Source organism: Paenibacillus sp. YAF4_2 (genome assembly GCF_052113225.1).
In the GTDB taxonomy this organism is placed as follows: domain Bacteria; phylum Bacillota; class Bacilli; order Paenibacillales; family Paenibacillaceae; genus Pristimantibacillus.
On the sequence record NZ_JBFRCT010000006.1, the window covers coordinates 230,686 to 288,356 of the forward strand.

Sequence of the window (57,671 nt, forward strand, 5' to 3'; positions counted from 1 at the left end):
GATTGTGCTCAGCCTTCAAGATCAGAAGGAACAGAACTGTACGATCTATCATGACTTGATGCCCAAGTCGACGCTTACTCATCATCTAAAAGTCCTTCGGGAGGCAGGTGTGACCAAGGTAAGAATTGAAGGGACGCAGCATTTTTATTCCTTACGGACAGACGACCTTGAGCAAATATTTCCGGGATTGATGATATCCGTGTTAAATGTGAAGCCAGAACTAATTGAATAAGATAACAAAAAGGCACAGACCCTCAAAGGATGAGGAGACTGTGCTTTCTTCTTTTCCTGAACCGTTTGGCGGCGGTACCGTAGAGTTCAGGGATTTAAAACCATTGCTCCCGGTTACCCATATGATACAATAGGAAGCTGTGTGGAATGTTTTTATTTGTGCTGCCCTCCTAAGGACGGCGCAGCCTTTTATGCATGTGCAAAGGAGCTATTTATATGAATCATTCTATTCCTTCTAACGCGCTGATCACCATTGCTGGTACAGTTGGTGTAGGCAAATCGACCCTAACTTCAGCTCTGGCTGAGCGCCTTGGCTTTCGCACTTCGCTGGAGCAAGTCGATCATAATCCGTATCTGGAGAAGTTTTATCATGATTTTGAAAGATGGAGTTTTCATCTGCAAATTTATTTTTTGGCCGAGCGTTTTAAGGAGCAGAAGGCGATTTTTGAGGCAGGCGGAGGCTTTATACAGGACCGTTCCATTTATGAGGATACCGGCATCTTTGCGAAAATGCATGCGGATCAAGGGACAATGAGCGCAACCGATTATGAGACATACACCAGCTTGTTCGAAGCCATGGTGATGACGCCTTATTTCCCGCATCCGGATGTGCTTATTTATTTGGAAGGCAGCTTGCCATCTATTCTGAATCGGATCGAAGCGCGTGGGCGCGAAATGGAAATTCAGACGGAACATACCTATTGGGAGCGGATGCATGAACGTTATGCCACCTGGATCGGTGAATTTAACGCGTGTCCGGTGGTTCGCCTTAACATTGACGAATATGATGTCAACGACCCGGCATCGGTGGACGGTATTATTGAGCAAATTGGGGAAGCAATCAGGTTTTCACGCCCGGTGAAACCGGCAGCGGCACTAGTAAACGGAATAATAGTGTAATGGAAAGCAAAAATAACTGCCGGGATTCCCTGCAGTTATTTTTGCTTTTAGGATGAGATCGAATCGTTTACAATTTGGCAGTTTTTAACCTTTTTCTTCAGGAATGCATTTAATCGCTCGGAGAACAAGAGCAACGCTGCTGCACAGATGACGAGATACATCGGGAGAATCCCAATTGTAATTGAAGAAGCAAGCAGACCTAAGAGTGGCGGCATCAGCGTGCTTCCTGTATAAGCGACAGCCATTTGATAGCCCATAATGGTCTGCGAATGCTGTTTCCCAAACCGTACGGGAGTTTCATGAAGCATACAAGGATAGATTGGTGCGAGACCAAGCCCTACAATCATGAAGCCTGCAAACGAGAAGCCGTCAGGCAACGGAAGGAAGAGCAGAAGAGCACCAATCAAGGCGATCAGTTGGCCTCCACGTATAAGATTGCGGTTGCTTACTTTAAAAGTGATGAAGCCTGTAATAAACCGGCCGGCTGTGATGCCTGCATAGTAGAGCGACACCCATTGCGCTGCTGTTGACGCGGAAACATCCTTCATATTCACGAGGTAGCTTGCGCCCCATAAACCAATGGTTGCTTCGATGCCACAGTACAATAAGAAAGAGACAAGTGCGAGCTTGACGCCTTTGATCTTCAGGGGAGGTGTTGAGGAGTCCTCATCTGGGAGCACATCTATTATCTCCATATGATCTGAGGTTGCGTTGGCTTTATGAATCTTAGCTACCCGCTCCCATAACGGAAGGGTGAAGAACAAGATGATGACAAGCACGCATTGGATGGCAGCAACGGTCAAATAGCCGTATCTCCAGGCGTTATTCGAAATGAACTGGGCCATAATGACCGGACCAAGTGTAGCGCCCACACCCCAGAAGCAATGCAGCCAGCTCATATGATGAGCTTTATAATGAGCAGCTACATAATTATTTAGGCCAGCATCAACTGCTCCTGCACCTAACCCAAGCGGAATTGCACATACAAGCAGCCATGCCAGGGAAGGGGAGGTGGAATATCCAAGTAATGCGCCGGCGGTCATGATGCAGCTGACAAGCGTCACTCTTCCCGTACCAAAGCGTCTTAAGATAGTTCCGCTCGCAAGACTGGATACAATGGTACCTGCAGCGATTGTCATATAAAGCACGCCTGCTGCCCCAAGCGGGGCGTCAAGTTCCGGCCTCATAACCGGCCATGCGGATCCAAGCAAGGAATCCGGGAGACCTAAACTGATGAAAGCTAAATAAATAATAATCAAAAAGAAAGTAGCCATACGGTTTCACCTGTTTCTTTATTCATTTTTTCCTATGCTGCTGCTTGTTCCGCTAATCATAAGATCCAGTCCAAGGCTCAACAGGCCGTTCATATAATCCTGTTTCAGATCACTTGTTGTCAGCAGCGGGAGATGCTCTTGCGGGATATATACCGCACTTTGCCTTGCAATCTGCTCAAGAATGGAGCTGTTAACCTCGGCATTGTAAAAAATAATGGCATGCGGGTTAATAATCGCTGTAAAGGAAGCAATCAGTCTGCTGATGGCATCAAGCCGTTCGTTATCGGCCTTCTTATGCATCGCTTGCTGAAAATTGCGGTCCTCATATTGAGGCACATAAGATACCTCGCCGGAGAAAAACGTACTTCCTCTGACTACATCTCCATTAATCATAATGCCGGCACCTGGACCAAATTGTCCGAAGTAAAGATAGACCAGGGATGAATGAGCCTGTTGTCTGACGGTCTTGTAGTACCCTAGGACAGCGGCATTCATATCGTTTTCAACGACGACGGGCAGCGCCAATTGCTCTTCCAGATGACGCTTCAAATCGAAATTCTGGAAGTGGATGTAATCGGGCATATGAATAATTCGTCCGTTATTGACCGCACCTGGTACGCCGATGGCAATGGATTTGATCTTTGGATGACTCTCGATGAATTGTTTGATATGCTCCGTTAAGCTGGGGACGTCATTGATGAAAGCGCTGGAGGTGGTGCCATGCTCCTTCACTTTACCCGCACAGTTAAATATCGTATAACTCAAATCAGACTTCTCGAATACAATCGCAAGTCCAAGCATGAACTCCGGATTATAAGAATAGCGCTGCGCTCTTCTTCCACCGCTTGAATCGTCGAGCCCAACAAGAAGGAGCTCACCGCTTGCTTCCATTTGCGTTAAAAACTTGCTGATGGTTGGAAAGCTGATGCCAAGCTTTTGGCTAAGCTCCGCTTTCGTAGCACTTCCAAGTGTAAGCAGAGTGGAACGAAGGCCATGGAGAATGATGTTTTTCATATCTTTTGGCGTTGTTTGCAAGATGATCAGCTCCTCTATAGACTTATTAAACAACTTTAATAAGTTGATATGAGCGTATCAGAAAATAACATGCAGAGCAAGATGTGGAGCGGGAGTAATTTATTTGTTTACGAACAGGGAGCCAGAGCGGAGTTACTGCTAAAACGGAGGGGCGGAGCCAGCACAGACTGACCAAATTTAGGAAGATAAGGCCTCCAAAGGGCCTTATCGACGAATTTTCAGTCGGATATCAGGGTTGATGGGATGGAGGGGGAGAGGGACTTTAAAGCAGGCCCTATTAGAAACTTAAGTTGTTGAAACTGAGCTATTTCTTGGAGGATAAGGTCCTTTGGGGATCTTAACGTAGTAGCTGTCGACCGACATCTAGCGCTATCTCTTCTCCACCGCGATCAAATATGGGGCGGTGTTCCGTTGCGGCTGGCGGTATAGCACTGCCGCATATACAGCCCCTGGCAGCGCGGCTGCCCAGCCCTCCACAATCGCTGCCTCATCTGCGCCGCCCGGATGTCCAGGGTACAGCGCGATCGTTACAATACCGCCACGGCGCAGTAAAGACAGCGCTGCATCGAGAGCCGAAATTGTTGTTTCCGGGACGGTAATAACTGTCTCATCGCCGCCCGGCAAATAGCCGAGATTGAACATAACGGCTGCAACCGTACCTGCTATGGAAGGACCAACAGCCTCTGCCATATGGGCATGGCTTGCCAGGTGCAGCTCAACTTGAGCAAGCTTGTCCTGATGAGTATAGGAGTTAAGTCGCTCCCGTGTCCGGTCAAGCGCATCCTGCTGGATGTCAAAGGCATGTACGCTGCCGCGTGGTCCAACCAGCTCGGCGAGCGCGAGCGTATCTACACCGCCTCCAGCTGTCGCATCAATGACAGTATCACCGGGCTGAACGCGTTCGGCGATCCATTTATGTGCCATGCTCAGTATCGACAGAAATCCCATTTTACACCGCCCCCCATAGCTTGCCTTGCCAAGTGTTACGGCGCTTCAGCTCCGCATCAATGGCGTTTAGAACAACCCATTTCTGCATGCTCCACATCGGCCCGATAAGAAGATCTTTGGGAGCATCTCCGGTTAGCCGCTGAATGATTATCTCTGGCGGCAAGAATTCGAGTGTATCAACAATCAGCTTCACGTATTCGTCCAGCTCAAGGAACTGTAAAAGACCAGCTTCGTATTGTTTCACCATTGGCGTTTTGCGCATGAGATGGAGCAGGTGAATCTTAATGCCCTGCACATCCATCTGAGCGACTGCACGTCCCGTGTCGAGCATCATCTGATGCGTCTCCTGCGGGAGACCGTAAATAATATGTGCACATACTCGGATACCGCGCTCGCGCAGGCGGCGTACGGCATCCAAATAACAAGCCGTATCATGGGCACGGTTAATCAGCTGGGAAGTTGACTCATGTACCGTTTGAAGGCCCATCTCGATCCAGAGGTAAGTTCGCTCATTAAGTTCTGCTAGGTAATCAACGACATCATCCGGCAGGCAATCCGGCCGTGTTGCGATGGACAGGCCAACAACGCCAGGCTGCTGCAAGATTACTTCGTAATATTCCCTTAATTCTTCAACGGGAGCATACGTATTCGTATAGGCCTGGAAGTAGCCAATGTAGCCTGCCTCCGGCCATTTCTGATGCTGACGCTCTTTAATCGCATGGAATTGGGTCACAAGATCATCACGCCGTCTTCCGGCGAAATCACCTGAGCCGCGGGCACTGCAGAACGTACAGCCGCCTGTTGCGATCGAGCCATCGCGGTTCGGACAGGTGAAGCCGGCATCCAGCATGACCTTGAATACTTTGCCGCCGAACTGCTCACGCATCTCGTAGTTCCATGTATGAAATCGTTTATCGCCCCACAGCTGCGGCTGATCAGGCGTTAATTGCAATAAATTAGTGTTCATGCCGTTCTCCTTTTTCCTGATAAGAATTGCAACCTCAATTTTATCGGAAACAAGGGGGAAATACCACGCCGGATTATAGGGCTGTAATAGGACATATTAGGAACGAGTACGAGCTGGAAATTTTTTTTCGAAAAGTCAGATTTGGGCTTGAAAAACCTTACATGATCTGTTATATTAAAAGTGCGACATATCAATAAAAAAACCTTACATGCTTTATTCGTAGCGATCGTCATAAAACGTCGATAAACTGGAAATAATGTAAAATAAATCGATGAGGTGATCTTAATGAGCCAAACAAGAATTCCGCATGGTGATGAGAAGGTAACGGTTGAATTAACGGTAAAAGAATTGATGGCGCTTTCAGGAATTCGATTCCATAATAACCACCATATTGAAATATCGGCACGCAAGAAATTGAACGAAGTCATTGAAAATACTTGCCGAGATGTTCAATCTGAGGGACCAATTGATTATCAACTGCTTGTTTAAACTTACAGCGATGACAAAATCCATACAGACGTGAAGCCTTGACGATTCCACACATCGTAAAGGCTTTTTCTTTTGCCTTCCTGCACCTTGCATCTTTACAAGGCGGTGTATCTTGGGCACAATAAGGACTAGCTTAATTAGTAGGAGGATCAATACAAGATGCGTTTAAGAGGTAGAAAAGGTATTCGCGAGTCGATCGAGGCCCAGCCGGAGCTGGTCGTACTTGACGCAAAGCCGCTCAAAGGCAAGTGGCGCGAATTTTTTGGCAATGATAAGCCAATCCATGTGGAGCTTGGCATGGGGAAGGGTCGTTTTATCAGCAATATGAGCTTCCGCAACCCGGATAACAACTACATTGGTGTCGATATGTATGATGAGCTTATCCGCCGTGCCAGCGAGAAAGCCCGTGATATTTGGGAAGAAGGCGGAGTAGAGGATCCGCCGAATCTGGCGCTGCTTCGTGCGAATATCGAGCATATCGAAGAGATGTTTGAGCCAGGTGAGATCGAACGGATTTACCTTAATTTCAGTGATCCATGGCCAAAAAGCAAGCATGCACGCCGCAGACTGACACATCCGCGCTTCCTGATGAAGTATGCGCAGCTGCTGAGCGAGCGTGGAGAAATCCATTTCAAGACGGATTCGGAATCGCTCTTTGAGTTTTCCTTGAACAGCTTTGCAGAAGTGGAGATGCAGCTTCGTAATATATCGCTTAATCTTCATAAAAACGGCCCGCGTGAGGATCTTGTCTTTACCGAATATGAGATGAAGTTTATGGAGAAAGGTCAGCCGATCTTCCGCCTAGAAGCGGTTATTGGTGAAGCGGTTCTGCAAGAATATCGTGCCGGTAAAAAAGAAAAGTCGCTCCGCGAGGAAGCCGAAGCTGCCGAGCAAAGCGACCAATCCGAAGATTAAATTTTTCTAAAATAACGTAACTGTCCAGCCATATTCAACAGTCAATGCCGTCAGCGTGCCGACAAGCGCGCCGGCGGCGACATCGGATGGATAATGCAAGCCAAGATACATACGGGACCATGCTACCGACAGGGCTAATAACGCCGCGATCGGCATGATAACAGGGAACCAGACACTGCTTGCCGAAATAATTGGAATAATATATGCAAATATGGCTGTTGTATGCCCGGAAGGGAATGAAGAATCAACAAGCGGCTTTTTCCCTGTATTTACCCCGTTTAAAGCTTGATAAGGACGCAGCCTCTTCATTTTTCGTTTGACGACATAGACAGGAAGATGACTTAAGAATACAGCCGTAAAGCATTGCCAGCCAGTTAAGCTCCAAGGATTTGGGGCAAACATGGCAACGAGGAATGAGCTGGTGAGTGTAAATGACGCTCCCCCAACATGCGTCACCGTTCTTAGCCATAGCCCAAGACATCGATGAAACCTGCTTTGTGAACGACGTTGATTCGCCCACAGGATCATTTGCATTTCTCTTGATCTTAACCACCCTATCATTCTTCTCATCCGGTTCCTCCTAAAAGAATTGCGAAGCAATTCTACTTCGTAAGCATTAGCTTAAGAATTGCGAAGCAATTCTACTTCGTAAGCATTAATTCCCACACATTATAATCGATATCTGCCTATTATTGTTCAATAATTAAGCTTGTGCAAGTTTTAAGTTTATACGAAGGCCTATATTTTCAAAGCTTCACGAACTTTTAAAATCAGGTTGATCATCGCCTAACAGTCCTCCTGTAGACTGGAACCGATCAAGGTTCATTATAAGGAGGCGTCCTGTATGAGAGTTGCGCTTTTTACCGACACTTTTGAGCCCGATGTGAACGGTGTGGCACGCACGCTTGGCCGCTGGACGGACTATTTGAAGCAGAAAGGTGCCGAAGTGCTTGTGCTGGCGCCGGATCCGGCTTCCGGCAAGTTAAGCGGCAAAACGTCAAGCTCAGTGGAACGCTTCGCAAGTCTGCCATTCTTCTTATACCCCGAGTGCCGTCTGGCACTGCCTAATCCCATTCATATCCGCAGAGCGTTAAAAGAGTTTTCTCCGACCATTATTCATGTCGCTACCCCGTTTAACCTCGGTCTTTGCGGCATTCATTATGCCCGCAAGCTTCACATTCCGCTTGTTGCGTCCTATCATACCCATTTTGATCAATATTTGCCGTTTTACAATTTGCAATGGATGGCAAAGCTGTTATGGAGATATATGGAATGGTTTCATCAAGACTGCCGGTCCATTTATGTACCTTCTCATTCGACTCATCAGGATTTATTGGATAAAGGCTGGGATGCCAGCCGGCTTGAAATATGGAGCCGAGGCATGGATACGGAAGTCTTCCATCCGAATGTTGACCGGGAGGAGTGGCTGTGTCAGCAAGGAATCGACAGCAGTCGATTTGTCGTGCTTTATGTTGGAAGATTAGCTCCTGAGAAAAATGTCGATATCGCGCTTGACGCTTTTGCAGATTTTCGGCGCCATACATGTCCGGAAGCAGTCTTTGTTATCGCTGGCGATGGACCTTCGGCAGATGCACTTAAGGAACGTTGCCGCCGTGAAGGAATCGATGCTCGTTTTATTGGTTTTACGGCGCTGCCTGATTTGCAAAAGTGGTATGCTTCCGCGGATTTGTTCTTGTTTCCGTCGGAGACAGAAACATTTGGCAATGTTGTGCTGGAGGCGATGGCCTGCGGGACACCAGTTATCTGTGCGGACAAAGGCGGCGTTACCGATTCCGTCTCGCACGGTGTAACAGGAATGTTATGCGATTCGACCGATGCACATTCATTTGCGGAAGCCATGGAGCTGCTCTATAACAATGACGAACGGCGTGCAGCAATGGCTGAGCAAGGCCGAATATACGGCCTCAAACAATCGTGGGAGGCTATTTTCGACAAGCTGGCTTCAAGCTTTGAACGGTATTCGACACCTATTCAGCCACAGATTCGTCACAAAGCAAAGTGATGAACTGGGAACATTGTCTCAAGCTTGCACGTATGTATTGGACGTAAGGGCTAAAAAATTAGGAAATGGATGAAAATAAGGGCGATAGGGCGGAATAGGAGGTAATGTAACCATCTGATTGGCATGCAAGCGTTTTAATGGCTGGATAATCGATAATGGCGGGATATAGCGGTTTTGACAAAGATAAGCATTGTGTGGAAAATCAAAAAGGTCTCACGAATCGCTGATACAAATAAAAAAGCGGCGTAAGGACACATGAGAGAAATGATAGTAAAGAGCCTGTCAGCGTCCGAATGAGGATGATTAGAACGGGCAATTAAAAAGGGGTCTCAAGGGGGCAGTACCGAAAAATGTTCAACACGATCATGCTAGTGTTCCAAATTGTCTTTGCATTGCTGGGCTTGTACCAACTGTTTTTGACATGCTTTGGCTGGCACCGAAAAAAAGAAGATGTATCCCATCCTCCGCAAAAGACATTCGCTTTGCTTATCGCGGCGCACAATGAAGAACAGGTTGTCGGGGCGCTTATTGAAAACTTGATGAAAATGAAATATCCTCGCGAGCTGTTCGATATTTTTGTTATCTGCGATAATTGTACCGACCGCACCGTCGATATTGTGAACAGCTATGAAGGCGTTTATGCCTGCGTTCGTAATAACAAAAGCCAGCGCGGTAAAGGCTATGCAGTAGAATGGATGCTGAAGGAACTGTGGAAAATGCCTAAAAGTTATGACGGCGTCGCTATTTTTGATGCCGACAATTTGGTGGCAACAGACTTCCTGCAGTACATGAACAATGACTTGATTAATGGACACCGGGTTATTCAAGGCTACCTGGATACAAAAAATCCGAACGACTCGTGGATCAGCTCGGCTAATGCGATCAACTACTGGTTCTGTAACCGACTTTGGCAGCTGCCACGCACGAATCTTGGTCTAGCTAACTTCCTCGGAGGCACGGGGATGTGCTTTGATGCCAAGCTGCTGCAGGAAATGGGCTGGGGCGCAACAAGTCTCGTAGAAGACCTTGAGTTTACAGTCCGCTGTATTCAGCGGGGAATTTATCCGAAGTTTAATTTCGAAGCGAAAGTGTTCGACGAGAAGCCGATTACGTTCCAGGCATCGGCACGTCAGCGGCTGCGCTGGATGCAAGGACATTTCGACGTTACACGCAAATACATGCTGCCGCTATTGTGGCAGGGGATCAAAGACCGCAGCATGACAAAGATTGACGCTGCGCTCTACGTTTTTAACGCATATAACTATTTAGCCGGCTTCTTCATCGCTGCGATCATCTGGGGCGATATCGTCCTGTTTGGCGGAAACGACGTGGAATCGGTGTACAACCTGCTTCCGATTTGGCTGAGTGTGCCTTACATGGCGTACGTATTTATTCAGATTCCGCTCTCGATGTATATGGCGAAGGTGCCATGGAAGCTGTATCTGCGGATTCCAACTTTCTTGCTGTTCACTTTGTCGTGGTGGCCGATTACGGTTCACGCGTTCTTCACGCAAAACAACAAGAAGTGGAGCCACACACAGCACACACGTGTTATTCGTCTCGAGGACGTGCAAAGCAAACAGCTATAATTACACGTGATATAATGGGTTGACACATATAAATCCATTATGTTATAGTATGTCGGTAACGTTTTTGACAAACATATTTGCACAAGCAGAAGCACCCGCTTCTCACCTTTCGGTACAGCCGACTGGTTCGCGATAATCGACTAAGGTTAACGAGTTGCTTCCCTTGAGAAGTAACAAGGGCAGCCATAATGAACGGTTATACAATGCGGGTTCGTGCGAACCCGCATTTTTTATTTTGTAAACAAACATAAACATCCTATCTTGGAGGTGGCACGTTATTAGCAGAGAACATCAAATCAACGATGAGATCCGGGCCAGAGAAGTACGACTTGTTGGCGCGGAAGGTGAGCAGATCGGCATCAAATCGATCCGTGAAGCTATGCAAATGGCAATTGATCTTAGTCTGGACCTGGTGAATGTAGCACCAACGGCTAAACCACCGGTATGCCGGATTATGGACTACGGTAAATTCCGTTACGAGCAACAGAAGAAAGAAAAAGAAGCACGCAAGAATCAAAAGATCGTCGACCTTAAAGAAGTTTGGTTCCGTGCCAACATCGACGAGCATGACTACCAAACGAAATTCCGTAATGTCGTTAAGTTTTTGGGTGAAGGCGACAAGGTTAAAGCTTCCGTACGTTTCCGCGGACGGGAAATCGCCCATGCGTCGATCGGCCAGAAAATTCTGGATCGTCTGGCGCAAGAGGTTGCCGAAATATGCAGCGTAGAACGTGCACCGAAGCTGGAAGGCCGGAGCATGATTATGATTTTGGCACCAAAAAGCAACACTTAAATAAAGGGAGGATAATCGACATGCCTAAAATGAAAACACACAGCAGTCTGAAAGACCGCTTCAAAATTACTGGTACTGGTAAAGTAAAACGCTATAAAGCGTTCAGAAATCACTTGCTTTCCCACAAATCCGGTCGTCAAAAACGTGTACTTGCTGGCCAACCACTGATGGCAGCTGGCGACGTTCGTCGTATTCAACAAGGTCTCGCTAACCTTAAATAGTAGCAATTGTTCAGATAAGATAATCCAATTCAACCTACGGGAGGTTTCCACTCATGGCAAGAGTTAAAGGCGGTTTTGTCCGCGCTCGTCGTCGTAAAAGAATTCTTAAACTAGCAAAAGGTTATTTCGGTTCGAAGCACCGTCTGTTTAAAACAGCAAAGGAGCAAGTTGGTAAATCGCTTCTTTACGCATACCGTGACCGTCGTCAAAACAAACGTCAATTCCGCAGACTGTGGATCGTTCGTATTAACGCGGCTGCTCGTCTGAACGGTCTTTCCTACAACAAATTCATGCACGGCCTGAAACTGGCTGGCATCGAAGTAAACCGCAAAATGCTTGCTGATCTGGCTGTTAACGACATCAACTCGTTCAACTCCCTTGCTGGCGTTGCAAAAGAGAAAATCAACGCTTAGTTTCTAAGCGTGATATAGAAGAGGTTGTTCCCTTTAAGGGGGACAACCTCTTTTTGTCTTTTAAGACGATGGTTAAATAAGGGCTGGAGATGGCTGCAACCGGTATGCACGCGGGCTGACACCGTGGAATGCGCTGAAATGGCGGGTAAACGGATGTATGGATAGATAGCCAAGCCGTTCGGCAATAGCGGTCACCGAATAATTCGTTTCAACGAGCAGTTGAGCAGCTTGTTTCATCAGCAGTCTGTGGCGGTAGACACTTGGTGTATACCCGGTTTCGCGCAGAAAGAGGGAATGGAAGTAGGAACGCCTCAGACCACACATCGCCGACCACTCCTCTACGGAGGAGCGCATCTCTGGGTGCTCGTTCAAGTGCGCGAGCAGCTTGACGATCCGGAAGTCACTTGGCTGGCTGGTGTGAATAACGTTGTACCAGCTAAGCATCCAGGCGTACAGCAAGCTATTTACCAGTTCGGCACGGTAGTGCTTAGCTTCTTCGAATTGCTTGGCTAACGTAACGAAGGAATCGTAAAGCCACGGATAGGGCTGGAGTGAGAAACAGCTTGGCAGCGAGTCCAGCTCTGAGCTTACCTCCATCACCGAGCTGGACTCCAGTGAGAATGGCTCAGGCGCGTGAATGAAGACCCGGCTAAGAGATACGGGATTAGATGCACCTGTCCACATGTCGCAATAGAGGTTGAAGGAAGAGAGTGGTTGTCCTTTTGTAATATGGAAGGCATGGGGCTCACCCGGGCGCAGGAAAATTAAGGTATGCCGGTCGATCGGGTACAGCTTCCCGTTCACTTCCATTTCGCCAGGCCCGTCTAGAAACAGATGGAATGCATACACATTGCAGACACGCAGCTTCTCGTTCCAACCGCCAACATATAGATAACGCATGGAATCACCGACATAAGGCTTTAATTCATTCAAGTTTTTCATCGCTTTCCCCCTGCTTTGGCAATCGTCCACCCTCTAGGGTACAATCATTCATAAAATTACCGGACTAATCATCAACTAAATGGACTGGTGAGCAAATACGTCTATGGTTATCAATGTTACAATAATGGCGAAATTTGCGAAAGGGCTTTCACCGTTAAGGCGGATGATTAGCCAACACCCGGGAGGATGATTGTGATGAAAATGACTTATACACGACCGGCAACAAGCTGGAAGCAAGGGCTTCCGCTTGGAAATGGACAGCTAGGTGCTGTGCTGCATGGCGGCATCAACAGCGAAACCTGGAATATGACAGAGGTTACTTTTTGGTCGGGTAAGCCGGAACGCTTTGGTGGGTCACAGGATCCAAAAGGAAAGCTGTCCGTCATGCGGGAAGCTTTTTTCAGCGGTGATTATGTGCTTGGAGACAAGCTGGCTGAAGAACAGCTAGAGCCAAAGAAAGGCAACTTCGGTACGAACCTATCGTTATGCGATATTCTTATCACCTATGGGGATGATGAAGGAAGTGAACTGATGCGGGAGCTGGATTTGGAAAGAGCGATCGCAACGGTATCGTATAGAGGCACATCAGGAGCGGCGATCTGCAGGGAAACGTTCGCGACGCATGCGGATGGGGTGCTGGTCTCCCGTATACAAGGTGATAGGATAGGAAGCGTCTCGCTTACGCTGCGCCTATCGGGCAGAACGAATACGTTTGATACCTGGCTGGAAGGTTCGGATAAGCTGGCTTTCCGCACTCAGGCAACGGAAAACATACATAGCGACGGAGCTTGCGGGGTATGGTGTGAAGGTGGACTAAAGATTGTCGCTAAAGGTGGCAGTTTACTCGGCGAGGATGGTGCCCTTGTCGTCAAGCAAGCCGATGAGGTCATCCTTTATTTCGCGGCGGCGACTGACTATGGCCGTATGGATGAAGGGTGGAAGGCCGAGAGTATGGAGCGGCTTAAAGCGGCGGAGGCAAAAGGCTTCGAGCAGCTGCGGGACAATCATATTTGTGATTATCAAACGCTGTTTGACCGCGTAGAGCTTGACCTTGGAGGCTCCTCGGACACGTTAGGTGCCCTGCCGACAGACGAACGGATTCGACGGCTGAGGGCTGGAGATTCGGAGGACAACGGACTTATCGCTTTGTTTTATCAGTACGGACGATATTTGACGATTGCTGGATCACGGCATGACTCGCGTTTGCCGCTTCATCTGCAGGGGATCTGGAATGACGGTGAGGCTAACGCAATGGCATGGAGCTGCGACTACCACCTCGACGTGAACACCGAGATGAATTATTATCCGACAGAAATCAGCAATTTGGCAGAATGCCACATTCCGCTTATGAATTATATCGAGCAGCTTGCAGTGGCAGGTCGTGCAGCTGCTGAGGATTTCTATGGCTGCGAGGGATGGGTGGCGCATGTGTTCTCCAATGCATGGGGATTTGCGTCGCCTGGCTGGGGAAGATCGTGGGGCTTAAACGTGACGGGTGGCTTATGGATTGCGACTCATCTGAAGGAGCATTTTGAATACGGCATGGACCGTAAGTTTTTATCCAATCAGGCCTATCTAGTGATGAAGGAAGCGGCGTTGTTTTTCCTGGATTATATGACGGTGCATCCGAAATACGGCTGGCTTGTTACTGGACCGTCAACCTCGCCTGAGAACAGCTTCTATCCAGGTCCTCCTGAGCAGGGGGAGCAGCAGCTCTCTATGGGCTCAACGATGGACCAAATGCTTGTCCGCGATTTGTTTGACTTCGTGCTGGAATCGGCGGAGCTGCTGGAGACAGATGTGGAGCTGCAAGAACGTCTGAGATCGGCGAATAAGCTGCTGCCGCCGCTGCAAATCGGAAAGCGTGGCCAACTGCAGGAGTGGCTGGAGGATTATGCTGAGGCGCAGCCGCAACACAGGCATTTCTCCCACATGTATGGTGTTTATCCCGGCAACCAGATTACGCCAGAACAAACGCCAGAGCTGAGTGAGGCTATGAGGCAAACACTGCTGGGGCGGATGCTGGTTGATGAGCGGGAAGATATTGAATTTACGGCAGCGTTGTTCGCTCTTGGCTTTTCCAGATTGCATGACGGTAATCAGGCTGTGAAGCATGTCCGGCATTTGATCGGAGAGCTCTGCTTTGATAACTTGCTGTCCTATTCCAAGGCGGGTGTAGCTGGTGCCGAGACAAATATATTTGTCATTGACGGCAATTTTGGTGGGACGGCAGCGATTGCCGACATGCTGCTTCAAAGTCATGCAGGTTCCATTCATTTGTTACCCGCCTTGCCGATAGACTGGTCTGTTGGTTCATATCGAGGTTTGAGGGCGAAGGGAAATGCGGAAGCAGCGGCAACGTGGCAGGATGGCCGTTTGACTGAGGCGGTAATAACGGCGTATTCCGATCTGGAAACGATCATCAAATGTGGAGGCAGACAGATCAGCCTGCAGATGGAAGCAGGCAAGCGCTATCGGTTGGATGACCGGCTGAAGCTGGTAGAGGTTAAAACGGTTTAATTCATATTTATCGTTAACTAACCGCCAAAGGAAGAGCGAGCCGGGGGCTTCGCTTCAAACTTTGGCGGTTTGTCGTATGGTTCGTTAAATATTGGGATTGTTCAAGCCTCTTCTCTGAATTACATTGAAAAAGCACCTTGAAAGCGCTTCACTATTTTCGATACGAACAGGAGGCTTGATGTAATGAAAAGGAAGTATGGGGCATGGTCCGGTAAAGGCTTGTTCCTCTTGCTGGCTGCAGTCCTGATTGTCCAATTAGCTGGAGGAACATCTGCGCGGGAAGTTGAGGCCGCTGCAAGTGTGGATCCGACTACTTCGATAGCTGCTGCTGGGAGCTATTCGTATGAAGCAGAAGCATCCACCAATACGCTTACAGGCAAAGCGGAGGTCAAAGCTTGCGAAGAAGCTGTAGGCTGCTCGGGCGGGCAATTGGTTGGAGGGCTGTGGGGCGGCTCGTCACTAACCTTCAACGAGGTGACGGTAGAGACAGCTGGTGTATATACGATGACGGTGCACTATATTTCCGGAGATCCAAGGTCGGTTGGGGTAAGTATCAACAATGGTACTGTGGATCACTATGATCTGCCGAGTACTGTCGATTGGAACACGCTTGGTGTTTACGAGCTGGAGCTTGAACTCAAGGCAGGAGTGAACACGATCCGTTTGGACGATGAAGGCAGCTACTCGCCAGACATTGACCGGATCGATCTTCGGTTATCCGATGGTTCTGGTGGGCCGGTCGAGGGTACAGCATACGAGGCAGAATCATCAAACAATGTATTAACGGGTAATGCATCTGTTAGTGGCTGTTCAGCGGCTACCGATTGCTCAGGAGGCAAGAAGGTGGGTAATCTGTGGGGCGGATCCACGCTTCAATTCCGAGATGTTATGACGGAAAAAGCAGGCGTGTACACGCTTAGCATCTCTTATATTTCGGGGGATCCACGTCCGGTATCCATTGCCGTCAATGACGGCGCATTAGAAAATTACGCGCTGCCCAAAACGGAAAACTGGGATACGCTTGGCGTGTTCAAGCTGGAGATTGAACTGAAGGCAGGAGCGAATACGATTACGTTCAACGATGACGGTGGCTGGTCACCAGATATCGATAAGCTGGAGATTGCAGCTGCGGAAGCTCCGGGCGAAGATCCAGGACCGGTGGACAACATTGGCTTGATTGGCAAAGTGATTGATTCGAAAAAATACGGCTCTATCAAAGTAACGGCACATGAAAAAGGAGCTACCTTCGAATCCGGCTCCTACAGCGTTACGTACAATACGGAATCAGGTCTTGCGGCATTCGCTTGGAATGGCAAAACGCTTGTTAAAGGCGCTTATGCGAGCGCGCAGTTGGAAGATCAACTGCTGGATAGCCGTAAATACAGCGAACACAGCTTTAAGCTGAGTGAAGTTGAGAAAATAAAGGACGGACATGGCAAAGGCGTCCGTATTACGGTCGAGAATCGCAGTGAGGGCTTGCCGACTATGAAGCAAATTTACCAGCTGTATGAGGATCAGCCTTACTTCCTCGTATCACAGCAAGTGGTGAGCAGCTCTGCGGTCAGCTCGAATGATATGGCTCCGCTGGTTCTGAATGCGAGCGGTGGTGTTGATCTTGGCAGCTATGAAGATAACCGTGTACTGATTACGCCGTATGACAATGACGCATGGTCCCGTTATCAAGCGCGAACGATCAATACATCGCTTAATAACAATAACTATATCAGCTCCGAGATGACGGCCATCTATGATAACACCAGCCGCAGTGGTCTCGTTATTGGTTCGGTTACCCATGATGTCTGGAAAACAGGTGTTTTCTGGAGTGGTTCAAATGACAAGATAAATAAATTGAAGGTTTATGGCGGTTTTACATCGCTCACATCAACGCATGACAGCATCGGGCATGGCAAAGTATCGGGGAAAACCATTACTTCACCTCAAATTGCTATCGGCTATTACGCGGATTACCGCGATGGGCTGGAGAACTACGGGGAGGCTAATGCGGCTGTTGCTCCACCTCTTAAGTTCGAGAAAGGCGTGCCTTCCGGCGTGCCGGTTGGCTGGAACAGCTGGGGTGCATATGAAAGCTCGCTCAGCTACGATAAAGTTGTTGAGGTATCCAATTTCTTTAAGGCTAATCTGCAAAAGTCTTTTACAAACAAGGGCACCGTCTATATCAATATGGACTCCTATTGGGATAACCTATCTGAGCAGCAGCTCCGTGATGCTGTGAAGGTGATCAATAAAAACGGGCAAAAAGCTGGTATTTACTATGGTCCATTTGTATATTGGGGCGACAATATGTCACAGCCTGTAGAAGGGACAAACGGCAAATACACTTACGGCGATATTGTACTTCGGGATGCCGCAGGCAACATCCTTCCTAAGGTGGATGGCGCATATGCCATCGATCCTACTCATCCGGGCTCGAAGCAGCGCGTTAAATATGTATTCAAGAAGTTCCTGGATTACGGATTTGAATACATCAAGATCGACTTCCTGAGCCACGGCTCCTTCGAAGGCCAGCATTATGATCCTAAGGTGCAAACCGGTATTCAAGCTTACAACCAGGGAATGGCTCATATCAACAAGACGCTTGGCGGCAAAATGTTCATCAGCGCTTCGATCGCGCCGATGTTCCCTAGCCAATATGCGCATGCAAGGCGCATTTCCTGCGATATTGATGGAAGCCTTAGCCGCACGGAATACCAGCTTAACAATCTGACCTATGGCTGGTGGCAGAACGGCACCATCTATGCTTACACCGATCCGGATTATGTGACCCTCGCAAAAGGCGGCTCATATAACGCGGCGCAGACGCGGATTAACTCCGCGGCGATTTCCGGCACGGTCTACATGAACTCTGATGACGTAAGCAATGTGGAAACACAAAAGCTGATGAAGTCGCTGCTGACAAATAAAAACGTAAACGATATCGCCCTGATCGGCGAAGCCTTCCGTCCCGTTGAAGGCAACACAGGCAACGCCGCAGCGGACGTATTCGTCCTCCAAGACAAACAGGACTACTACCTGGCCGTTTTCAACTACACGAACGACCCAACAGTCAAAACGATCGACCTGAAGCGGGCATTAGGCGTATCAGCATCATCCATGGTAGAGCTCACAGACGCATGGACCAACTCCAAAGTCGAAGCCAAAGACACTCTCCAAGTGAGCCTGGAAGGCGCTCAATCGAAGCTCTACAAAGTGAAAATCAATATATAAAGACCATCTAACAAACAAAACAGCCGTGCAGGGATAACCTGCGCGGCTGTTTTGTMTAACTGCATAATCAAAAGATATTAGGCATTTTGGAAATATAGCGACGCGACAAAGGCAGGAAATGAGGTTAAAGGCAAGTGGAGCAATTGAATGATTCTGGAGAAACGTAGTGGTCGCTTTTGCTCGGGGATTCCAATCCGCAAGGATTGTTGAAAGGAATCCCCGAGCAATGGCGATCGGAAGAACATTCAATTGCGCAGCATGCCCATTTAACCGTCCTTCATTTCCCCGGAATCCGAATCGTCACCGTCGTCCCAATTCCAAATCGACTAAATATCGACACCCCGTACGAATCGCCAAACAGCAGCTTAATCCGGTTATCCACGTTCCGCACACCATAGCCCGACAACGTATCCTCACTTATTGGCAGGAGTCCGCTTTGCATCCTCATCCCCATACCATCATCAATCACATTAAGCAGGATATCCTGACCCTCTCGATAAGCCCTGATAATAATGTTGATGCCGTGCTCGTGATCCCATATCGCATGGTTGATACAGTTTTCGACGAACGGCTGAAGCGTCAGCTTGACGATTGGGCAGGGCAGCACAGATTCGTCAATATCGTAGTGAACCCGGAGCAGATTGGCGAACCGCACTTGCTGGATAGATACATAATAGCGGGTCAACTGAATTTCCTCATGCACCGACAGCGTGTTTTTGCCTTTGTTCAGCGAGATACGGTAAAACTTCGCCAAATCGGTCACCATCTTGTTCATTCTTGGATCGGCGTTTCGTATAGCGAGCGACGAGATCGAGGCAAGCGAGTTGTACAGGAAATGCGGGTTAATCTGCGCTTGCAGCACGTTCAGCTCCGCCTCTCGCTTATCGATCTCCTTCATGTAGACGTCGGAGATCAGAGAGTTCAGACGCTGTCCCATTTTCCGCAGCGCGTTGCCTATTTGACCGATCTCATCTCGCCCTAGCGGGCGAATGTCGATAAGCTCGAAGTCTTCCTTTTCAATGCGGCGGATCATGCCGACGAGCTTCTCCATCCTCTTGGTGAACAGCCGGGCAGTCACATAGATCATTATCGCCATAAGCGCAAGACTGACTAACGCGTACGTAAGTATGCGTTTGGCCGTCAAATGAGCCTTGGATAGAAAACTGCTGTACGGAATGAGGGAGACGCTTTTCCAGCCATATTTGGTTGTATTGTAAACGACAAGTACTCTCTCGCCTTTATACGTGCTGTCGAATTTGCCGTTTGTCTCTTCGGGGAAGGCATTCGGCAAGTCGATCGGCTGATTCAGCAGCGTTTTATCCTTGGCTGACATAACAATGCCTTCTTCATTAATGATCAGCACCGTCTTGTCATTGGCTTCCTTCTCCATCAGCCGGAAAATATCGGACTCCAAAATATTGATCGTCAGTACGCCATAGGGGTTGTTCATGCTGCTAATATTCAGCAGACGTGTCAGTGTGAACATCGGCGGCTTGTCGGGCAAAGGCGGCGACGTGACAAACCGGACATCCCCAAAGCTGCCCCGCAGCGACTTGTAGGGCAAGGAGCTCATAAAGCTGTTATCCATTGCTTTGATGTACATACCATCGGTGGGCAGTGTTTCATTGCTAATGAAGATCGTCATCGAATCAATATCTGGATTTGTCGTCAGCATGTTGACGAAAGAGTTATTGATATATTTGTAGGCATCCACAAACAGAGATGGATCCTTCGAATAATCATTCGTCAAATAGGCACGCAGCGAGGAATCTAAGTACAGCGTTGCAGACAGCTTCGTGTACGTATCCAGTTTATTTTCCAGGTTGGAATTGATTTGCGCTACCGTAGAGCCAGTATTCGCCACCATCTGGGAGGAGAGCTCGCTGCGAATGGTTGAATAGGAATATTGAACGAAAAAGAGCAAAGGGAGTATGCCCCCGAGCAAAAACATGACAAACAGCTTCTCGCGAAGCCGCCAATTGTAAAAGGGATTAATCAGCCATCCGACAAGCTTCCTCATTGACAGACCACTCCAGCCTAAAGTTGCAATTTGCGGTATTCGTTAGGCGTACTGCCTTTATGCTTCTGGAATACCGAGCAGAAATAAGAGACATTCTCATAGCTGACCCGGTGGGCGATCTCGCGCACCTTCAGCGAACGGTCTTTCAGCAGCTCAGACGCATGATTCATCCGGATTCGGGTCAAATAATCTAGGATAGTCTCGCCGGTCTTTTCTTTAAAGATGGTACGAACATAATTCGGCGACAAAAAGACCTCTTTGGCGATATCCTCCACTGTAAGAGGCAGATGATAGCGCTCCGCGATCAGCTTCATAATCTGCTCGGCAACCGACTGATGGCGATCAACATCACGTTCTGAAGCAGCCTTCACCAGCTCCGAACAGAACCGAAGTGCATAAGCGTGATAATGGGCGATCGTAGGGAGTGACGACAGCTCCTTCCAGTGATCCGCCAATAGTTGATCGCGAAGCGGCCCTACCATGAAGGAGGTGAAATGCTGCTCCAGGATGGTCAACATTTGGATAACCGCCCGAACGGCGAAGTTACGTTCGACTCGCTCCTGCCGCATGCTGCAAAACCAGTCATCCAGCACCAAGCCCACACGCTCCGCATCGCCTGCTTGGACGGCGGCAATAAGGGAAGCTGCTGCGCTTTCGACAGGGATATCGGTCTGCATCACCATTGCATTGCTGCCGCTTCGGATGACGGATCCGGCCTGCCGGTACAATTTCTCTTCGTTACAACGCTGTGACTCCTCGTAAGCTTCCTTCAGCAGATCAAACCCTTTGTAAGGGCCGGACAAGCCAATAGTCGCAAAGGCTTCTCCCTGCGCCGTTACGGCCAGCAGCTCCTCCCGGAGCAGCTCCCAATAAGCAATGTCCCATTGCTGAGGCTTTCCTTGGAATAGAACAAACAGCGTGTTTGGTCCGGTCTCCAGAACAATAGCGGCGTCTAGTCTCCGCTTGAGCAAATCCCGCACAGTCTCTGCTGCGTCTGCGGGCAGAATGGAGGAGGATAGCTGCTGTGCTTTGTCTCCTGCGGCACTATCAGCCGATTTACTGCGAAATGCCGGATGCTCGAACGTCATGTAAGCGGCTCCAAAAGATTGATGAGCGAGAAAGCCGGAAGCGGCTTTCTCCCATTGCCGAATCCATTCAAGCCGTCGCTGCGCGGATGACTCGCGCACAATGCGCAGCAGCAGCTTCTCAAGCTGCCAGCCGCCGCCTTCGCTGGCAAGCTGTTCATCCTCGCATTTTTTCTTTACTTTTTCCAGAAGCACAAGCAGCTCTTCCATGTCGATTGGCTTAAGCAAATAGCCTGCGGCTTCGATATTAAGGGCGGACTTAATATATTGAAATTCATTATGTCCACTCAAATAAATAAGCTTGACGCTCTTATCGATTTGCTTCGCGCGCCGTCCAAATTCCAGTCCGTCCATGATGGGCATACGCACATCTGTCACGATAATGTCTGGCTTCAGCTCGGTCAGCTTAGCCAGTGCTTCCTTTCCATTACGCGCCGTCCCAGCGACTTGTATGCCGGCTTGTTCCCAAGGAACATAATGCTCCATCGTCTCCAGCTCGATCGCTTCATCGTCTACCAGCAGCACAGAATACATGTCGGCACCAGCCTTTCTCGGTAGAATAATAACTTCATGCATCATGTTTCTCTAGTTTAACGGCAATGCCGCTATTCAACAATGGAGCAAAAGGAAGTGTGTGGGTTTCGAGCATGAATCGGTAGATCTTATTATAGAACGGCTATTTTGGCCGGCCTATAATAAGGACACGAAGCGGTGACAACGCAATCCATTCATGGGAGGGCAACACGATGAGCATACAAACGAAAACGCATCCACAAGCGCTTACCGTCAAGCGGAAAAGAGGTGGACTGCTTGACAGGTTGAAAGAGCAGAAGCTGCTTTACGTACTTATGCTGCCCGCGATCATTCTGACCTTGATGTTCTCCTACGTGCCGATGTTCGGGCTGTATATGGCGTTCATTAACTATCAGCCGGGCGGCGGATCGTTTTTTAAGCAATTTTTCACGACAGACTTTGTTGGCTTGCAGTGGTTTGATTACTTTTTCACTAACGGCGATTTCGTACGGATTATGCGTAACACGCTGGCGCAAAGCTTCTTGTCGCTGCTGTTCGGATTCCCGATGCCAATCATTCTGGCCTTAATGATTAATGAGCTGCGCAACGGCTGGTTCAAGCGAACGTTCCAGACCGTCTCCTACATGCCGCATTTTATCTCGTGGGTTATCGCAGCGAACATCATTATTACGATGCTGTCATCAGGCGGGGTCATCAACAACATCCTGACCGGACTTCATATTGTTGACGAGCCGATCCAGTTCATGCAGAAGGGTCATCTTTTCTGGTGGATTATCGCTTTCTCGAATGCTTGGAAGGACATGGGCTTTAATGCCATTATGTATCTGGCTGCGATAGCGGCAATCAACCCTGAGCTGTACGAGGTGGCGAGGGTTGATGGAGCAAGCCGACTGAAGCAAATGCTGCATATTACGCTTCCTTCGATCCGTCCGACAATTATTATTTTGGCTATTCTCGCGATTGGCGGGATCTTGAACGCCGGCTTTGACCAGCAGTACCTGCTCCAGAACAATACGGTTATGGAATACTCGGAAGTTATCGATACGTACACGTACAAATACGGCTTGCAGAACGGGATGTTCTCCTACGGTGCTGCCGTCGGTTTGTTCAAATCGGTTGTGGCATTCCTGCTTGTCATCACCGTTAATCAGATGGCCAAAAAGACGGAAGAGCAATCGCTGTTCTAGTACAAAACGGAAGAGGAGAACACGTCATGGTGAAAGACAAAAAAGATTTTCTCTTTATGACCGCCGTTTACACATTTATCGTTGCGATATTTATAGTGACGTTCTATCCATTCTGGAATGTCTTCATTATTTCGCTCAACAGTGCAGAGGACACGCTGCGGGGGAATCTGTATCTGTGGCCAAGAGAGTTCAGTCTTGCAAGCTATACTCAGATTTTGAGCGACAGTGAGATCTGGATGGCGATCCGAGTTACGCTGCTGCGGACAGTCATCGGTACGCCGCTAGCAGTTATCACGATTAGTATGCTGGCATTTGCACTTAGTAAGAAGGAGCTGGTCGCGAACCGCTTCTGGACGTTATACTTCGTCTTTACGATGTATTTTGGCGGCGGACTAATTCCTTACTATATGGTGCTCAAAAGCTATCATCTAATCGACAGCTTTATGGTGTTTATCGTGCCAGGTTTAATGAATGTGTTCTATATGATCATCATCCGGACCTTTATGCAGGGACTGCCGCAGGAGCTGGATGAATCGGCGAAAATGGACGGAGCAAATTATATCCAGATTTTCTTCCGGATTATATTGCCGCTGACGACGCCAGTTCTCGCAACAATCGGCTTGTTCACGGCGATCAGCCATTGGAATTCCTGGTTTGACTCCTATGTGTTTACCTATAATCCGGATTTGAAAACGCTGCAGGCTGTACTCGTCAAAATTTTGAACCAGTATCAAACGGGCTCTATGGTAGGCGATGCGCAGGCTATGGCGAATTCGGCTAAACGTCTGGCGGTGTCACCGGACACGATCCGGATGGCTGCGACGATGGTCGCAACGCTTCCGATTATCATGGTGTATCCGTTCCTGCAAAAATATTTCGTTAAGGGTATGACACTAGGCGCAGTAAAAAGTTAATCGGCCTGGACATTACAGATTACTTGTGGGGAGGTGCGGCCCGGCAGAAGAAGGCCGAACAGCTTTTATAATTAGCCAACAATTATTGAATTAGGGGGATTTCATATGAACGCAAAAAAATGGATGCTGTCTATGCTTACAGCTGTAATGATGATTTCCGTAATATCTGCATGTTCTTCCAATTCATCTAATAAACCAAGTAACACGGGAACGTCAAATACCGAAACGGGAAATAACAACGGAACAAAGGAACCAAGCACAGATCCGATTACAATTACGTTCTTTGACAAAAACACAGGTGACAAATTCGATAACGCCATCGCCAAAGAGATCACGAAGCGTACCGGCGTAACGATTGAGATCCAACAGCCAACGGGCAATCCGACGGAAAAGCTGAACCTGATGCTGGCAAGCGACGACTTGCCGGATATGATTATGTTCGATCGCTCCAGCGATCTGGTGGCGAAGTATATTGAAGCGGGCTCGATCATTCCGCTGGATGATCTGATTAAGCAATACGGTCCAGATGTAACCGAAATGTACGGTGATGTGCTGAACAAAACACGTTACAAAGACGGTAAAAACTACTACTTGTCCAACTGGTATGGTCTTGAGCATGAGCCGGTATTTGGCTTCAACATGCGTAAAGATATCGTGAAGGAGCTTGCACCGAACAAAGCTGAGGGCGGAGTTCCATTCACACAAAGCGAATTCAAGCAGCTCTTGACCGACTTCAAAGCAAAATATCCGCAAATTGACGGCAAGGACTCAATCGCTCTGACGATGGACGGCGAGAACTGGGGAGGTACGCTTGGTACCTTCAAAGGAATGTTTGGTCTGAATGGCTACTACGAGCATGACGACAAGCTGCAATATGACGTGAAGGATCCAAAGTACAAAGATATGATTTTGTACATGAACGACTTGTATCGCTCCGGTCTGATGGACAAAGAATGGGCGATCAACAAACGCCAAGTATGGGAGCAAAAAATCGCAACAGGCACGATCTTCTCTTCAACAGGCGCTTATTGGGATCTGGGCAACTCCAACACCATCCTCAAAAAGGATAAAGGTGAAGAATCACAGCTGTTTGCTTATAAAGTCGTGGCAGATGGTGTAGACCCTGCCAAGACGACGTATGGCGGCCGCAGCTCACTCGGCTGGGATGCGATTGCTATTACGAAGAAGAACAAAAATCCAGAACGTACAATGCAGTTCATTAACTTCCTGGCAAGCGAAGAAGGGCAATACCTGCTTATGTGGGGAATCGAAGGCACGCACTGGGATATGAAGGACGGCAAGCATGTGCCGCGTCCAGAAACGCTGCAAGCTTTCAAAGACGATTGGGCGGCATATACCAAGGAAACAGGCATTCGCAAATGGACTTGGTTTATTAAGAACGGACCGGGCACAGACGGCACACCGTATGATCTTCCAGGCCGTTACGAGCGTTCGCCGATCGACCAGATGGCGATCAAAAACCTGTCCGATACAGTGTTTGATACTGCCATTTACGATGGCTTGAGCCCGCAGGGCGGTACACCGGAAGCGCTGAGCGAACAAAAGATCAGCGACATTATGAAGCAAGCGATCACGAAAGCGATTATGGCGCCTTCGGCCGATGAAGCAAGCTCGATTTTTGATAAAATGCTGTCCGATATGAAGGGCGCAGGCGACGACAAAGTGGAAGCCGTATATTCTAGCAATTATGCTGCCCGCAAACAACTGTGGAATTAATATTATCGGAAGAAATGAGAGGAAGGGGAGGGCCAGCAGGAGCTGGCTTTTTCCCTTACATAGAAAGTAATAAAAGTGAAGAATGGAAATTGAACCAATAATAGAATGGGAGCGGATCAATCATGGCGACGGATTTGGGACAATTCAAGTTGGAGCAGGTATCCGGGACATTTACAGCGGATAACGGCATTCTTAAGGTGACAGCAAATACGGAAGACGGTACTCTGGAGCTCGCCTGGAAAGACGGTCAGACGATGACAGGCTTGTTCGCTGAAGCCCGTGTTGGTGGAGCTGTCGTTCGTTCAACCTATTACGGCTCGCATACTGTTCCTGAAGCAGCGGTTCAATCGATTGAGGATGGCTTCGGCGAAGGTCTTCGATTCAGCTTTGAGCATGCTGAGCCGGGTAAGCCGACGCTTAAACAGCAGATTCGCTTGTATAAGAACCTGCCTTACGCCTTGATTGAGCTGGAAGCGGAAGATACGCAGGAGTGGGAGACGAATGAATTAACTCCGCTCGCAGCTCACCTGAATGATGATGGCATACTTGATTTTGGCGACGGTTCAAAGGAAGAAATCCGCTCTCTGTTTATACCTTTTGATAATGACAAGTGGGTACGGTTCGGCTCCCAGGCAAATCCGGGCAGTGTGCGCAGCTACGAGGTGACTGCGATTTACCGGGCATATTCTAGACGGGGCTTCGTTATTGGCTCAGTAACCCATGATACGTGGAAAACGGCGATTGACGTGGAAGGCACTTTCTCTGAAGCAATTGGACGTCTGCGGGTATTGGCAGGTGCCTCTGATCTGCAGACTCGTGATACTGTGCCGCACGGCTCCCTACGGGGAACTTCAATAATATCATCGACGATATTTGTAGGCGCTTACAGTGATTATCGTGAAGGCATGGAGGCCTACGGCAAAGCAAATGCAGTTATACAGCCTGCGCTGCCTTGGTCCGGCGGTGTACCAATGGGCTGGAACAGCTGGTCGGCTGTTATGGCGAAGCTTGATTATGATGTCTACACACATACCTCTGATTTCTTCGCGAAGGAGCTTCAAGAGAATGGCTTTGCCGATCAGGAAGGCAGCCTGTACGTCAACTTCGATGCTTTCTCGACCAATTTAAAGGAAGGGGAGCTTGAGGATGCTGTCCGCCGGGTGAAGGCAAATGGCCAGAAGCCGGGAACGTACTATACGCCGTTTGCTTTCTGGGGGAAAGACCCGGATACGCCAGTTGAAGGAACAGATGGTTCGGTCATGTACCGGGATATTCTGCTGAAGGATGCTGCAGGCAGACCGCTGCCGAGGCTGGATGGCGCTATGCCGATTGATCCGACGCACCCAGAGGCGATTGCCCGTATTACGCGTAAGCTTGATGAAGTTGTGGCTGACGGCTTTGATTATTTGAAAATGGACTTTTTAGCGCATGGCGCGATGGAAGGCGTACATTACAATCCTTCGTTCCGTACGGGGATCCAAGCGTACAATTACGGTATGGCGGCTATTGCGGAAGCACTAAGCCCAGAGCGAATCGATCGTCCGTTTCTGATCAATCTGTCGATTGCACCGCTGTTCCCGCATGGCTATGCACATAGCAGACGTGTCTCCTGTGACGCTTTTGGTATGATCAGTGATACAGAATATATGTTAAACGCACTGACATACGGCTGGTGGATCAACAACAATTTGTACCGCTTTAATGATCCGGATCATATTGTATTGTTAAAAAGCTATAATCAGGAGGCAACCTCTGCCCATGAAGGCAGAAGCCGTTTGAACTCTGGTGTCATAGCAGGCACGTCGCTGCTGCTCGGCGATGATTATCGTATGGAAGAAGCAGCGGCCCGCGCTAAAGCATGGATGACGAACAAGGAAGTAATGTCCCTTGCAAGACGTGGAGAAACCTTCCGTCCAGCAGAAGGCAGAAGCGGCACCGGCGGTGAGGACTTGTACTCGCTGTCTGGCGATGGCGGCACCTGGGTTGCGGTCTTTAATTTCGATGCGGGGAACGGGAAGTCGAAAACGATTGATTTATCCCGCGTTGGCATCGATGGATCAAAGGGCCTGACGGTCCGCGATCTGTGGAGCGGTGAGTCCTTCAGCCTGAAACCAGGGACAGCGGAACATCTGGTGGAGCTTGAGCCTGCCGAATCGAAGCTGCTGTTTTACATCTAGTACGTGAGGCATCATATAAATTAAAGGACGTTTCCCCGGGTCAGCTCGACTGGAGGGAACGTCCTTTTTTTATCTATTAATAGTAATCTATCAGTTGCCTCCAAATAGGAAGAGCCTGCGAATATCCTCCAAGGACAAACAAACAGGCATCTTTAGTATCCGTTGAATAAACTAAAGAACAACGGGAAGGGAGGGATACAAACATGAGCAAAGTTTCCAAAGAACAAGCACGGAAGCTGGTCGGCAAAAAAATCTATGCGGTTCGCAAAGATGGATCTGTCGTTACAGGCAAGCTGGTGGAACTGCGGCAAAACAAGCTCGTACTGGCACCTCTGAAGAAAGATAAGGGGAAAGTAGTTAAAACAAAAGCGATATTGCCATTGGTATTGTTTGAACTGCTTGCCATCGGACTCTGGAGCGGCGGTGGTGGTGGCTGTGGATGCGGCGGCTTTGGCTGCGGCGGATGCGGCGGCGGTGGTTACGGAGGTGGCTTTGGCGGCGGCTATGGAAGTGGTGGCGGCTATGGTGGTGGCTTTGGCGGCGGTTATGGCGGCGGCAATTTTTATTAATTAGAAATAAGGCAAGGAAGCTAGAGGTTTAATCATCTCATAACAGCGGAGCTCCGGATAATACTGGATCGCTTGATAGCCAAGGCGGCTGTACAGATTTCTCGCTTTGGTATTAATATCATCCACGAATAGTCTGGAGACTCTGCAGTTATGGGTTGTGCCGTAAGCTTCAGCCGCGAGCAGGAGCTTTCTGCCCCATTGTCGGTTCCGATGATCCGGGTGAACGACAAGCATATCGAGATACAGGACTTCACCTGTGATTTCAAATCGAATAAAGCCATAGGGCTTGCTTGTTTTTCCTTCTGCGGCTACATAGGTGACACCCCGTCGGAATCGTATGGGGAGTTCTCGCATCGTCTGGGCATCTAAGGGATGAGCGGTATGAGACATCGGAATAAGCTCGGCTTGGATGAGACGGAAAATTTCCGTGTCATCCGTTTTTGGATTACGTGCTCGTATCATCTGCGATCCGTCCTGACCGAATGAAATTGCCGAATATGGGCTAAGTTATACTATGAATAGCAGGCGGATTATGCGCCTCACTATTTTTTGCAATTGTTAGGCAGTTTAGCTTGACGAACAGGTATCCAAGGCATATAATAAAGAAAATCTTATCCAAGCATATGTTATCGGCAATGATGAGGACGAAGTGTTAAGGGCTCTTTTGCTCAGAGAGCGGATGGATCAGCTGCAACCATCGCCAAAACCCCTTTTCTACGAGCTCACCTCGGAGCTGTTTTCCTGAAAAGCAACATCCGTCATGTTGTTGGTTATTAGGGGGAATCGCAAGACACGCGTTATTGTGTCAAAGGTATGGGCGTACTGTGCGCACACGTTCATTACCTTATGGAGGTTATGCATCGCAAGATGTATAACGAATTTGGGTGGTACCACGGAAGATATAACCTTTCGTCCCTCAGGCTTCAATTATTGAAGCTGGAGGAACGAGAGGTTTTTTTGTTGTTTTCGAGAGGAGGATGACTAATGGTCACGCAAAGTGCAACGCTGAAGTCAAAAGAAGAAGTTATGGAACGGATGAGAAAACCTGAAGTGATTTCCGGTTCCGAAATATTACTCCGTAGTTTGGTGCTGGAAGGCGTCGATTGCGTATTTGGTTATCCGGGCGGTGCCGTCCTTTATATCTACGATGCAATGCACGGATTCTCCGATTTCAACCATGTGCTCACACGGCATGAGCAAGGCGCAATTCATGCAGCAGACGGCTATGCCCGTGCTAGCGGCAAGGTCGGCGTATGTATCGCCACATCCGGTCCAGGTGCAACTAACCTCGTAACGGGGATTGCGACCGCTTATATGGACTCTGTACCACTCGTTGTTATTACAGGTAATGTTATTTCGTCCCTGATCGGCACCGATGCTTTCCAAGAGGCTGACATTACAGGTATTACAATGCCTATTACGAAACACAGCTACATGGTACGTGATGTTGAGGATCTTCCTCGCATTATCCATGAAGCCTTCCATATCGCCAATACTGGCCGTAAAGGTCCAGTCCTGATCGATATTCCAAAGGATATATCGGCTAAGAAAACATTGTTCAAGCCAGTGACGGAAGTTAGTATTCGCGGCTACAACCCGACGGTATCGCCTAACAAACTGCAAGTCGACAAATTGATCAAAGCGATCGAAGAGTCGGAGCGCCCACTTATTCTTGCGGGCGGCGGTGTTGTATACTCCGGCGCACATGAAGAGATGCTGGAGTTTGCAACGAAGACGGAAATTCCAATTACAACAACTTTGCTTGGCCTTGGGGGCTTCCCAAGCGGCAATGATCTGTGGCTCGGTATGCCAGGTATGCACGGTACGTACACGGCAAATACCTCAATCCAAAAAGCGGATCTTCTCATTAATATCGGCGCGCGTTTCGATGATCGCGTAACGGGCAAGCTGGCTGGCTTTGCGCCACTTGCGAAGATCGTTCATATCGATATTGATCCGGCAGAGATCGGCAAGAACGTACCTACTGATATCCCTATCGTAGGCGATGTGAAGACGGTTCTGCAGCAGGTTAACCAACTGGCGAAACGCGCCGACAAAGCAGATGCTTGGCGTGAACAGATTCAAGCATCGAAAGCGCAATATCCGTTCAGCTACAAAGATTCGGATGTTGAGCTGAAGCCGCAATGGGTTGTTGAGATGATCCATGAAACAACAAATGGTGATGCAATTGTTACAACTGACGTAGGCCAGCATCAAATGTGGGCTGCGCAATATTATAAATTCAACAAACCACGCTCTTGGGTAACTTCCGGCGGTCTTGGTACAATGGGCTTTGGTTTCCCATCCGCGATTGGCGCTCAAATGGCTAACCCGGATCGTGTCGTTGTATCGATCAATGGTGACGGCGGCATGCAAATGTGTGCACAGGAACTTGCGATTTGTGCAATCAACAATATTCCGGTTAAGGTTGTTATTCTGAACAACCAAGTGCTTGGCATGGTTCGTCAATGGCAAGAACTGATTCACGAGAACCGTTTCAGCCATATCGATCTTGCAGGCAGCCCGGACTTCGTTAAGCTTGCAGAAGCTTACGGTGTTAAAGGCTTCCGTGCTTCGAACAAAGAAGAAGCAAAAGCAGTATGGGAAGAGGCAATGAATCATCCAGGACCTGCAGTAGTAGAATTTGTCGTTCGCAGAGACGAGAATGTGTATCCAATGGTTGCACAGGGTAGCACGATCGACCAGATGATCATGGGGGATGCAGAATGAAAAAGCACACGATCGCAGTAATCGTTAACGATCAGCCCGGCGTTCTGCAGCGTGTTTCCGGCTTGTTCGGACGCCGCGGCTTCAATATTGAGAGCATTACAGTAGGTGCAAGTGAAGAGCAGGGCTTGTCCCGTATGGTTATCGTCACTTCTGGCGATGACCATACGCTTGAGCAAGTTACAAAGCAGTTGTACAAGCTGATCGACGTTATTAAAGTTATCGACCTCAGCTCGAATCCAATGGTATCCCGCGAGCTTGCGCTTATTAAAGTAAGTGCAGAGCCTGCTGCTCGTCCAGAAATTCTTGGCGTAGTAGATACTTTTCGTGCTGCAGTAGTTGATATTGGCACTCATTCACTTATCGTTCAAGTTATCGGCGATACAGAGAAAATCGATGCAATGGTAGAACTTCTTAAACCTTACGGCATCCGTGAGCTTTCGCGTACTGGCGTAACAGCACTCAACCGCGGTAACGCACGTTAATAACATTTGCAATACCATTTATAATAAGCTATATCCCGTTTTGAACGGGAGTTTAAGGGGAGAACTTTCCGAAATAAGTTTCCGATTTTCTCTGCTTAAACACCCGTTTAAAAGGGTTAAATTAAAGGAGGCAATCATTAAAATGGCAGTTACATTGTATTATGAAAAAGACGCAGATCAAGGCGTACTTCAAGGTAAAACAATCGCAGTTATCGGTTACGGCAGCCAAGGCCATGCGCAAGCGCAAAATCTTCGCGACAGCGGCCTGAAAGTTGTTATCGGCCTTCGTCCGGGTAAATCCGCAGACGTTGCAGCAAAAGACGGTTTCGAAGTGTTGACTGTAGCTGAAGCTACTAAAGTTGCTGACGTTGTTCAAATCTTGCTCCCTGACGAAACCCAAGCGAAAGTATATGCAGAAGAAATCGAACCAAACCTGAAAAAAGGCGCGGCTCTGATGTTCTCCCACGGCTTCAACATTCACTACGGTCAAATCGTGCCTAGCAGAGATACAGACGTTTTCCTGGTAGCTCCTAAATCCCCTGGTCATATGGTTCGCCGTACATACCAAGAGGGCTTCGGCGTTCCTGGTCTGATCGCGATTCACCAAGATGCTTCCGGCAATGCGAAAGCAATTGGTCTTGCTTATGCAAAAGGTATCGGCTGTACTCGTGCAGGTGTTATCGAAACTTCCTTCAAAGAAGAAACAGAAACAGACTTGTTCGGTGAGCAAGCTGTACTGTGCGGCGGCGCTACCGCGCTCGTTAAAGCAGGTTTCGAAACTTTGGTTGAAGCTGGCTATGCTCCAGAAATGGCTTACTTCGAGTGCTTGCACGAGCTGAAGCTGATCGTTGACCTGATGTATGAAGGCGGTCTGGCTACAATGCGTGACTCGATCTCCAACACAGCTGAGTACGGCGACTATGTAACTGGTCCACGTATCGTTACAGAAGAAACGAAAAAAGAAATGAAACGCGTTCTGGAAGACATCCAATCCGGCCGATTCGCTCGCGACTTCATTCTTGAGAACCAATCGAACCGTGCTATGCTGACAGCTACTCGTCGTAACGAGGCTGCTCACCCAATCGAGCAAACTGGTAAACAGCTGCGCGAACTGATGCACTGGATCAAAAAGTAATAAAATCATAACCCGCATATAAAAAGATGTTATCCCGGTTCGCCGGAGTGCGCGTAGGTTAGGTTCCAACCTGTCTTGCACGCGCTCTGTGCGGTCCGGGATGATTCTGTTCTCGGAGGTGTAAGGCACAAATGCGAAAAATTTATATTTTTGACACGACGCTTCGTGACGGAGAGCAGTCTCCCGGTGTTAACCTGAACACGAAGGAAAAGGTTGAGATCGCGCTGCAGCTTGAGAAGCTCGGAGTAGACCGGATTGAAGCAGGTTTCCCTGCGGCTTCCCCAGGTGACCTTGCGGCAGTTAATGCGGTTGCGAGCGCAGTTAAGAATGCTACGATTATTGGCTTGTCACGCTCCCGCGAACAGGACATCGACGCGGTACGTGAAGCGCTGAAGGGCGCGCAGGATCCATCTATTCACGTGTTTCTTGCTACCAGTCCGATTCATCGCAAGCATAAGCTGCGGATGGAGAAGGAGCAGGTGCTGGAAACGGCTGAACGCGCGATCCTTTACGCGAAGAAGTATTTCAGCAAAATCGAATTCTCGCTTGAAGATGCAGGACGCACCGAGCTTGATTTCGTCTGCCAAATGACAGAAATGGCGATTCGCGCAGGTGCATCTGTTGTGAATCTCCCGGATACCGTTGGTTACTTGAATCCGCTTGAATACGGCAACATCTTCAAGATAGTGAAAGAAAACGTACCAAATATCGAGAAAATTCAGCTGAGCGCACATTGCCATGACGATCTTGGTATGGCAACAGCTAACGCCCTTGCTGCGATCCTGAACGGCGCAGACCAGATCGAAGGTACGATTAATGGTATCGGTGAACGTGCAGGTAACACGGCGCTTGAGGAAATTGCGCTGGCGCTTGAGACTCGTTTCGATTACTTTGATGCGAAGACAACATTGAACTTGAAGGAGATTGCAAAAACAAGCCGCCTTGTAAGCAAGTTGACTGGTATGGTTATCCCTGGCAACAAAGCGATTGTTGGCGCGAACGCGTTTGCACATGAATCCGGTATTCACCAGGACGGTATGCTGAAGGAGAAAACAACTTACGAGATTATTTCTCCGGATACGATCGGTCTTCGTGATTCGAAGCTTGTCCTTGGCAAGCATTCCGGTCGTGCTGCATTCCGCGAGAAGCTGATCGACCTCGGCTACGAGCTGGATGAAGAAGCGGTTAACGCTGCTTTCGCGAAGTTCAAAGATTTGGCTGACCGCAAGAAGCATGTAACGGATGAAGATATCCGTGCCTTCTTGGAAGAGAAGCTGATCGATACGCCGGAAGTATATACGCTTGAGGCGATTCAAGTGAGCTATGGCAACCAATCGACGCCTAGCGCATCGGTACGCATCCGCGTAGCGGAAGGCGAAGCACGCGAGGAAGTTGCAATCGGCAATGGTTCGGTAGATGCGATCTACAATGCGATTGATAAAGTAACGGCAGAAGCGGTTGAGCTTGAGGATTATTCCATCAAGTCCGTATCGCAAGGCAAGGATGCGCAAGGTGAAGTCCATGTCGTCTTGAAGCAGGATGAAGTGTCTGCTCAAGGCCGCGGTCTTAGTACAGACATTCTTGAAGCAAGTGCGCGTGCTTATATCGACGCGGTGAACCGACTCATCGAGAAGCGCAAGTCCCCTGGACGCCGAGATAAGATGAGCTTGATTTAACAGGCAACGGTACTGACAAAAGCCAAACCGACTAAGTCTAATCAGACTTTCTCAGTTTGGCTTTTGTGGTCACTTGGCTGAATAAATGAATAAGGAGGGAATACTATTGTTTACTGAAACACTTCAAACGGCCAGAAGAGATGAAATGATTGATATCACGCGTAGAGTGGCATCCATAGTAGCCCGTGAAGGGGTGAAGGATGGTCTTGCAGTGGTATACTGTCCTCATACAACCGCCGGCATTACGATTCAGGAGAATGCAGATCCGGATGTCAAACACGACATTCTAATGCGTCTTGACGAGGTGTATCCTTGGGAGCATCCGAAATACCGTCATGCAGAAGGAAATACGGCCTCTCATCTGAAGGCGCTCACAACAGGGACAAGCCAGACCGTGATCATTAGTGAAGGCCGGCTGCTGCTTGGCACGTGGCAGGGCATCTATTTCTGCGAATTTGATGGTCCGCGTAATCGCCGTTTTCATGTGAAGATAATCAATGGATAAGCTGGACTATAGCCTTTATAAGCAGTACCTATAAAGATGATAGATTTTATATCTTGGTTTTCATGCTAGAAATGTGGTACAAATGATAACAGAATGAGAATAGCTTACTAGAGCGAATAAGAGGAGTGTTCAATTATGTCAGAAGTTAAAAAAATCGCTGTCATCGCCGGAGACGGTATCGGTCCAGAGGTAGTTGGCGAGGCAATTAAAGTAATGAAGAAGACCGAGGAATTGTTCGGTTTCCAATTTGAATTCGAGCATGGTCTGTTCGGCGGTATTGCCATTGATGAGAAAGGTACTCCGCTGCCGCAAGAAACACTTGATATTTGTAAAAATGCTGACGCTGTATTGCTTGGCGCTGTAGGCGGCCCGAAATGGGACAACAACTCCAAGGAGCTTCGTCCTGAAACAGGCTTGCTCGGTATTCGTAAAGCATTGGGCTTGTTCTCGAACATCCGCCCTGCAAACGTATTTGACTGCCTGAAAGAAGCATCGACACTGAAACCAGAAGTACTGGAAGGTACGGATCTGATCGTTGTTCGTGAGCTTACTGGCGGTATCTACTTCGGTGAGAAATTCCGTCGTGAGGGTGCGAGCGGTGAAGAAGCGGTTGATACTTGCGTATACAACGTGCAAGAGATTGAGCGTATCGTCCGCCAAGCATTCGAAATCGCAATGACTCGCAGCAAACGTCTTGCTTCCGTTGATAAAGCTAACGTGCTTGAAACTTCCCGACTGTGGCGTGAAGTGGTTAACCGGATTGCTCCTGAGTATCCGGAAGTTGAACTCGAGCATGTACTTGTCGACAACTGCGCAATGCAATTGCTTCGTCGTCCATCGAGCTTTGACGTAATCGTTACTGAGAACATGTTCGGCGACATCCTAAGCGACGAAGCAGCAATGCTGACAGGCTCGATCGGTATGTTGTCCTCCGCATCCCTTGGTGAAGGCAGCTTCGGCCTGTATGAGCCGGTACACGGCTCCGCTCCTGACATTGCTGGACAAGGTATCTCGAACCCAATCGCGACAATCCTCTCCGTTGCACTCATGTACCGCCTGACATTTGGCTACCATGAAGCAGCTCAAGTGATTGAAGATGCGGTTAAAAATGTACTTGATGCTGGTCACCGTACAGGTGATATCGCTGTTGATAAGAGCGCAGCAATCGGCACAACTGCAATGGGCGATCTGATCGTTGCAGCAATGACAAAATAGAAAATTCTTATTTATAATAATTATTAATAAATATCAATTACAATATTGACTTTATTATAGACTGGTGTTACTATTCTATAAGTAAGTCACGACTTGATAGTGACATTAACTATAAAAATTGTTGGATTGGTTAAGGAGGAATTGTATTATGGCAGAGCGTTTGGTTGGCCGTCCGGCTCCAGATTTCAAAATGGATACAGCTACAGGTGACGGTAAAGATTTCGGAACAGCAACCCTTGCTGATTACAAAGGTAAATGGCTGGTATTGTTCTTCTATCCACTCGACTTCACATTTGTATGCCCTACTGAAATTACAGCTTTGAGCCTTGCTTCCGAGCAATTCAAAGCACTTAATACAGAAGTTCTTGGTGTTTCTGTTGATAGCAAACATAGCCACCGCGCTTGGATCAACACACCAGTTAATGACAATGGCCTTGGCCAATTGAACTTCCCGCTAGCTGCTGATATCACGAAGAGCGTTGCTCGTGACTACGGCGTCCTGATCGAAGAAGAAGGCGTTGCACTCCGCGGCCTGTACATCATCGATCCAGAAGGCGAAGTGAAATACCAAGTTGTTAACCACAACGACGTAGGTCGCAGTGTTGATGAGACTCTTCGCGTATTGCAAGCATTGCAATCCGGCGGTCTGTGCCCAATGAACTGGAAACCAGGTCAACAAACTCTGGTTGCGAAATAATCGATTATTCCATGCAAATAGCCCGTGCCACTTAGGTGGTACGGGCTATTTTTTATACGCCTATTCCTCGTTTTGTGTAGAAGGGCGCAGGAATCTGCTTGAAAAGCAGGAATTTCGGTATAGGAAAGCGAATAAGTTTGAGAAGTAAGCATGTGCTAGTGAAGTTGATCCTTACGAAGCAAGAATTATCGCAAAGACCGCGAAAATTCTTTAAGCTGATCCTTACGTAGCAAGAATTATCGCAAAGACCGCGAAATTCTTTAAGCTGATCCTTACGAAGCAAGAATTATCGCAAAGACCGCGAAAATTCTTTTGAGGAGGTTGTCACCCGATGAGCTTTTGTTGTGGAGCGAGTATGATCGGAACGAAAGGCACTTTGAAGCATATGCGAACTCATATTCATAATGTACCTATCTTATTTTGTCCTGTTTGTCACCGTGTAGAAATTCACTACTTAATCGAGAATGAATATGAAATACTGGCTGAATATGCACACGGGGACGGCGCCGCCGAGGTTGATTTCCTGGAGTATGTGGAACAGGAAGGCAAAGCGTTGCATGAAAACTGCGTCAATCACGAGAATGAGGATCCGATGGATGTTGTACTCAGCCAGATTGACATGTCTTTGGACTTGTTATGCTTTGCAAAGCAGATTGGTGATTCAGAATGGGAAAATGAGTTAAAGACACGTCTTGGTATGTTGAGCGACAGACGTAATAAACTACGGCAGCGACGAACGTCTGTTTAACTTTTAGATGGAATAAAGTTAAGCCTCCGAGCCGGAGGCTTTTTTTATGGATAAGGTATTGGAAGTACTTATTATCTATCATCGTGAAACGGTACTTTGCTGTAATGAGGAAGGCAGTACCGTTTCTACATGTTTCTAATGTTTTTTCTCATATTTCTAACATTTGTTAACTTGGAACCCCCTTAAAAAGAAGATGCACTATCGAAATTTATACAGAGAGGAGGATACTCTTCATGTTCAAACGGTTTTTGCGGAAGAAAACTACCGCTGAAGCTGCGAATGATGAAAGGCTATCTCCTGAGCAAATCATTAAACAAATTAAAGAGGGCGATGAACAGCTAAGAGAGAAGTTCATTGCTGATTACAGGCCGTATGTAGCTAAGGTTACAAGCGGATTCTGCAAACGATACGTTGACCCAACTCGAGATGATGAGTTTAGTATCGCTTTAACGGCTTTTAATGAGGCTATCACACAATTTTCTTCTGAATCAGGTAGATCTTTCCTTAGCTTTGCAGAAACGGTCATGCGCCGCAGGCTGATTGACTATGTGCGTAAGGAGCAGCGTCATTTAAAGACAGTGCCCTATACAGCATTCGATCAGCAGGATGAAGAGGAACAAATTTATAATCCGTTAGATACGAAGATGGCTCTGCATGCCTATCAGCTCAAGCAAGACGGTGATGACAGGCGTCTGGAGATTGAAGAATATACGAAGGAACTGATGCAGTTCCAGATTTCCTTCATGGAGCTTGCGGAGTGTTCACCAAAGCATGCTGATTCCCGCCAATTACTGCAAGGAATCGCGCAGACACTTGCAAGTCAACATGAGCTGTTCGCTCAGCTCTATGTGAAGGGTAAGCTACCGGTTAAAGAGTTGACAGAGTTATGCGGCGTGTCTAGAAAAACAGTTGAGCGCAACCGGAAGTATATTATTGCGATTTCACTTATTATGAACGGTACATATCCTTATTTATCGGACTATTTAAACATTACAATACCAAAGCAAGGGAAGGAGGCGGGATTATGAAACGAGGAATTGTTCTCTCCATAGAAAACAAGAAGGCTGTTCTAATGACTGCAGACGGCCAATTCATTTCAGTCCCGCACGAAGCCCACATGCGAATCGGAGAAGAAACTCCGATTCAGGCAGAGTCGAAGGTGCCTAAGCGTGCACCAAAAAGAGCCTTCTGGTATTCCGGTTCAGCTGCAGCGATTCTGCTGTTTATTATCCCGTTCTTCTTTCTTACAACAGCGGAGGCCCATCCTGTGGTTGCTTACGTAAGCTTGGATATTAATCCAAGCATCGAAATGGGAGTAGATAAAGAGAAGCGAGTGCAGGAGCTCAAAGGGCTCAATAGCGACGGGAAAGCCATTATTAGCGGTCTGAGCTATAAGGGTAAGCCGGTTGATGTTGTAGCGGCATCGATTATGAGTACGGTTGCGAAAGGTCATTATTTGGATAAACCAGATAAGGATATCGTAATCACAAGTTTAATACTGGATAACGATAATCCAGCTAATGATCTCGAGCAAATAGTAGCAAAAGCGCTTGATCAGAAAGTAAAAGAAACAATCAAGCAAATGGATGTGAACAATGAGCCAAATGTGACTGTACTTTCAGTTCCTACGGAGGTTCGAGAGGAAGCAGCTGCAAATGGCATCTCTTCTGGTAAAATGGCGGTTTATTTGATGGCCAAGGATGAAGGATACAATATTGAGCTTGAACAACTAAAGGTTCAATCGATAGCAGATGCAACTGAATCCATTGGCGGTGTGAAAAAAATTGTCGAGCAGGGTGCGAGCAAAGAAAAGCTGAAAGAACTTGCCCAGAAGGAAAAGCAAAACAAAAAGCAAGCTTCAGCAACACCTGCTGTGGATAAAGCGCAAGCTGCGAAGCCGACGGCATCACCAGTGAAGAGCACAGTTAAAGCCGAATCGCCAAAAACAAATGAAACACGGCCAAAGCTGCCAACGAAACCAAATCCATCGGAACGACCAAACTGGTCTAAGGATGATAAGTCACATAAACCAAATCGCCCCGTGAAGCCGATTACTCCTGCCAAGCCAACTGGCTCAGATAAGGATAAGAAGCAGAACGGGGATTGGTCTAATAACAGACGAGATCAAAATGACGATTCTGATGATGACAAGAAAGGCAGCTCCAACAAGAATAAGGATGAAAGCAGCTCGAACAAGCTGGAGAAATGGTCTTGGTATAATAATAATAATTACAATAATGATGACGATAATGATCGTTGGGATAACAAGCGGGATGATTCGGATAGCCGTAGTGATCGGAATAGATAAAGGGTAGGGCGATAGACGCAGGAAATTAGTCGTTTTTTCGATTGGAAATGACCTATCTTTCGACAAAGTCTCCGATTGACAGCTATTGGTAATAGATCCTATGATAATAGTGATATGTTATGTTATTAATTGTTGTCTATTGATGTTGCCGGGGAGGGTTGAAGATGCATTCCATTAGAAAGCGCTATTTCCCGGCGCTTGCCGAATATATTCGTGACGGCGAGGAGCAGTCCCTCTACAAAGCATCTGAACTCGGTAAAGACATGCAAAGCTTCAAGCCTGAGGAGATTATTGCTGTTCACGAAGAGAGTATTCAATATTTGGCAGCCAACGTGGAATCAGAGGAAGCGGTTAAACTTTATAATCAATCGTTCATGTTTCTTATAGAAGTGATGGTTGCATACCGTATGAATGAAGTGCCTATCGATACCGTGGAGCAAAAGTTTTCGGATATGCGGGAGCGACTATTTCTGTCCAATCGGTCGTTTGAGATGGTCAAGCATAAGTATGAGAATGTCCTCCAGCATATGGATAGCGGCATTGCCTTGTTTGATAGTGATGGCATCCTGTCGTTTATTAATGTCCGGATGGCAGGGCTGCTTGATATTCCGCGGAAAACGCTGGTTGGCTGCAATTTGCGGGAGATTTTGCTGCATCCGCTGCTGAAGCGATCGACAAGGCGCGTCATTCTTCGCTTGTATAAGGAAATGATCTTGAAACGTAGTGTTTATTACGAGTTTCAGGATAAGGATGGCAAGCATTTGCTTGTCACCTTTACGAATGGCGAGCAGATGAACGGAGATTTTCTCATCAGTGTGAAGGATGTAACCGAATACAAGCAAATAGAGCAGACCGCTTTACAGAACGATAAGCTGGCCATGCTGGGTCGTATTGCTGCTGCTATCGCCCATGAGATTCGTAATCCGCTCACATCAATTCGCGGCTTTATACAACTGCTACGTCCTTACTTGATGCAGCTTGGCAAGGAAGAGTATGCCCGGATTATCCTGACGGAGATTGATCGCGCCAATGATATTATTTTCGAGTTTTTGAACTCATCCAAGCCATCGGCTCCAATGAAGAAATCAGTGTCGATTAATCGACTAATTCAAGAGGTTATACTGCTGACGGAGAGCGAAGCTTTAATGCGCAACTGTGATATTCAGCTCGAAACCTATGAGAATGATAGTGACTTGATGGTATCTATTGATGTGAAACAGATTAAGCAAGTGATCTTGAATATTGTCAAGAACTCAATTGATGCCATTGAGTCACTTCAGGAAGCACGAAGAGGCCGGATTGATCTTGTCGTGCGATCCGACGGAAATTTTGCAGAAGTTACATTAAAGGATAATGGCAAAGGAATGGACAAAGCGACGCTCGCTCGTTTGTTTGATCCTTTCTTCACAACGAAGGAAGCCGGAACGGGACTTGGCTTATCGGTCAGCTATCGGATCATCCGTAATCATAATGGGTCGATCCGTGTAGACAGCACCGAAGGAAGTGGAACTTCGTTTCTTATCTATTTGCCATTAGCAGAATAAACGATTAGAATCGGGGGAGGCGCTTGATCTTAAGATCTTGCGAATCCCCGATTTTGTCATTGAGAGAGAGGAATTTATTCATGCAAACACATTTTACATATGAAGCGGCTGCGACAGCAGGGTCTGCAGATGCTATTGTAAGGCTGATCAACGCTGCGGAGCTTAAACAGGGTACGGCTCAATGGATATTGCCGCAGATTGACGAAGCCATCAGAGGGCTATATGCTAAGGGCTTGTTTAAGGCTGAACCGGAGCAGACGGAAGTCTTATCTACCCTCGGACTACATTCCGCTGGGCATATTATATTCGTTGGTTATGATGATAAGAATGGAATAGATGGCTTGCGGCTTGCGGCTGCTGCTGCTGCGAATGCATTAAAGCGGATCAAAGCGCAAACAGCGCAAATACGATTGCCGGAATCAATAGTATCGACAGAAGATTATACGCTGCAGCAAGCAGCACAGGCACTGGTGGAAGGTCTTACTTTGGCTGTCTATGACCGCCTGCCTGAGCTGCGTCAACCGAAGCAGCGTTATACCTTATCCCATGTATCCTTTGTACCGGCAGCAGGTATTGCTCTACCTGCAGATGCTGCGGAGCAGTGGATGGAAGGTGTTACTCTCGGAGTGCTGTATGCGGAAGGCGTAATCATTGCCCGTGACTTGACGAATATGGCGGGTAATAAGCTGGTACCGGAAGTCCTTGCAGCACATGCGGAGGATTTGGCTCGTGAATATGATCTGGATATTGAAGTGCTGGATGAATGGAGTGCAGCAGAGCAGGGGATGGGTGGCTTACTTGCGGTTGGGCAAGGCAGCATTCATGCGCCAAGAATGATCGTGCTTCATTATAAAGGAGCACCTGATCAGGACGAAGCATGGGGCTTGATCGGTAAAGGCATCACGTTTGATACAGGTGGTATTTCCTTGAAGAAGGGCCCTGGGATGGAAGACATGATCTCCGATATGGGTGGAGCGGCTGCCGTTCTTGGTGCAATGCGCATTATTGGTGAGCTTAAGCCGGAAGTAAATATTATTGCAGTTATCCCAACAGCGGAAAATATGCCGTCTGCGCAAGCCTTTAAGCCGGGCGACGTCATTAAAATGATGAACGGTCTGACGGTTGAAATTGTGAATACGGATGCGGAAGGACGACTAGTCCTCGCAGATGGCTTGACGACAGCTATTCGCCGCGGTGCAACGCAGCTTGTTGACGTTGCCACATTAACGGGTGCAGTACTTGTTGCCCTTGGTACTGAAGCAACAGGCGCCGTTACCAATAATGAAGCATTAATGCAGCAACTGCTGCAAGCTGCGGTACGTTCCGGCGAACGGGTATGGCAAATGCCGACTTATCCAGAATATAAGAAACAGCTGCGCAGCGATGCCGCCGACTTGAAAAACAGCGGCGGCCGATATGCAGGAACGATTACAGGCGGATTGTTTATTGGGGCGTTTGCAGAAGACCTGCCATGGGTTCATCTGGATATAGCTGGAACAGCTTATCTGGATAAGAGCCGCGGGATTGAGCCGAAAGGCGCAACCGGCGTAATGGTTCGCACACTTGTAGAATTGGTGACAAATAGCCAAAGCTAGTTCCGAGTAAATACTCATACAGCTAGTTATGAAAGGCTGAACATCAGCCTGCCATAACTAGCTTTTTTGTTTAATTCACAAAGAAAGAACTATAGTTTTTAGGTATTAATAGGTGCTCAACAGCCGTATAATCATCGGCGTACACCTGACATAATTTTAATGAAATCGCTTTCATGATAATTAATTGAAATGAAGTTTCCTAATAATACAAGAATACGGATAACCATAGTAGGATGTTTTTCATAAAGAATTGTCTCTATAATAATTAATATCGTTAATTATTGGAATTGGTTTTACAACGCTTTTACGATTTATGGGTCAGGGGGCTTCACGTATGTACAAAGTATTATTAGTAGATGATGAGATTTTTGTTCGTAAAGGCTTAAGGAATTTAATGGATTGGGAATCACTGGGCTACGAAATTTGTGATGAAGCGGGTAACGGTCAGGAAGCACTCGAGAAAATTAGACAGCTAGAACCAGATCTTGTTATCGCAGATATCCGGATGCCAATCCTTGATGGTTTGGAGTTGATTCGGAGAGTAACCGAAGAGGATGCCTATCGACCGACTTTTATTATTGTCAGCGGTTATCATGATTTCCAGTATGCACAGCGAGCATTACGATATGGCGTACATGATTATATATTGAAGCCAATTGACGAGGCAGAATTAGAGAGTACCTTAAAGGCGCTTTCCGGGACGCTTGGACTTAAAAAGCTGACGACGCTTGCAGGAGACAGATTTGTCACCGATTCCATAGTGGAGACGCTGGTACAGGGGCAATTTTCCGAAGAAGATAAAGGTGCTTTATCTTCTGCCCTTCAAATGCCGGAGATGTCTCGTTATCAATACGTGTTGGTCGAGCTTCATTCCAACCCGAATATACCAAACGTTGAGTGGCCGGCCAAAGAGCTGACTTTGGTTATGCAATCGATGATGGTTAATCCGGTCAGTAAAGTTCCAGTGTATGAACAAAGCAGTGGGTTGTATGGCTTGTTAGTCGATTTGGAGCAGTTCGTTACAACAAAAGCAAGGCAGGAATCCGCTTATCTCAGCCTGCATGCTGCGATAACCAAAGCTTCTGGCCGACTTGTAACCTTGTATATCGGCAAAGTCGTTGATTCTCTTCAGGAAATGAATCTATCTTATCGATCCGCTAATGAGGCAACGTCATACAAATATGCGGAGAATGGTGCAGCCGTTATTTATGCCAGCCAGGTTCAGGGAACTCCTCTGTATTATTTCGACGTCGATTCGGAAGTATATAGCAGGCTTCTTGAGCGTCTGGAAGAAAATAATGCCGAGCTGTACGCGCAGGATACCGAGCTTTTATTCCGTCAGTTTGTCGAGAAAAGATTTGCTCCAAATGCTGTAGCTAATACAATTACCCGATTCGTAATCGGAATTATCAACATCATTAGGAAGATGGAAGGCGATGAGAAGAAACTTCGTATGCTTCCTCTCATTATGGACTGGCAAGGCAGCTATAGCCGTTTACAGGATCTTAAGAGCTTATTTAATGAGTTCCTTCACGAGGCTGCGGCTTATTTGGCAGAGCTTCGCAATGAGCAGTCTAAGGGTGGTATAGAACGAATTAAGAAATTCATTGAAACGAACTATACCGAGAATATTAGTTTGAAGAGCATTGCAGGCAAATTTTATATGAATTCGGTTTATTTGGGGCAGTTATTCCGCAAAACATATGGTATCTATTTTAATGATTTTCTACTGCAAATTCGGATCAGTGAAGCGAAGAAGCTGCTTCGTCAAACGGATCTGCGGATGTACGAAATTGCGGAGAAGGTAGGATTCCAGAATGCCGATTATTTTGTAACCCAATTCGAGAAGCTGGAGAAAGTAACCCCGACCGATTATCGCAACAAGCTGCTAGGTAAAAAATAAACGGGTGGGGATTGGATGGGCAGATTTCATTGGAATCATCTTAAGCTGCGGGACAAGCTGCTGTTAATGTACATTTGCAGTGTGTTTATTCCGATCGTGCTGACGAATATTATTTTCTACAACGTAACGACCAACAATATTAAAAATCAGAAAACACACGATGCCGATATCGCCCTGGAGCAGCTGCAGGGTGAGCTTCGTGCTGTCATTGATGAAGCTGCAGGCATTTCATATTTGTATTATATTGACCCTCTTCTAAACGAGCTTCTAGACCGCAATTATGAATCCCAGATCGATTATGTTGAAGCGTTTAACAATATCCGCAGCGTCTTTAACAAATCCGAGCAGGCGTACAAAACGACCAGCTCTACGATCATTTACACCGATAATCCAACCGTATTGTCCTCCGGGCCTATTATGCCGCTTACCGATACTGAAAAGAAAACGGACTGGTACAGGGAGTTTATGAAGACAAAGGTGTCTTATCCTCTGTTAATCCAATCCGATGACACCTTTAGTCTTATTCAGCGGCTTAATTATACGCAAGGCAACGGGTATAACAATCTCATTAAGATTGATCTGAACATGACCACCATAAAACGGTTATTTGCACTTTCCAGCTTTGAAGGAAATATTTATTTCCTGAAGCCTGACGGTACGATTCGTTATTCGGATGATAATGAATTGGATTGGCGTTTCCAAAACATTAAGCTTGCTGCAATAGCAAAACCGAAGAACACGATTTCCTTTGACAAGGTGTACACCAACAACAATTATTTGAATAATTGGTCGCTGCACGGCGTGATCAATGAGAAAAGCTTCCTGCATGATGTACGGAAATCAGGGGCATTCGTCATCTATTTGGCGCTCATTAATTTCGTGCTCCCTTCCTTAATTATTGCGGCACTCTCCAGGTCGATTCATGTACGGCTCGTCAAGATTGTGAAGCATATGAAAAAAGTGAAAAACCAGCATTTCGAGACCATTCCGCTTGATGATTCACGTGACGAGATTGGTCAATTAACCGGTGAATTTAATCGGATGACCGAGAGGATCGACAGCTTAATTACGGATGTTTACCTGGCGGATATTCAGAAAAAGGATCTTGAGATCCGGCAACGGCAGGCGCAGCTTCATGCCCTTCACAGCCAGATTAATCCTCATTTTCTGTTCAATTCTCTGGAGACGATTCGTATGCGCAGCTTGATGAAGGGTGAAACGGAGACGGCAAAGACCATTCATTATATGGCGAAAATTTTCCGTAAATCGATCTCATGGAAACGCAGCTGGGTATCCATTCGGGAGGAGATCGAGCTCACCGAATGCTTCCTGGAAATTCAAAAATACAGGTTTGGCGATAAGCTTCAGTATCAGCTGACGATTGAAGATGCGGTATACGATCAAATGATTCCGAAGATGACCTTCCTTCCGTTTGTCGAGAATGCAAGTATTCATGGGATTGAAGGTTCGCCGGGGATCGGGTTCATTCAAATTCATATCGGTATTACGGGCAATAAACTGATGTTCAGATTGTCTGATAACGGGATCGGCATGTCCGAAACGAAGCTCTCTGAGCTGCTTAACTACCTAAGAATGGATGATTCCATTGGTGATAACGTAGGCATGAAGAACGTATACACAAGGCTCAAATTGTGCTATAAAGATTCCTTCGAATTCGACATTCGTAGTGAGGAAGGTCATGGGACTATAGTCGAATTACGCCTGCCGCTCGACATGAATGGTCAATAAACGACGAAATCATTGAACTATGCTTTTCAAAGTACGAACTAAAGTTTGAGGGGTAATCAAGAGCTCGTATTCGTTTTATGATGAAAGTGCTTACAACAAACGCGTTGAAATGACGAAAGGGGATAGAAAAAGAATGGTCAATAAAAAGCTTTTAACTGTCAGCTTAGCTGCTGCAATGCTAGCTGTTACTGCATCCGCTTGCGGAGGCAATAACAATAACGATGAAACAAAAAGCAGCAATACTGGCAACAACGGTAATGCAGCTAATGCATCAACTTCTCCTGAAGCGGAAGACAAAACACCCGTCACTTTCTCGTATTACAGCTTCACCAGCCAGAAGGACACGATGGCTAGCGACACCGTTATTGGTAAAGAACTGCAAAATCAAACTGGTGTAGATTGGAAAATGGAATACCTCGTTGGCGATCCGCAAACGAAATCCGGCGTCATGATCGCATCTGGTGACTATCCAGACGTTATCGTACCGGAAGGCGAGATCGACAAGCTGCTTGATGCTGGCGCATTTATTCCGCTTGATGATCTGATCGACAAATACGGTCCTAACATCAAACGAGTGTATGGTCAGTACTTTGATAAGTTCAGACAAGCAGACGGCAAAATGTACTTCCTGCCGTTCAGCGCGAACCAAGGCTACGTTGGCGATCCTGGTATCAGCCAAGGTGCTTTCTGGATTCAACGTTCGGTTTTGAAAGAAGCGGGCTATCCAAAAATCAAAACGCTTGATCAATACTTCGATCTGATCAAGCAATATCAAGAGAAGCATCCAACAGTGGACGGTAAAGGAACAATTGGTTTCGCTTCCCTGGCTGGTCCTGCTGACAGCTTCTTCTCGATCACCAACCCAGCCATGCACCTTGCCGGCTATCCAAATGACGGCAGCGTTATCGTTGACATGACTACACATGAAGCAAAAACATATGCAGCTACTGACATCGAGAAAAAATGGCTGCAAAAGCTGAACCAAGTGAACTCGGAAGGCTTGTTCGATCCAGAAACATTCACGGCGAACAAAGACCAATTCCTTGCTAAGCTGACTTCTGGTCGTGTTCTTGGCTACTTCAACTACGCATGGCAAGTTGGCGATGCGACGAATAACTTGATGAAAGCCGGCATTGACGAGAAGCGTTATGCTCCGCTGCCAATCGTATTTGATGAGAACACCAAAGACCAATACTTAGATCCACCTAGCTTTGTTAACAACCGCGGAATCGGGATCTCGGTTAATGCTAAAGATCCAGAACGTATTATCAAGTACTGGGACAACCTGCTGAAAGAAGAAAACCAAGTTCTTGTTCAATGGGGCGTTAAAGATCAGAACTATAGCGTAGACGCAAACGGCCGTTATATTATGAACGCTCAGCAAATCTCTGACCGTAGTGACCCTGAGAAGAAACGCTCGATCGGATGGCAGTACTTCGAGTACAGCTGGCCGCGTTACGGTAACAACTCTGTCCTTGCTGACGGCAACTCGTATGCAGTAGGCAATCAGCCTGAAGTTGCCTATGCAGGTTACACAGATGGCGATAAAGCACTTCTGGATGCATATGGCGCTAAGACCTTCTCCGAATACTTCTCAAAACCGGACGAGCGTGCTTGGTACCCAGCTTGGAGTATCAACAAAGGTCAAGGTACACCAGAGCAAATCTTCGAGCAAAAAGCTGGCGACCTTCAAAAGAAATATATTCCGAAACTCGTACTTGCTAAAACAAGCGATTTCGATTCGGTATGGAACGATTATGTCGGCCAAATGAACAAGCTTGATGTAAAAGGTTATGAAACGTTCATTACGAAAGTTGTTCAAGACCGCATTAATGGTAAATGGTAATTAAATAAAAAAGTAGACGGAAGGCCGGATGAAGCTTAACCGGCCTTCCGATCTATGATGGATGCAAGATGGCAGAGAGGGGAATAGCAGGTGGAGAAACTACAAGATGTTATGCCAGTTGTCAAAAGCCCAGCAGCAAGCGCATCACGGCTTCAACTGTTCTTTAAGAAACTGATGCATCAGAAAGTACTGTTATTGATGTCAATACCGTTTGTGCTTTGGTTGTTCCTATTTAAATATGTGCCGCTCTGGGGTTGGACAATCTCCTTTCAAAAGTTTAGACCTGCAAAGGATTTGTTTGATCAAGAATGGGTAGGCTGGAAAAACTTTCACTTTTTATTCAGTGATGACTCCTTCTATCGTGTTCTAAGAAATACGATTGTGATGAGCTCGATCAACCTGGTATTTGGATTTGTAACGGCGATTGTATTAGCCATTATGTTAAATGAGTTACGCAATATGATGTTCAAACGCGTCGTTCAGACGATCAGTTACTTACCGCATTTCATTTCTTGGGTCGTTGCGGCCAACATTATTTCTTCGGCGCTGGCGCCTGAAGGGGTCATCAATATTTTAATGACGAAGCTGCATCTTATCGATCAACCGATCTTGTGGCTTGGTAAAGGAAATTACTTCTGGGGTATCCTTGGTGCATCGGAAGTGTGGAAAAACGTAGGCTGGAACACCATTATTTATTTAGCAGCCATTACAACTATTGACCCATCACAATATGAAGCTGCTGAGATTGACGGAGCGAACCGCTTTGAGCGCATCCTGCATATTACACTACCTGGTATGAAGTCGGTTATCGTAATCTTGTTGATCATGAACCTAGGAAATATATTGGAATCCGGATTTGAGCCGCAATACTTGCTCGGTAACGGGATGACCGTTGACTATTCCGAAAACCTTGATATATTCGTTCTGAAATACGGGATGAACATGGGCAACTATTCCTTGGCTACGGCCGCTGGCATGTTCAAAACGGTCGTCAGCTTTATCTTCCTCTTGTCAGCCAACTCGATTGCGAAGAGGCTTGGACAGAGTAGACTGTTCTAGATTTATTGTGTGCTGGACTAAGCAAGGAGGTTATCGACATGAAAGAGAGTTCTGCCAAAGCAAGGTACAACTCCGTTCCGGATAAAGTTTTTGATATAACTAATATAGTTTTTATGTTGTGCATCGTAACCGTAACATTGTATCCTTTCATTAATATGTTCGCCTTATCGTTTAATGATGCGAATGATTCGATTCGTGGAGGACTCTATTTCTGGCCTCGCGTGTGGACATGGGATAACTACAATTATATTTTTAATGAAGCTTCGATTTATCATGCTACATTAATCTCGGCTTTGCGTACCATTCTCGGAACGGTCATTTCCGTCTTCTGTACGGCTATGCTGGCGTACACGGTGAGCCGTCAGGAGTTTGTACTTCGCAAATTCGTAACGATTGTAGCAATTTTCACAATGTATTTCAGCGGCGGCTTGATTCCTGGCTACTTGCTCATCAAAGAGCTTCATATGATCAACTCCTTCTGGGTTTACATCATTCCAGGCATTATCAGCGTCTTTAACCTGATCGTTATCCGTTCCTTTATCGAAGGATTGCCGGATGGCATCATGGAATCGGCCAAGATTGATGGTGCAGGCGATTTCATTACGTTTATGCGTATTGTACTGCCGCTTACTGTTCCAGCTCTGGCGACAGTATCCCTGTTCGTAGCTGTATCGCAGTGGAACTCATGGTTTGACGTGTTCTTGTATAACTCATCACACATTAACCTAAGTACGCTTCAATATGAGTTGATGAAAATTTTGCAAACTTCGAATACAGCTGCATCTTCAACGAATGTAGGCGACCAATTCGCAGCAGGTCAAAGCGGGGTTACGGCGGTTACACCAACCTCGATCCGCGCGACAATGACGATTATTGCGAGTTTGCCCATTATTATGGTTTATCCGTTCTTGCAGAAATATTTTGTAAAAGGTATGACGGTTGGCGGCGTAAAAGGCTAACCGATTGAAAATTACGAATAGTTAGATAGCGTCCGTTCGAAATCCTATGGAATCGGGCGGACGCCATTTTTTTCTTAGGAGGAATTGGGTAATGGGAGACAATGGATACGCAGCATGGCTGAGATATGATCAAGTGACGGGAACAGAGCTTGCGGCACAATATGCGGAGTGGACAAAGGAGATTGTTATCCCTTCCGGAGTACCGATTGAAGGAGTACTGAAGACGGCTGTGCTGGAGCTTTCACGTGGTATTCGAACGCTGCTTGAGACTGCACCATCAGTAACGCATGAGTCGTCACAGGAACGTTTTATCGTGCTTGATGTGATTGGTGGAGAGACCTGGGTAGATGAAATTGTGGGAAATGTATCCATGATTTCTGATGAAGGTTATATCTTGAAGACAGTCCGTGAAAGTGAACGGGAATACATTGTAGCCGCTAGCCGTACGGAGAAAGGTGTTCTTTACGCTGCATTCCATCTTCTAAGGCTGATGCAGTCAGGTGCTTCTCTAGACCAGCTTGATTTGATAGAGTCGCCGAAATATAGCCTGCGTATGATAAATCACTGGGACAATATCGATGGCAGTGTAGAGCGGGGTTACTCTGGCCGCTCGATCTTCTACGAGAACAATAAAGTGTTGTCTGATGCTGAGCGAATTCGCGATTATGCCCGTTTGATGGCCTCTGTCGGTATTAATGGGATTGCTATCAATAATGTCAACGTCCATCGGGAAGAAACCTTCCTTATTACAGAAAAGCTGCTGCCGGATGTCGCACGAATCTCTAAAGTGTTTAGTGCTTACGGTATCAAGCTGTTCCTTAGTGTGAACTATGCCGGCACAATCGAGATCGGCGGCCTGGAAACGGCGGATCCACTTGATGAGCAAGTGCGTGCTTGGTGGAAGGATAAAGCGGCAGAAGTATACCGTTACATTCCGGACTTTGGCGGCTTCCTAGTGAAAGCGGATTCGGAGAATCGCCCGGGTCCATTTACTTATGGCCGCGACCATGCAGACGGCGCCAACATGCTCGCGGAAGCGCTTGAGCCATACGGTGGTCTCGTCTTGTGGCGATGTTTCGTGTATAACTGCCATCAGGACTGGCGTGACCGGTCGACTGACCGTGCCCGTGCAGCCTTTGATCATTTCAAGCCGCTTGACGGACGCTTCAAAGATAATGTTATTCTGCAAATTAAGAATGGCCCAATGGACTTCCAGGTTCGTGAGCCGGTCTCACCTCTCTTCGGCGCGATGGAGCATACGAATCAAATGATGGAGTTCCAAATTGCACAAGAATACACGGGCCAGCAAAGAGATGTTTGCTTCCTTATTCCGCAATGGAAAGAAGTCCTGAACTTCGACACTCATGTCAAAGGGGCAGGCAGTACAGTGAAGGAAATCGCAGCAGGACAGGTGCATGCTTATACACATAGCGGCATTACGGCGGTAAGTAATATCGGTAATGACGAGAACTGGACTGGACATCACCTGGCACAGGCGAATCTGTACGGCTATGGCCGGTTGATCTGGAATCCGGAGCTTACTTCGGAGGAGATTGCTCGCGAGTGGGCAGCACAAACCTTCGGCGGCAATGAGAAGGTACAACATGTTCTTGTTAACTTCCTGCTGCAGTCTTGGTCGATCTATGAGAATTATACAGCACCACTTGGCGTAGGCTGGATGGTTACACCTCATTATCATTACGGTCCAGATATCGATGGTTATGAGTATTCCAAATGGGGAACATATCATTTTGCCGATCATAAAGGAATTGGTGTCGATCGTACGATTGCGACAGGTACGGGGTACACCGGCCAATATATGAAGACAAATGCTGAAATCTATGACAGCCTGGAGAGCTGTCCGGATGAGCTGCTGCTCTTCTTCCATCATGTTCCGTATACGCATCAGTTGAAATCCGGAAAGACCATTATTCAACACATTTACGATACGCATTTTGCTGGGGTTGAGCAAGTTGAGAATTGGATCAGCCGCTGGCTGGAGCTGGAAGGTCTTGTCGATGAGGATCGCTTCCATCACGTGGCAGGCCGCATGAACAAACAGCTTGAGAACGCCAAGCAATGGCGCGATATTGTGAATACGTACTTCTTCCGTAAATCCGGCATTCCTGATGCACAAAACCGTGTTATCTACTAACAAAGGAGATGGTGTATCATATGGCACAAACATCAACGATACCAGCACTTCATTCCTTGTATAAAGATTATTTTGATATTGGTGCAGCCGTTAATTTAACGACCATTGAGACGCAGAAGGCTGTACTAACCACCCATTACAATAGTATAACCGCGGAAAATGATATGAAATTTGAGCGTGTTCATCCCTCCGAAGAGGTCTATACCTTTGATGCGGCTGATCAAATAGCAGACTTTGCTGCTGCTAACGGCATGAAGCTTAGAGGGCATACCTTGGTTTGGCATAATCAGACGCCGGACTGGGTATTTGAAGGGGCAGACCGGGAAATGCTGCTTGCTCGAATGAAGTCTCATATCGAGACGGTGGTCCGTCGTTATAAAGGGATTGTCTACGGCTGGGATGTTGTAAACGAAGTCATCGAGGATAAAAGCGGCGTTTGGCTGCGGGAGTCCAAATGGCTGGATCTAGTGTGTGAGGATTTTATTGCCAAAGCATTTGAATATGCACATGAAGCTGATCCAAACGCTCTATTGTTCTACAACGATTACAATGAATGCAATCCGGAGAAACGGGATAAAATCATTCGTCTCATTCAATCTCTGAAGGATAAAAATGTACCGATTCACGGTATTGGGCTGCAAGGACATTGGAACTTGAATGGCCCAAGTCTTGAGGAGATTCGGGAAGCCATCGAACGTTATGCCGCTACTGGTCTCAAGCTTCAGGTGACAGAGCTTGATATTTCGGTGTTTGATCATGAAGATAAGCGGACTGATCTTACGCAGCCTACGGAAGAGATGCTGGAGAAGCAAGCTAAGCGGTATGAGCAGGTATTCCAGCTGTTCCGCGAATACAAAGATGTAATTACAGCCGTTACCTTCTGGGGCGCAGCAGATGATTACACCTGGCTGAATAACTTCCCGGTTCGGGGACGGAAGAACTGGCCATTTGTATTCGATCAGAAGCATGAGCCTAAAGCATCTTTCTGGAAAATCGCCAATTGGCAGAAATAAGCTTGAATGTGAAACGGAGCCCGAAGTTAGGGCTCCGTTCATTATGTGTTTTTGGAATATGAGGAGGGTTCATGAATGGCAAAAGCAGCAAGTACAATGACTTATCGTAATCCGGTACTTCCGGGTTTTTATCCGGATCCCAGCGCCATTCGAGTAGGCGAGGATTATTATATGGTGACAAGTACGTTTGAATATTTTCCCGGCGTGCCGATATTTCATAGCAAGAACCTTATTCATTGGGAGCAGATCGGTCATGTATTGACTCGTGACAGTCAGGTGAATCTTCTCTCACGCAACAGCTCGGAGGGAATCTATGCTCCTGTGCTTCGTTATCATGATGGTGTGTTCTATATGATTACGACAGATGTGTATGGGATCAGCAACTTCTATGTAACGGCGGCGGATCCGGCAGGACCATGGTCGGATCCCATTCTTATTCCTTATGGCAACATTGATCCTTCGCTGTTCTTTGATGAGGATGGCAAGGTGTATGTGTCCGCACAAGCTGGGTTTGGCGAAACCTCTCATATTATTCAATATGAGATTGATATTTTAACAGGCAAAGCGCTGACAGAACCGGTTGTCGTATGGGAAGGTGATGAAGGTCCATGGGTGGAAGGACCACATTTGTACAAAATTCATGGTACCTATTATATGATGACGGCTTCTGGAGGAACAGGCCCGATGCATCGTGAGATCATTGGCCGGAGTGAGTCACCGTATGGACCGTTCGAGATGCTCCCGTATCCGATCCTGACGCATAATCAATTAAAGGATCATCCCATTCAATATACGGGCCACGTTGAATTAATTGATGATGTACATGGTAATTGGTGGGCATTATTTCTTGGTGTTCGGCCGCAGAACGGGAAAGGCAGTGTTCTTGGACGAGAGACATTCTTAGCACCCGTGAAGTGGAGCGAAGATGGCTGGCCAATGATCGATAATAACGAAGGTCATGTATCTTTGCAGATGGAAGTGCCTGCAATTGGGGAGCAGGGAGAAATCCAATCCTTTAAAGATCGGGTCATGACGAGATTTTCATCTAAAGGTCTTGGGCTGGAATGGATGTACACCCGCGTTATTCCTGGATCGGATGCGGTGTCATTGACGGAGCTGGAGGGCTGCCTCAGGTTAACTGGCAATGCTAGTGGTCTTCGAGACGGAGGAGCGAATGTTTTTGTATGCCGCCGCCAGCAGCACCATAGCATGAGAATAGAGACCAGGTTGATGTATGAACCGGGTCATGAGGGTGAGATTGCAGGGATTGCCGCGAGACTAAGTGATAAATCTAATTATTCCATAGGAGTAACCCGGCAAGACGGACGAGCCGGCATTCTTGTAACGGCGTGGAGACAAGGGATAGTGACCAACTATTTTACCCCTATAAAAGCTCAAGTACCCGTCAGGCTGTCGATCCGTTCAGACGAGAATGTCTATGAGTTTCTGTATACCTTGGACGGTACTTCGGCAGAATGGATAAGCCTTGGTACGATGCCTGCTCAGAATTTGACCCCTGATGTAGATGGTGCTTTTACCGGCGTATGTGTTGGGATGTTTGCTGCGGGAACAGAAGCGGGCAGCTCGGCTTCAGCTTATTATGATTATTTTGAATATGAGGGATTCGCGGAGTAACTCTTTCCTCAATGGTTAGCCCTGTCTCAAGGTATGAGACGGGGCTTTTTGTTTTACTTCGCTCGCAACTACATAAACTACCCTTGACAGGTTAAACTGTGTATAATACTATTACAGTAACAAAAGTTGTTACAGTTACTGGACAACGAAATTATACGATATGTACACGAGGAGTGGAGAACTTGGATCAGAAGCATAAACCATTATTTGAATCCTTTAAATTCCGGAGTGGGGTTGAGGTCAGCAACCGGATTGTTATGGCACCTATGACGCACTCGTCTTCGAATGAGGATGGAACGGTATCGGATGCTGAGCTTGCGTACTATGCACGCCGGTCTGAAGGAGCAGGTTTGGTCCTTACGGCATGTATTTACGTCACGCCTAACGGCAAAGGATTTCCCGGGGAATTCGCCGGACATAGCGATGAGATGATTCCAGGTTTGACCCGATTGGCAGAGACGATTAAAGCCAAGGGAGCTAAGGCTGTTCTGCAAATTTTCCATGGTGGTCGTCGAGTACCTCCTGCATTGGTGCCAAACGGCGACGTGGTCAGCGCAAGTGCAGTTGCAGCGACGGAGAGCCCTGATGTCGTTCCGCGTGAGTTGTCACATGAAGAGATTGAATCGATTATCCATGATTTTGGCGAGGCGACCCGTCGTGCGGCGCTTGCCGGCTTCGATGGAGTCGAAATTCATGGCGCGAATACTTATCTTCTGCAGCAGTTCTTCTCTCCGCATTCCAACCGCAGAAGTGATCAATGGGGTGGAGATATCGATCGTAGACTTACCTTCCCGCTTGCTGTGGTTGATGAAGTAAAACGGGCAGCGGCTGAGCATGCGAAAGGTCCGTTCTTGGTGGGATACCGCTTCTCGCCCGAAGAGCCGGAAACACCAGGGCTCACAATGGAGGATACGTTCCGCCTGCTTGATGAGCTGGCGCAGAAGGAATTGGATTACCTTCATGTATCGCTCTTTGACTTTCGTTCCAAGCCAGCGCGTGGCGCTGATGACAGCAAAACAAGACTCGAATGGATTACGGAGCGGGTAGGACATCTTGTACCGGTTATTGGCGTCGGTTCGATTCATACAGCTGATGAGGCGATTGAGGTCCAGCAAGCGGGGGCTCCTCTAGTGGCAATTGGACGCGTATTGCTGACGGATCCGGATTGGGTGCAAAAAGTCGAAACCGGACACGCAGATGAGATTCAATCGAAGCTGAGCTTAAGCTCGCAGAAGCAGCTTGTAATTCCCGACGGTTTATGGCAAATGCTAACTGCAAGAGAAGGCTGGCTGTCATTTACCGATTAATATAAATGAGGGCTGACAAGATGGTGCGAAAAACGCATCAGCTTGTCAGCTCTTTTTGTTTTGCGGTAAGCCCGAAGCAAGGTTATACTCGAAATACGAAGAGAACAATTGGAGGCCTCGAGATGACCTTTGATGAAGTAATGTTGGTTTTAGAGGGAATGGGTAGCGAGCAGACCAAACGGACGTATATCCGGCATGGAGCGCAAGAGCCTTTCTTTGGCGTCAAGATTAGCGATATGAAGAAGCTCGTGAAGCAGGTCAAGAAGGATCAGGAGCTGGTGTACAAGCTGTATGATTCCGGCAATAATGATGCGATGTATTTGGCCGGACTGACCGTTAATCCTAAGAGCATCACGAAAGTAACGCTGGAGCATTGGGTGAAGCAGGCTTATTGGTACTCGCTTGCTGAATATACGGTGGCGAATGTGACTGCGGAAAGTCCATTTGCAACGGAACTGGCGATGGAATGGATCGGAGCATCTGAAGAAATGACCGCTGTCGCCGGATGGAGCACTTACGCGAACTATGTAACCATAGCCCCGGATGAACAGCTTGATATAACCGAAATCCGAAAGCTTCTGGAGCAGGTACGAAAGACCGTTCATGAGGAGCGTAACCGCGTGAGATATACGATGAACACGTTTGTTATTTGCGTAGCGTCTTACGTATTGCCACTGGCCGAAGAAGCAAAAGCTGTGGCCG

At 47.4% G+C, this 57,671-nt stretch carries 47 protein-coding genes and 1 other annotated feature (2 of these 48 only partly in view); of the genes, 38 read left to right on the forward strand and 9 right to left on the reverse strand.

From position 1 onward, the window contains the following. Both AB4Y93_RS16230 and AB4Y93_RS16235 read left to right on the forward strand, forming a co-directional pair. A protein-coding gene (locus tag AB4Y93_RS16230; RefSeq protein WP_441893680.1) for an ArsR/SmtB family transcription factor crosses the window boundary here: on the forward strand, nucleotides 1-232 show its 3' portion. It extends 83 nt beyond the left edge of the window; only the last 232 of its 315 coding nucleotides appear in the window; the start codon falls outside the window, past its left edge; its stop codon occupies nucleotides 230-232. A 215-nt stretch (nucleotides 233-447) separates the two neighbouring features. Continuing rightward, nucleotides 448-1,131, forward strand: a complete 684-nt coding sequence (locus tag AB4Y93_RS16235) for a deoxynucleoside kinase (RefSeq protein WP_441893682.1) — start codon at nucleotides 448-450, stop codon at nucleotides 1,129-1,131. Between the two features lie 47 nt (nucleotides 1,132-1,178). Here the strand turns inward: AB4Y93_RS16235 and AB4Y93_RS16240 are convergent, their stop codons facing one another. The 4 genes from AB4Y93_RS16240 to AB4Y93_RS16255 all read right to left on the reverse strand — a co-directional run bounded on the left by AB4Y93_RS16240 (nucleotide 1,179) and on the right by AB4Y93_RS16255 (nucleotide 5,355). Continuing rightward, the gene (locus AB4Y93_RS16240) at nucleotides 1,179-2,405 is read right to left on the reverse strand and encodes an MFS transporter (protein ID WP_441893684.1); all 1,227 of its coding nucleotides are present in this window, start codon (nucleotides 2,403-2,405) and stop codon (nucleotides 1,179-1,181) included. 18 nt (nucleotides 2,406-2,423) lie between these two features. Then, entirely contained in the window at nucleotides 2,424-3,419 is a 996-nt protein-coding gene (locus AB4Y93_RS16245) for an ROK family protein (protein WP_441893945.1), read from the reverse strand. 390 nt (nucleotides 3,420-3,809) lie between these two features. Further along, the gene (locus tag AB4Y93_RS16250) at nucleotides 3,810-4,388 is read right to left on the reverse strand and encodes a class I SAM-dependent methyltransferase (protein WP_441893686.1); all 579 of its coding nucleotides are present in this window, start codon (nucleotides 4,386-4,388) and stop codon (nucleotides 3,810-3,812) included. A 1-nt stretch (nucleotide 4,389) separates the two neighbouring features. Then, the gene (locus tag AB4Y93_RS16255) at nucleotides 4,390-5,355 is read right to left on the reverse strand and encodes a TIGR01212 family radical SAM protein (protein ID WP_441893688.1); all 966 of its coding nucleotides are present in this window, start codon (nucleotides 5,353-5,355) and stop codon (nucleotides 4,390-4,392) included. A gap of 285 nt (nucleotides 5,356-5,640) precedes the next feature. Here AB4Y93_RS16255 and AB4Y93_RS16260 point away from each other — a divergent pair, with 285 nt between their 5' ends. Next, the gene (locus tag AB4Y93_RS16260; RefSeq protein ID WP_441893690.1) at nucleotides 5,641-5,844 is read left to right on the forward strand and encodes a hypothetical protein; all 204 of its coding nucleotides are present in this window, start codon (nucleotides 5,641-5,643) and stop codon (nucleotides 5,842-5,844) included. Nucleotides 5,845-6,003: 159 nt separating this feature from the next. Continuing rightward, nucleotides 6,004-6,759 (forward strand): tRNA (guanosine(46)-N7)-methyltransferase TrmB, encoded by a 756-nt coding sequence (gene trmB / locus AB4Y93_RS16265; RefSeq protein ID WP_167282130.1) that lies wholly within the window; start codon nucleotides 6,004-6,006, stop codon nucleotides 6,757-6,759. 6 nt (nucleotides 6,760-6,765) lie between these two features. Here the strand turns inward: trmB and AB4Y93_RS16270 are convergent, their stop codons facing one another. Beyond that, nucleotides 6,766-7,329 (reverse strand): phosphatase PAP2 family protein, encoded by a 564-nt coding sequence (locus tag AB4Y93_RS16270; protein WP_441893692.1) that lies wholly within the window; start codon nucleotides 7,327-7,329, stop codon nucleotides 6,766-6,768. A 274-nt stretch (nucleotides 7,330-7,603) separates the two neighbouring features. Between AB4Y93_RS16270 and AB4Y93_RS16275 the strand changes: the two genes are divergently transcribed. The 5 genes from AB4Y93_RS16275 to rplT all read left to right on the forward strand — a co-directional run bounded on the left by AB4Y93_RS16275 (nucleotide 7,604) and on the right by rplT (nucleotide 11,798). After that, complete coding sequence (locus AB4Y93_RS16275; RefSeq protein ID WP_441893694.1) at nucleotides 7,604-8,782, forward strand: glycosyltransferase family 4 protein; 1,179 nt, start codon at nucleotides 7,604-7,606, stop codon at nucleotides 8,780-8,782. Nucleotides 8,783-9,132: 350 nt separating this feature from the next. Next, nucleotides 9,133-10,371, forward strand: a complete 1,239-nt coding sequence (locus tag AB4Y93_RS16280; RefSeq protein WP_167282136.1) for a glycosyltransferase family 2 protein — start codon at nucleotides 9,133-9,135, stop codon at nucleotides 10,369-10,371. Between the two features lie 77 nt (nucleotides 10,372-10,448). Further along, nucleotides 10,449-10,610, forward strand: a sequence feature (ribosomal protein L20 leader region). A gap of 56 nt (nucleotides 10,611-10,666) precedes the next feature. After that, entirely contained in the window at nucleotides 10,667-11,164 is a 498-nt protein-coding gene (gene infC / locus AB4Y93_RS16285) for a translation initiation factor IF-3 (RefSeq protein WP_167282366.1), read from the forward strand. A 20-nt stretch (nucleotides 11,165-11,184) separates the two neighbouring features. Then, complete coding sequence (gene rpmI / locus AB4Y93_RS16290; protein WP_091186665.1) at nucleotides 11,185-11,385, forward strand: 50S ribosomal protein L35; 201 nt, start codon at nucleotides 11,185-11,187, stop codon at nucleotides 11,383-11,385. 53 nt (nucleotides 11,386-11,438) lie between these two features. After that, the gene (rplT, locus tag AB4Y93_RS16295) at nucleotides 11,439-11,798 is read left to right on the forward strand and encodes a 50S ribosomal protein L20 (RefSeq protein ID WP_167282138.1); all 360 of its coding nucleotides are present in this window, start codon (nucleotides 11,439-11,441) and stop codon (nucleotides 11,796-11,798) included. 72 nt (nucleotides 11,799-11,870) lie between these two features. Here the strand turns inward: rplT and AB4Y93_RS16300 are convergent, their stop codons facing one another. After that, a complete protein-coding gene (locus tag AB4Y93_RS16300; protein WP_441893697.1) occupies nucleotides 11,871-12,740 on the reverse strand; it encodes an AraC family transcriptional regulator in 870 nt (289 codons plus the stop codon). Nucleotides 12,741-12,935: 195 nt separating this feature from the next. On the opposite strand from AB4Y93_RS16300, the gene AB4Y93_RS16305 reads away from it, so the two are divergent. Together AB4Y93_RS16305 and AB4Y93_RS16310 are read left to right on the forward strand one after the other, a co-directional pair. Next, nucleotides 12,936-15,260: a glycoside hydrolase family 95 protein gene (locus tag AB4Y93_RS16305; protein ID WP_441893699.1), complete on the forward strand. Its 2,325-nt coding sequence runs from the start codon at nucleotides 12,936-12,938 to the stop codon at nucleotides 15,258-15,260. A 183-nt stretch (nucleotides 15,261-15,443) separates the two neighbouring features. Further along, a complete protein-coding gene (locus tag AB4Y93_RS16310; RefSeq protein WP_441893701.1) occupies nucleotides 15,444-18,485 on the forward strand; it encodes a carbohydrate-binding protein in 3,042 nt (1,013 codons plus the stop codon). Nucleotides 18,486-18,762: 277 nt separating this feature from the next. Here AB4Y93_RS16310 and AB4Y93_RS16315 read toward each other — a convergent pair whose 3' ends face one another. Both AB4Y93_RS16315 and AB4Y93_RS16320 read right to left on the reverse strand, forming a co-directional pair. Next, nucleotides 18,763-20,505 carry a sensor histidine kinase gene (locus AB4Y93_RS16315; RefSeq protein WP_441893703.1) on the reverse strand — a complete coding sequence of 581 codons (1,743 nt, stop codon included), beginning with the start codon at nucleotides 20,503-20,505 and terminating at the stop codon, nucleotides 18,763-18,765. A 17-nt stretch (nucleotides 20,506-20,522) separates the two neighbouring features. Then, nucleotides 20,523-22,124 carry a response regulator transcription factor gene (locus AB4Y93_RS16320; protein ID WP_441893706.1) on the reverse strand — a complete coding sequence of 534 codons (1,602 nt, stop codon included), beginning with the start codon at nucleotides 22,122-22,124 and terminating at the stop codon, nucleotides 20,523-20,525. Nucleotides 22,125-22,336: 212 nt separating this feature from the next. Between AB4Y93_RS16320 and AB4Y93_RS16325 the strand changes: the two genes are divergently transcribed. The 5 genes from AB4Y93_RS16325 to AB4Y93_RS16345 all read left to right on the forward strand — a co-directional run bounded on the left by AB4Y93_RS16325 (nucleotide 22,337) and on the right by AB4Y93_RS16345 (nucleotide 28,708). Next, nucleotides 22,337-23,311: an ABC transporter permease gene (locus tag AB4Y93_RS16325; RefSeq protein WP_441893708.1), complete on the forward strand. Its 975-nt coding sequence runs from the start codon at nucleotides 22,337-22,339 to the stop codon at nucleotides 23,309-23,311. A 26-nt stretch (nucleotides 23,312-23,337) separates the two neighbouring features. Next, the gene (locus tag AB4Y93_RS16330) at nucleotides 23,338-24,225 is read left to right on the forward strand and encodes a carbohydrate ABC transporter permease (RefSeq protein WP_167282153.1); all 888 of its coding nucleotides are present in this window, start codon (nucleotides 23,338-23,340) and stop codon (nucleotides 24,223-24,225) included. Nucleotides 24,226-24,330: 105 nt separating this feature from the next. After that, nucleotides 24,331-25,962, forward strand: coding sequence for an ABC transporter substrate-binding protein (locus tag AB4Y93_RS16335; protein ID WP_441893711.1), 1,632 nt, complete (start codon nucleotides 24,331-24,333; stop codon nucleotides 25,960-25,962). Nucleotides 25,963-26,084: 122 nt separating this feature from the next. After that, entirely contained in the window at nucleotides 26,085-28,139 is a 2,055-nt protein-coding gene (locus AB4Y93_RS16340) for an alpha-galactosidase (RefSeq protein ID WP_441893713.1), read from the forward strand. 203 nt (nucleotides 28,140-28,342) lie between these two features. Then, entirely contained in the window at nucleotides 28,343-28,708 is a 366-nt protein-coding gene (locus AB4Y93_RS16345; RefSeq protein WP_441893714.1) for a hypothetical protein, read from the forward strand. Here AB4Y93_RS16345 and AB4Y93_RS16350 read toward each other — a convergent pair whose 3' ends face one another. Beyond that, the gene (locus AB4Y93_RS16350; protein WP_441893715.1) at nucleotides 28,709-29,170 is read right to left on the reverse strand and encodes a GNAT family N-acetyltransferase; all 462 of its coding nucleotides are present in this window, start codon (nucleotides 29,168-29,170) and stop codon (nucleotides 28,709-28,711) included. 522 nt (nucleotides 29,171-29,692) lie between these two features. Between AB4Y93_RS16350 and ilvB the strand changes: the two genes are divergently transcribed. The 22 genes from ilvB to AB4Y93_RS16460 form a co-directional block, all read left to right on the forward strand. Then, nucleotides 29,693-31,438, forward strand: a complete 1,746-nt coding sequence (ilvB, locus tag AB4Y93_RS16355) for a biosynthetic-type acetolactate synthase large subunit (protein WP_441893716.1) — start codon at nucleotides 29,693-29,695, stop codon at nucleotides 31,436-31,438. Next, on the forward strand, nucleotides 31,435-31,920 hold the full coding sequence (gene ilvN / locus AB4Y93_RS16360; RefSeq protein ID WP_167282164.1) for an acetolactate synthase small subunit: 486 nt from the start codon (nucleotides 31,435-31,437) through the stop codon (nucleotides 31,918-31,920). The genes ilvB and ilvN overlap by 4 nt, the downstream gene beginning before the upstream one ends. Nucleotides 31,921-32,062: 142 nt before the next feature. Continuing rightward, nucleotides 32,063-33,055 (forward strand): ketol-acid reductoisomerase, encoded by a 993-nt coding sequence (gene ilvC, locus AB4Y93_RS16365; protein ID WP_441893718.1) that lies wholly within the window; start codon nucleotides 32,063-32,065, stop codon nucleotides 33,053-33,055. A 131-nt stretch (nucleotides 33,056-33,186) separates the two neighbouring features. Then, entirely contained in the window at nucleotides 33,187-34,731 is a 1,545-nt protein-coding gene (locus tag AB4Y93_RS16370) for a 2-isopropylmalate synthase (RefSeq protein WP_441893720.1), read from the forward strand. 85 nt (nucleotides 34,732-34,816) lie between these two features. Further along, complete coding sequence (locus AB4Y93_RS16375; protein WP_441893722.1) at nucleotides 34,817-35,236, forward strand: secondary thiamine-phosphate synthase enzyme YjbQ; 420 nt, start codon at nucleotides 34,817-34,819, stop codon at nucleotides 35,234-35,236. A gap of 135 nt (nucleotides 35,237-35,371) precedes the next feature. Further along, nucleotides 35,372-36,451: a 3-isopropylmalate dehydrogenase gene (gene leuB / locus AB4Y93_RS16380; protein WP_441893724.1), complete on the forward strand. Its 1,080-nt coding sequence runs from the start codon at nucleotides 35,372-35,374 to the stop codon at nucleotides 36,449-36,451. A gap of 148 nt (nucleotides 36,452-36,599) precedes the next feature. Beyond that, nucleotides 36,600-37,148: a peroxiredoxin gene (locus AB4Y93_RS16385; RefSeq protein WP_167282174.1), complete on the forward strand. Its 549-nt coding sequence runs from the start codon at nucleotides 36,600-36,602 to the stop codon at nucleotides 37,146-37,148. 331 nt (nucleotides 37,149-37,479) lie between these two features. Then, on the forward strand, nucleotides 37,480-37,896 hold the full coding sequence (locus AB4Y93_RS16390) for a hypothetical protein (RefSeq protein WP_441893726.1): 417 nt from the start codon (nucleotides 37,480-37,482) through the stop codon (nucleotides 37,894-37,896). Nucleotides 37,897-38,129: 233 nt separating this feature from the next. Continuing rightward, complete coding sequence (gene sigI / locus AB4Y93_RS16395; protein ID WP_441893728.1) at nucleotides 38,130-38,924, forward strand: RNA polymerase sigma factor SigI; 795 nt, start codon at nucleotides 38,130-38,132, stop codon at nucleotides 38,922-38,924. Next, nucleotides 38,921-40,204: an anti-sigma-I factor RsgI family protein gene (locus tag AB4Y93_RS16400; protein ID WP_441893730.1), complete on the forward strand. Its 1,284-nt coding sequence runs from the start codon at nucleotides 38,921-38,923 to the stop codon at nucleotides 40,202-40,204. The genes sigI and AB4Y93_RS16400 overlap by 4 nt, the downstream gene beginning before the upstream one ends. A gap of 164 nt (nucleotides 40,205-40,368) precedes the next feature. Further along, on the forward strand, nucleotides 40,369-41,748 hold the full coding sequence (locus tag AB4Y93_RS16405) for an ATP-binding protein (RefSeq protein WP_441893732.1): 1,380 nt from the start codon (nucleotides 40,369-40,371) through the stop codon (nucleotides 41,746-41,748). An 80-nt stretch (nucleotides 41,749-41,828) separates the two neighbouring features. Then, nucleotides 41,829-43,343 carry a leucyl aminopeptidase gene (locus AB4Y93_RS16410; protein ID WP_441893734.1) on the forward strand — a complete coding sequence of 505 codons (1,515 nt, stop codon included), beginning with the start codon at nucleotides 41,829-41,831 and terminating at the stop codon, nucleotides 43,341-43,343. Nucleotides 43,344-43,677: 334 nt separating this feature from the next. Then, on the forward strand, nucleotides 43,678-45,246 hold the full coding sequence (locus AB4Y93_RS16415) for a response regulator transcription factor (RefSeq protein ID WP_441893736.1): 1,569 nt from the start codon (nucleotides 43,678-43,680) through the stop codon (nucleotides 45,244-45,246). A gap of 15 nt (nucleotides 45,247-45,261) precedes the next feature. Then, nucleotides 45,262-46,995, forward strand: coding sequence for a sensor histidine kinase (locus tag AB4Y93_RS16420; RefSeq protein ID WP_441893738.1), 1,734 nt, complete (start codon nucleotides 45,262-45,264; stop codon nucleotides 46,993-46,995). Between the two features lie 133 nt (nucleotides 46,996-47,128). Beyond that, nucleotides 47,129-48,841 (forward strand): ABC transporter substrate-binding protein, encoded by a 1,713-nt coding sequence (locus AB4Y93_RS16425; RefSeq protein WP_441893740.1) that lies wholly within the window; start codon nucleotides 47,129-47,131, stop codon nucleotides 48,839-48,841. A gap of 111 nt (nucleotides 48,842-48,952) precedes the next feature. Beyond that, the gene (locus AB4Y93_RS16430; RefSeq protein WP_441893947.1) at nucleotides 48,953-49,900 is read left to right on the forward strand and encodes an ABC transporter permease; all 948 of its coding nucleotides are present in this window, start codon (nucleotides 48,953-48,955) and stop codon (nucleotides 49,898-49,900) included. A gap of 38 nt (nucleotides 49,901-49,938) precedes the next feature. Beyond that, nucleotides 49,939-50,859, forward strand: a complete 921-nt coding sequence (locus AB4Y93_RS16435; protein ID WP_441893742.1) for a carbohydrate ABC transporter permease — start codon at nucleotides 49,939-49,941, stop codon at nucleotides 50,857-50,859. Between the two features lie 91 nt (nucleotides 50,860-50,950). Further along, nucleotides 50,951-53,014 (forward strand): alpha-glucuronidase family glycosyl hydrolase, encoded by a 2,064-nt coding sequence (locus AB4Y93_RS16440; protein WP_441893744.1) that lies wholly within the window; start codon nucleotides 50,951-50,953, stop codon nucleotides 53,012-53,014. Between the two features lie 20 nt (nucleotides 53,015-53,034). Continuing rightward, complete coding sequence (locus AB4Y93_RS16445) at nucleotides 53,035-54,027, forward strand: endo-1,4-beta-xylanase (protein ID WP_441893746.1); 993 nt, start codon at nucleotides 53,035-53,037, stop codon at nucleotides 54,025-54,027. A gap of 75 nt (nucleotides 54,028-54,102) precedes the next feature. After that, on the forward strand, nucleotides 54,103-55,662 hold the full coding sequence (locus AB4Y93_RS16450) for a glycoside hydrolase family 43 protein (protein ID WP_441893748.1): 1,560 nt from the start codon (nucleotides 54,103-54,105) through the stop codon (nucleotides 55,660-55,662). Nucleotides 55,663-55,844: 182 nt separating this feature from the next. Continuing rightward, nucleotides 55,845-56,969, forward strand: coding sequence for an NADH-dependent flavin oxidoreductase (locus AB4Y93_RS16455; protein ID WP_441893750.1), 1,125 nt, complete (start codon nucleotides 55,845-55,847; stop codon nucleotides 56,967-56,969). Between the two features lie 122 nt (nucleotides 56,970-57,091). Further along, nucleotides 57,092-57,671: the 5' portion of a DNA alkylation repair protein gene (locus AB4Y93_RS16460; protein ID WP_441893948.1), read on the forward strand. It continues 128 nt past the right edge of the window; the window shows 580 of its 708 coding nt (coding positions 1-580); the start codon lies at nucleotides 57,092-57,094; the stop codon falls past the right edge of the window.

Excerpts from the sequence above, each read along its gene's own strand:
- AB4Y93_RS16235 (WP_441893682.1), top strand. The coding sequence starts at position 448 with ATGAATCATTCTATTCCTTCTAACGCGCTGATCACCATTGCTGGTACA.
- AB4Y93_RS16240 (WP_441893684.1), bottom strand. The coding sequence starts at position 2,405 with ATGGCTACTTTCTTTTTGATTATTATTTATTTAGCTTTCATCAGTTTA.
- AB4Y93_RS16245 (WP_441893945.1), bottom strand. The coding sequence starts at position 3,419 with ATGAAAAACATCATTCTCCATGGCCTTCGTTCCACTCTGCTTACACTT.
- AB4Y93_RS16250 (WP_441893686.1), bottom strand. The coding sequence starts at position 4,388 with ATGGGATTTCTGTCGATACTGAGCATGGCACATAAATGGATCGCCGAA.
- AB4Y93_RS16255 (WP_441893688.1), bottom strand. The coding sequence starts at position 5,355 with ATGAACACTAATTTATTGCAATTAACGCCTGATCAGCCGCAGCTGTGG.
- AB4Y93_RS16260 (WP_441893690.1), top strand. The coding sequence starts at position 5,641 with ATGAGCCAAACAAGAATTCCGCATGGTGATGAGAAGGTAACGGTTGAA.
- trmB (WP_167282130.1), top strand. The coding sequence starts at position 6,004 with ATGCGTTTAAGAGGTAGAAAAGGTATTCGCGAGTCGATCGAGGCCCAG.
- AB4Y93_RS16270 (WP_441893692.1), bottom strand. The coding sequence starts at position 7,329 with ATGAGAAGAATGATAGGGTGGTTAAGATCAAGAGAAATGCAAATGATC.
- AB4Y93_RS16275 (WP_441893694.1), top strand. The coding sequence starts at position 7,604 with ATGAGAGTTGCGCTTTTTACCGACACTTTTGAGCCCGATGTGAACGGT.
- AB4Y93_RS16280 (WP_167282136.1), top strand. The coding sequence starts at position 9,133 with ATGTTCAACACGATCATGCTAGTGTTCCAAATTGTCTTTGCATTGCTG.
- rpmI (WP_091186665.1), top strand. The coding sequence starts at position 11,185 with ATGCCTAAAATGAAAACACACAGCAGTCTGAAAGACCGCTTCAAAATT.
- rplT (WP_167282138.1), top strand. The coding sequence starts at position 11,439 with ATGGCAAGAGTTAAAGGCGGTTTTGTCCGCGCTCGTCGTCGTAAAAGA.
- AB4Y93_RS16300 (WP_441893697.1), bottom strand. The coding sequence starts at position 12,740 with ATGAAAAACTTGAATGAATTAAAGCCTTATGTCGGTGATTCCATGCGT.
- AB4Y93_RS16305 (WP_441893699.1), top strand. The coding sequence starts at position 12,936 with ATGAAAATGACTTATACACGACCGGCAACAAGCTGGAAGCAAGGGCTT.
- AB4Y93_RS16310 (WP_441893701.1), top strand. The coding sequence starts at position 15,444 with ATGAAAAGGAAGTATGGGGCATGGTCCGGTAAAGGCTTGTTCCTCTTG.
- AB4Y93_RS16315 (WP_441893703.1), bottom strand. The coding sequence starts at position 20,505 with ATGAGGAAGCTTGTCGGATGGCTGATTAATCCCTTTTACAATTGGCGG.
- AB4Y93_RS16320 (WP_441893706.1), bottom strand. The coding sequence starts at position 22,124 with ATGTATTCTGTGCTGCTGGTAGACGATGAAGCGATCGAGCTGGAGACG.
- AB4Y93_RS16325 (WP_441893708.1), top strand. The coding sequence starts at position 22,337 with ATGAGCATACAAACGAAAACGCATCCACAAGCGCTTACCGTCAAGCGG.
- AB4Y93_RS16330 (WP_167282153.1), top strand. The coding sequence starts at position 23,338 with ATGGTGAAAGACAAAAAAGATTTTCTCTTTATGACCGCCGTTTACACA.
- AB4Y93_RS16335 (WP_441893711.1), top strand. The coding sequence starts at position 24,331 with ATGAACGCAAAAAAATGGATGCTGTCTATGCTTACAGCTGTAATGATG.
- AB4Y93_RS16340 (WP_441893713.1), top strand. The coding sequence starts at position 26,085 with ATGGCGACGGATTTGGGACAATTCAAGTTGGAGCAGGTATCCGGGACA.
- AB4Y93_RS16345 (WP_441893714.1), top strand. The coding sequence starts at position 28,343 with ATGAGCAAAGTTTCCAAAGAACAAGCACGGAAGCTGGTCGGCAAAAAA.
- AB4Y93_RS16350 (WP_441893715.1), bottom strand. The coding sequence starts at position 29,170 with ATGATACGAGCACGTAATCCAAAAACGGATGACACGGAAATTTTCCGT.
- ilvB (WP_441893716.1), top strand. The coding sequence starts at position 29,693 with ATGGTCACGCAAAGTGCAACGCTGAAGTCAAAAGAAGAAGTTATGGAA.
- ilvN (WP_167282164.1), top strand. The coding sequence starts at position 31,435 with ATGAAAAAGCACACGATCGCAGTAATCGTTAACGATCAGCCCGGCGTT.
- ilvC (WP_441893718.1), top strand. The coding sequence starts at position 32,063 with ATGGCAGTTACATTGTATTATGAAAAAGACGCAGATCAAGGCGTACTT.
- AB4Y93_RS16370 (WP_441893720.1), top strand. The coding sequence starts at position 33,187 with ATGCGAAAAATTTATATTTTTGACACGACGCTTCGTGACGGAGAGCAG.
- AB4Y93_RS16375 (WP_441893722.1), top strand. The coding sequence starts at position 34,817 with ATGAATAAGGAGGGAATACTATTGTTTACTGAAACACTTCAAACGGCC.
- leuB (WP_441893724.1), top strand. The coding sequence starts at position 35,372 with ATGTCAGAAGTTAAAAAAATCGCTGTCATCGCCGGAGACGGTATCGGT.
- AB4Y93_RS16385 (WP_167282174.1), top strand. The coding sequence starts at position 36,600 with ATGGCAGAGCGTTTGGTTGGCCGTCCGGCTCCAGATTTCAAAATGGAT.
- AB4Y93_RS16390 (WP_441893726.1), top strand. The coding sequence starts at position 37,480 with ATGAGCTTTTGTTGTGGAGCGAGTATGATCGGAACGAAAGGCACTTTG.
- sigI (WP_441893728.1), top strand. The coding sequence starts at position 38,130 with ATGTTCAAACGGTTTTTGCGGAAGAAAACTACCGCTGAAGCTGCGAAT.
- AB4Y93_RS16400 (WP_441893730.1), top strand. The coding sequence starts at position 38,921 with ATGAAACGAGGAATTGTTCTCTCCATAGAAAACAAGAAGGCTGTTCTA.
- AB4Y93_RS16405 (WP_441893732.1), top strand. The coding sequence starts at position 40,369 with ATGCATTCCATTAGAAAGCGCTATTTCCCGGCGCTTGCCGAATATATT.
- AB4Y93_RS16410 (WP_441893734.1), top strand. The coding sequence starts at position 41,829 with ATGCAAACACATTTTACATATGAAGCGGCTGCGACAGCAGGGTCTGCA.
- AB4Y93_RS16415 (WP_441893736.1), top strand. The coding sequence starts at position 43,678 with ATGTACAAAGTATTATTAGTAGATGATGAGATTTTTGTTCGTAAAGGC.
- AB4Y93_RS16420 (WP_441893738.1), top strand. The coding sequence starts at position 45,262 with ATGGGCAGATTTCATTGGAATCATCTTAAGCTGCGGGACAAGCTGCTG.
- AB4Y93_RS16425 (WP_441893740.1), top strand. The coding sequence starts at position 47,129 with ATGGTCAATAAAAAGCTTTTAACTGTCAGCTTAGCTGCTGCAATGCTA.
- AB4Y93_RS16430 (WP_441893947.1), top strand. The coding sequence starts at position 48,953 with ATGCCAGTTGTCAAAAGCCCAGCAGCAAGCGCATCACGGCTTCAACTG.
- AB4Y93_RS16435 (WP_441893742.1), top strand. The coding sequence starts at position 49,939 with ATGAAAGAGAGTTCTGCCAAAGCAAGGTACAACTCCGTTCCGGATAAA.
- AB4Y93_RS16440 (WP_441893744.1), top strand. The coding sequence starts at position 50,951 with ATGGGAGACAATGGATACGCAGCATGGCTGAGATATGATCAAGTGACG.
- AB4Y93_RS16445 (WP_441893746.1), top strand. The coding sequence starts at position 53,035 with ATGGCACAAACATCAACGATACCAGCACTTCATTCCTTGTATAAAGAT.
- AB4Y93_RS16450 (WP_441893748.1), top strand. The coding sequence starts at position 54,103 with ATGGCAAAAGCAGCAAGTACAATGACTTATCGTAATCCGGTACTTCCG.